This window comes from Alkalibacterium kapii (assembly GCF_007988865.1).
GTDB lineage: Bacteria > Bacillota > Bacilli > Lactobacillales > Carnobacteriaceae_A > Alkalibacterium > Alkalibacterium kapii.
The window spans coordinates 1-57,671 of the sequence record NZ_BJUY01000006.1 but is presented as its reverse complement, the minus strand read 5'-3'; the positions used below and the strand labels follow the sequence as shown (position 1 = coordinate 57,671).

Sequence of the window (57,671 nt, the reverse complement as noted above, 5' to 3'; positions counted from 1 at the left end):
GCCAGATAGAGTATCCCAAGTTTTGATCGTCCGTATCCTGAAATAGCATTGAAGCGTTTCGGTTTGAAAAACGGCTTTTTCATAGGTGCAAACTTATACGCACCGGAAGTTACAACCACGACTTGCTTTTGTTCACTTTTCATAACCAATGGCAACAGTTCATGAGTAAGGAAAAAAGGCCCGATGTAATTGGTCGCCATCATTAATTCGTATCCATCTGCGCTTTTTTTGTGCGTTGTCGATACGATACCGGCGTTGTTTACTAGACAGTCGATGTGGTTAACTTTGTTCTTGATATTTTCTGCAGCCTGTTTCACAGAATCCAAAACACTTAAATCACACTCGATGATTCCAAGATTTGCCTCAGGATTCAACTCAAGCAGTTCCTGTTTCAAATAAGCTGCCTTTTCCATATTGCGAGCCAGCAGAAGTATCCGGTCAAAGTCATTTACGAGTTCTTTAACGGCCGCACGTCCGATTCCCGACGTAGGTCCGGTGATAGCTAAAATCGATTCAGTCATAATATTCTCCTCCAGTTTATTTTTCTGCTTTTGAACGAGTTGCTAAATTGATTGATTTATCCTATTTATACTCCAAAAAAAATTATTTATGGTCAAATTATTCTGCTTCTTTTCTTTTTTCAACGATTATTCTTGTAAGGTAAGCGAGGGGTATAGTAATCAGAAATAAGCCACTTACCAGCGTAATACTATTAAATGTAATCTGCCCATTTTTAATAAGTGGTGTAGAAGAAGAAACAGAAATATAGATATTAAGCAAGCCTACCAGTGAAAAAATAGATACATATACAACAGGTTTATACTTTTTTTGAAATAGGCTCCTTTATACACACTCATGGCTGTAAGGTATAATACTGAAATAAATGCGATTAACATAAATTCTAGTTCTTTCGTTTCAGCCCACTGAATTTCAAAAATAAAAGTTAGGAAATAATTTAGAAAAATGAGTACTGCTAGTAGTACAAAGGAATAAGTACCAAACTTATAACGTATTAATTTCTGATATTCATCAAATTGATTCATTAAAGTGTCCTCCTGAAATAAAAAGTTTACTTTTTGACTTTCTAAGTGTTTTATACATCATTTCTTTTTTCAACAGCTACTCTTGTAAGATAAGCAAGAGGGATAGAAATAAAAAGCAAACCAGGTACTAGTGTAATACTATTGAAGGTGACATAGCCTTCTAATATGATTGGTGTAGAATAAGAAATCGAAAGATAGATATGAGCCAAGCCTATCAAAGTAAATAAGAAGACATTTACCTTAGGCCTTTGTTTTTTTCGGAAATAAGCCCCTTTATAAACACTCATGGCTACAAAATATACCGCTGTACCAAATGCTAACAGTATAAATTCTAGTTCTTTCGTTTCAGCCCATTGTATTTCAAAAATAAAACTCAAGAAATAATTTACGAAAGTGAGTACTGATAAAAGTATAAAAGAATAAGTACCGTATTGATAGCGTATTAATTTCTGATATTCGTCGAAACCATCCATATTACTTTCCCTCCCAGAACAAGTCGTTAAGTGTGACGTTTAATGCCTTACAAATACGTATACATAGATTAATGGTGGGATTATAGTCACCACGTTCAATGGCGCTTATTGTCTGACGCGTGACATCCACCATATCAGCCAGGTTCTGTTGAGATAGATCCAGTCTGGCTCTGGCCGCCTTAAGTTTTAAGTTTTTGGCCATAAATATTCTCCGTTCAGTCATTTTTATCTAACTTAATGTAAATTATATCATACATAATGATAACTATAAAGGCTATCTTTAAAAAGATAGCCTGAATTTATTAAATAGTAGTTTTAGCCTTTACTAACATAACCACTATTCCTTAAATAATCTACAGTATCCTTTTTTAGTTTTTCAAAAGGTTCATTCGATGTTGTCATCTGGAGGATAAAATCTATGCCTGCCTTTGTTGGAAATGATGTATGGTAACCGTTTATTTTTTATAATATTTTAAGATAAAAGATAGTTTATCATTTTTCAACAAGCTCTTCTAATAAAACATGATATTGTTCCACACTTTCTTCTATAAGAACATCCATGTCCTGCTTTTCTGTTTTCTTTTTTAATATAACAATTCCTCTCGAATCGATGATGTATTCAATTTGGTCTCCTGTTTCAAGGTTTAACGCTTCCTTTACGTCCTTTGGCACAGTCGTGATATCACTGTTGCCTGACTTTCTGATTTTGTAAGGACCTACATTATTGATGCTTTCTTTGCTAAGCATAGTTGTTTCCCCTTTCTATTATTCTGTAGATTTAATATAACATAATATATACTAAAAGGTTAAGTATACACAGTATATACATAATGTGCTCTTACATTTCACCATTTGATTGTAAATCTAAATAACAATCAAAAATTTTAATCGTAATACACTTCATCCAAAAACAAGCCTTGAGCAGGGACGGTCATACCGGCGTCACGTCTTTTGCCGCTTTTAAATACCACTTCAATGTCATCCAACTCTAACGTACCGGTACCGATTTCCAGCAAGGTGCCAGTTAAAATCCGTACCATTTTATGCAAGAATCCTTCGCCGACAAAGGTAAAGTGCAGCAAATCTCCTTCTTGTTCAATTGAAATTTTTTCCAAAGTACGAACAGTCGACTTTTTTGACTTTCTAAGCGCTGAAAAACCGAGGAAATCGTGCCGTCCAGTTAGTTTTTCCGCAGCCCTTTGCATCTTTTCTATATCTAAATTTTCAGGGTAATGAAAGCTATAGTTACGTTCAAACGCCGATGGAATATCCTGGTTCCAGATATAATAGCTGTACTGTTTACCCTTGGCATGGTAGCGCGAATGAAAACGTTCAGGCACTTCCTCCAGTTTTTTAACGATAATGTCTTGCGGAAGGTTCTTGATCAGAACTTCCTGGATGTCTGAAAGATCCATATCTGATTCTGTCTTGAAATTAGCGATTTGTCCCCGAGCATGCGTGCCGGCATCTGTGCGTCCGGAACCCACGATCTCGATTTCTGTTCCAAGCAGCTGAGAAAGGACGTGCTCGATTTTCCCTTGGATCGTCTTAGGCGAGTCACCCAGGCGCTGCCAGCCCAGGTAGCGATATCCATCATATTCGATCGTCATTTTTATATTTCTCATACTATCCCTCTTATCGTTTTTATTAATTACTATGTTAACGAAGTAAATCCTTCTATCTCTATGATATACTATTTGAAAAAGGAATACAGTTTTTGCAGAAGTCTCTTAATAAAATACTTCATAAAAGGGGGATGAAGAGTGGATATACTTGTTGGAAGTGAAAATTGGAACCAGGCGGCTGCTTTGTATGTGAGGATGCAGGTATTTGTCATTGAACGGAATATTTCTTTGAAAGATGAATTTGATTCCCTTGATCAGGACGAAACGGTTTATGTAGTCATTTACGATGACGAGAAGCCTGTGGCGACGGGACGGCATAACCAAGTCGATTCGGAAACGATACGGCCTGGAAGAATCGCGGTACTCAAAGAATACCGAAAAAAAGGACTGGGAGAAGTCGTCGTCAAAGAACTGGAAAAGTTAGGAAGAAGCAAGGGCTGCAGCAAATCAGTCATACATGGAGAACTTTCAGCGGCTAAGTTTTATGAAAAGCTAGGTTACACCATAACCTCGGATGTTTACGAAGAAGACGGCGAACCGTGCGTGACGCTGACGAAAGAGCTGATATAAACTTTTCAATGCTTAGTCATAACAACATTACAGTTTGGGGAACATAAGAAAGTCCCCGTATACTTAGATTGCAAGTTTAAACGGGGACTAATTTAATGATAATAAATACGCTGAATCACTTTTTACTTGCAGCGAAAACTGATGGATACTTATTTGGTCAAAGTAGAGGTTCCATTCAGTTTCTTTAACTTAAAGGAGTCAAAGAGTTGGAGTGTAATTAGATAAATAATGAAGACAATGAAGAGACTGCTCCACCGTGTCAGCCCAGTAAGACTGGTTGCTATAGGGACTAAAATCAAACCAAGAATAAATCCAAAGAAAACAAAGGGACCATTACTTATCTCAACGGTATCTCCATCATTCACTGTCAATGTGTTGCTTTTACCATTCAACTGTTTTATTTGAATCACAGAATTTTCTTTTGTAAGCTCAATATCTTTCGTTTCACCTTGAGTGATTTTTGCAGTTTTTTCACCATTCACTCTGACTTTATACTTAATGAAGCCCCCAACTGTACTCGTGCTTCGCTTTAATCGGACTGTCATACCGATACCTCCATTTATGTACTTATATTATTAAACCAGTGCAATGAGTTTAGTTATAGAAAGGATTATCGAAATGATGCGCATTCAACTTTTAAAAAGTTTCAGTAATCGCAAGAAGTGCTTTATGAATTATTTTAGCTGAGGATCTTTGACTTTGGTTAATTTGAAAGTGTCAAAATAGCCAAATAGAATGACAAGGAGTATGATGTTTAGCGTATAATAAACACCCGTACCCATGAGACCGAAGTAAATCAGTACATAGGTGAAAAGCAAATAACTCATGATTTTCAAAATATACCATTCGGACAGACTGATTTTGATATAATCCCCGTTTTCAACTCGCAGCTGATTGCTTCTGCCGCCTAACTTTTTGACTCGAATCTTAGCTGTTTCTGCTGGGATCTCTACTGTTTTCTCTTCCCCTAAATCAACATTAATGAAACGAGAGTCATTGATTTTAATATTATAACCTGTAAATACACCTGGGACGTCCTTTGCAAATACAGTAATTTTCATAGATACCTCCATCACGTCGAGAGTATAGTTATATGTAGCGTGTAATCGTTTGTGGTTGCACATGTAGTATACCACATTGAAAAGGTGAAACAATTTGAAAACTTTCGGACGGTGCATGACACTGAGAAAAGACTCTAGCCGACATTATTCTTATCAAAGGGTATAAACTTCTTGTTTGCGGCTTTTTTTGCTTGTATAAAATCATTTTTGTTCAATCAGGTATATCGTTTGAATGCAGAATTTATATGTGTTAACATCATGCTTGTGCATGTGTAAGTTAACATTATTCAAAATGAAAAATGACTCAATATGAAGCTTTTTTATTGAACTTATTACATGCGATATTATTAGGAGGTAAAAAATGAAGAAGTCGAAATATCGTAGATTATTAACTGTGTTACCTATCTCTTTCATTTTGTTTGGATGTGAATCAGGAGACGAAACGAAAGATGAGGCTGATAACCTCTCGGAAGCTGTCGATTATACTTTCACAGGTATCGAAGCAGGGTCAGGTATAACAGAATTAACTCTCGATATGATCAACGATTATGATAATTTAGAGGGCTGGGAAGTAAATAAAAGTTCCACGGCAGGAATGATCACAGCGCTTGATCGTGCTATTGAAAATGAAGAGCCGATCATTGTTACAGGCTGGAGTCCTCATTATATTTTTGCGGAACATGATTTAAAAATATTAGATGATCCTAAAAATTCCTTAGGAGAAGAAGAAACCATCAAGACAATCGTCCGTCAAGGATTAGAAGAAGATAAACCGAATGCATACGAAATTATGGACCGATTCAGCTGGGACAAGGAAGATATGGAAGAAGTCATGCTTGAAGCCCAGGAAATTCCTTTCGAAGAAGCTGCTCAAAACTGGGTCGATGAGAATGGCGACAAAGTTTCAGAATGGACAGAAGGCAGCGAAACCGTTGATGGCGAACCGTTCCATCTGATTTCAACACCTTGGGATACTGAACGTGCTTCATCCAACGTCATGGCCATCGTTTTAGAGGACTTGGGCTATGAAGTGGATATCACTAATGTCGATCCAGTCGTGATGTTCCAGGCGATTTCAGAAGATGAAGGAGATGCCAGTCTCTCACCTTGGCTACCGACAAGTTTTGGCGCTTACTATGAACAATTTGAAGGCCAATTTGAAGATCTCGGACCAAATATGACAGGCGTTTCAAATGGTATAGTTGTACCTGCTTATATGGACATTGATTCCGTTGAAGATTTAAAACCACGCAAATAAAATAAATAATTTATAACTCTTGATTTATCTCCTTAAGATGAATCAAGAGTTTTTTAACATGTTCTGAGCTACAAGATTGAGTCTGTAGTTTAGTAAAGCTATAATTCGGCGTGAAATTAAGAAGACGAAGGAAGAATGAGCCGAAAAAGTCCAAGTTCGGCAGATTCGAGGCGCTGCAATCATAGAACCGGCCGAACATGCTCCAGGTTCGGCGTGAAATTGAACTGACGAAGTTTGAATCAGCCGAAGATGCCCAAGTTCGGCAGATTCGAGGCGCTGCAATCATAGAACCGGCCGAACATGCTTCAGGTTCGGCGTGAAATTGAACTGAAGAAGTTTGAACGAGCCGAAGAAGTCTAAGTTCGGCAGATTCGAGCCACTGCATTCATAGAAGCAGCCGAACATACATCAAAACTCAATAAAGTTAAAATTTAAAAACAAAATAAGCGGAAAGATTAAATCAAATCCGTTAATAATAATTATTTATTTTATTAGAAAAGTTATGGTCACAGTCCACGATTGATTCGTTTGCTTAAGCAGCTTTAAAAGGAGAAAACTTCTATCGAAATAGAGTGAAATCGAACCGTATTTTTGATATAGTGCAAGTGACTAGAAGGGTGGGAGTAACATGAGAAGTTTGAATATCGCGCACAGAGGATTCAGTGGTTTATATACAGAAAATACAATGCAGGCATTCAAAAAAGCTTACGAGGCGGGAGCTGATGGGATAGAATTGGATGTCCGTCTTTCAGAAGATGGAAAAGTCGTTATTTTTCACGATGCAAAATTGAACAGAATGACGGGGGAGAAAGGGACGATTCATGAACACAAACTTGAAGAGCTCGAGAGGTATCCACTGATCAGCAACTCACTGCCAAACGAAACGGACCATGATTATATCCCGACACTTACAGAATATCTGAAATGGGCAAAAGACAAACCGATCATAACGAATATTGAGCTGAAAAGTATCAAAAAGAATTACCAGCTGGAACTTCGTGTGGCAGAAATTATTCAAACATATAAAGTGGGTGAGCAGGTAATTATTTCTTCTTTTCTGGAAAACAGTCTGAATCGGATGAAAATTTTAGCCCCCAGAATAAAAACAGGGCTACTGCTTTCAAACTACGATGAAAATGCCATAAAAGTGGCCAAAGATATGGATTTGGATTATGTGCATTTGAAGGCAAACAATTTAACTGAAGAAATAATACGAGCTGCAAATGAACATGGAATAGGAATAAACACATGGACAGTCAATGGACAAAAAGATTTGGAAAAAGTTAATACTCTAGGATTACACGGAATCATTACTGACTATCCTGATCGCTTGCGCAGCATTCAGTATCCTGAACAGTAGCCATTTGTATGTTCAATAAAAATGATACCAAAACAGTTTAGTGCTGCGCTGGCTTAACGGAATATCAAGTCAGCAGCAACAGCACGCTGTAACCCACTACGCCTGAGACAAAGGCGGTGAAACTACTTTTTCTCTGTTCGGGCAATTCTTCTTTCAAGATATTCAAGATAATACCACCAGCCAGGAATGCAAAGAGTGCTGATACAACGAATTGATTGATTTCAAGTGTGTATCCTAAAACGAATCCAAAGACACTCCCAAACGAGAGGATCCACCTTCCATATTTATCATATACACTCTTATAATGTACCCTTAACCCTTGATCAACAACAAAGAAATGAAGGCCGATAGCAGTCGCATACAATAACAAGGAAACCAGAGAATCGTTTTCTCTATTTACCAGTAAATAACCAGTCACAGCATTATAAATAGCAGTTGAAGTGAGATGAATCCAAAACACACTTTTTAGAGCAGTTTGATCAGTATCCTCTTTTTTGTCTTTAGAGAGTTTACTCATGCGTTCCAGCCCATAAAACACGGTCAACCCAAAAAGGGAAATAACGTAGATATGACTTTCCAAAGATTGTAAAAAGTTATTGGTCAAAAGTTCTTCAATCGTTTCCTGGTTCTCACTAAGCTCTGGAAGGATACGAATAAGCGCATAAGAAACCGCCACACCCCCAGCAACAGACAGGAATTTACTTCTCGGTACTCGATTCAAAACTTTCAAGTAAGTCGTACTCAAATGAATCGCTACAAACGTCAAAGTTATCAGTAAAGGAATAAGCATAAAACCTCTCCTCGATTTTTATAGTAGTATACATCGTATTCAAAAGAACTTCTTACAAATAATTCTACTATAGTTTTCTTTGAAACTCTAACTTTAGAGATGGTTGGCTGATTTTTGAGCGGTAAAACTAAAGTTCAGGTAGAAAATACGTATGATAGACAAAAGAGACATCACTCATTTTTGAGGATGTCTCTTTTTAATTGTGAAAAAATTGTAGCCTTATTTCTATATAGTTTTTCTGACATTTTGAAGCTTTGTTTTGGATACGCATTGCATATATCTCTATGTTGTTCTAAAATTAGGAAAATTTAAATACATTGCAACGATAGTATTGTACAGGGGAAACGGCCAAAAAATATTTTTTCTTAACTCCCTATATATAATTCTAATAGTCTCTTTTAATCCAGAATACGATTTAAAAAAATCTTTTTACTAATAGGTTTAATAGATATACCTTCTTAAGACTGTTATTATGAATTATTCTAATTACGAGAGATTCAATAAAAGTCTATTTCTGTTTCTATAACTGATTTATTGTGATAGAATAAATTATAACAACGATGAAAAGGGTTTCAAAACATCTGGGATATATTTGAGGTAACATATTTAAGTGATACAGAATGAATTAGTTATAAAACTAATGCTTAAAAATCTTCTGAAAAGAATTATGGACAGAGTTATCTCCTGACTTATAAATTTTAATTAGTAACGCATTAATTAGACTGTGATGTCTCTGTCTTAATTGATAATATGTTTAATTATGATTTTGATTATATGAATTGATTTTTAATTAAGAGGTGAAGAATAAAATCAGTTTATTAGCGGAACAATCTATAGTAGATTTACGTTTGATGATACGAGTTCTAATGAATTCTTTCTTAAATAAAATAGAATTAGTAGAGTTAAGAACGAAAAAGATTTAAAGTTACTGTATACTAAATACTAATTTGTGAAAGGAGATTTTTATGGTTATCTATACTACAAATGAATGGAAAGGTTACGGCAAGCAAAATTATTATTGGAATGAATATAGATTAGAAGAAAACGAAGTTAATAAATATAAGTGTCACAGACAAAAATTTTTTGATGGTGATGAAAATATCTGGGACACAGATGAAAATCTTGAAGAATCTTGGACTTTAGATGATTCAAATATGCCAGAGTGGTTACATCAATATCTCTAAATACATTTCAATTATAAACATTAGAAGCCCGCTGTAATTAAGCTGCGGGCTTCTAATGTTTTATTTAATTATAATCCACGTGACATTATTTAATGTGTTAGTGTGAAAAAATATTCAATTTTTCTAAGGTATAGAATCTTAAAACTTTAAAATTACTGATTTATAAACTTATATTTGCGACTACTCCCACTCAACTGTGGAAGGTGGCTTGCTCGTTATGTCGTACACGATACGGTTGACGTGATCGACTTCATTGACGATACGGACCGAGATCTTCTGCAGGATGTCCCATGGGATGCGGGCGAAGTCTGCTGTCATGCCGTCGATTGAGGTGATGGCGCGGATACCAATCGTATAGTCATACGTTCTCGCGTCACCCATAACCCCCACACTTTTGAATCCAGGTAAGACCGTGAAGTATTGCCAGATATCGCGGTCTAAGCCAGCTTCTTTGATTTCGTCACGTAAGATTGCGTCGCTTTCTCTGACGATTTTCAGTTTATCTTCAGTGATTTCACCAATGACCCGGATGCCAAGGCCTGGTCCAGGGAAAGGTTGGCGCCAGACAAGGGACTCAGGCATGTTGAGTTCTATCCCGAGTTCACGCACTTCATCTTTAAATAAGGTATTCAAGGGCTCGATCAGCTCAAAAGTCATATCTTCTGGTAGTCCGCCGACGTTATGATGCGACTTGATGGTCTGAGCTGTTGCAGTGCCGCTTTCGATGACATCGGTATAAAGCGTTCCTTGGGCGAGATAGTCGATACCGTCGAGTTTGGCTGCTTCATCATTGAAGACATAAATAAATTCATTTCCGATAATTTTACGTTTTTGTTCAGGATCAGAAATGCCTTCCAGTTTTCTTAAAAAACGATCTTTAGCATCGACCCGAATGATATTCAGACCAAACTTCCCTTCCAAACTTTCCATGACCTGGTCGCCTTCATTTTTACGGAGTAGTCCGTGATCGACAAAGATACACGTCAGCTGGTCACCAATGGCTTTATTTAAGAGTACACCGACCACACTGGAATCCACACCACCAGACAGGCCAAGCAGTACTTTTTTATCGCCGACTAAGTCTCTGATTTTTTCAACTTCCATATCGATGAAGTTCTGCATACTCCAATTACCGGAACACTCACAGACATTGAAGGCAAAGTTACGCAGTAGTTCATTACCGTGTTCAGTATGCCGTACTTCTGGATGGAACTGCACGGCATGAAAATTCTTGTCGCTATTTTCTATGGCACTGATCGGACAGTGATCATTGGATGCGGTGATTGTAAAGCCTTCTGGGGGAGATGTCACATAATCTCCATGACTCATCCAGACATTTTCTTCTGCTTCAAGAGATGTAAATAAATCTGCCGTACGGTCAGTGACTGAAATTTCAGCTTTACCGTATTCACGATTTTCACTCGGTTTCACTTCGCCGCCAAGCATATACGTCATAAGCTGCATACCATAGCAAATTCCTAGAATCGGAATACCTAGATTGAATATTTCTGGATCAACTGAGAAAGCACCCTTATCGTAAACACTCATGGGGCCACCGGAAAAGATAATGCCTTTGACGTTCATTTTTTTCAGTTCTTCGGCCGTTGTTGTATGAGGAAGGAGTTCAGAGTACACACCAAATTCTCTGATGCGACGTGTGATCAGCTGATTATACTGGCTCCCGAAATCCAGTACGACGAGTTTCTCTAATGTTGTTGTATCAATGACTGAAGTCACGTGGTTTCCACCTTTCGATTTAGCTGTAACACTTTAACGCGTAGTATAATTCGGTGCTTCTTTTGTGATCTGTACATCATGTGGGTGGGACTCTTTAAGACCCGCGCCACTCATTTGAACGAACTGGGTTTCTTCGCGTAAAGCTGTGATGTCTTTGGCACCAACATAACCCATGCCCGAGCGTAGTCCGCCAAGCATTTGGAAAATAACTTCTTGAAGGCTGCCTTTGTATTCGATACGCCCTTCGATGCCTTCAGGGACCAGTTTATTGGCTTCGTTAACTGAGTTCTGGAAATAACGGTCGCTCGAGCCTTTTTGCATGGAGCCTAAGCTGCCCATGCCTCTATATGTCTTGAATCGACGGCCCTGGAAGAGTTCGAATTCGCCAGGCGATTCATCGGTTCCGGCTAAGAGACTTCCCAGCATGACAGCGTGCCCGCCAGCAGCCAAGGCTTTAACGACATCGCCAGAATACTTGATTCCGCCGTCTGCAATGATCGGCTTGTTAAATTCTTTAGCAACGGTCGCTGCATCATATATAGCTGTGATTTGTGGCACACCCACACCAGCAACGATACGGGTCGTACAGATAGAACCTGGACCGATACCTACTTTCACAACATCAACGCCTGTCTCAAAGAGAGCCCGTGCTCCTTCACCTGTTGCAACATTGCCAGCTATCAATGCGACGTCTGGAAAAGTTTCGCGAAGTTCCTTGATTTTTCTTATCACACCGGCACTGTGTCCGTGTGCGGTGTCGATAACGATCGCATCCACGCCGGCATCTATGAGTGCCTGTGCTCGTTCAAAGGAATCACTGGTCACACCAATGGCGGCACCAACGAGTAATCGGCCGTGTTCATCTTTGGCAGCATTTGGGAATTGAACGACTTTTTCGATATCTTTAATAGTGATCAGACCACTCAATCGACCGTTTTCATCCACTAAAGGCAGTTTCTCGATTTTATGTTTTTGCAGGATCTTTTCCGCTTCTTCTAAAGACGTTCCGACTGGAGCTGTAATCAGATTTTCATTGGTCATTTCTGTACTGATTTTTTGCGTGTAATCTGTTAAAAAGCGCAGATCGCGGTTAGTTAAAATGCCGACTAAAACACGGTCTTCCATGGTGTTGACTAGAGGCACACCACTGATCCGGTAACGTGACATCAATGCTTCTGCGTCGGAAATCAGGTGATCAGGCGTTAAGTAAAAGGGGTCGATGATGACACCATTTTCCGAACGTTTCACTTTGCGGACTTCCATTGCCTGTTCTTCCATAGACATATTTTTGTGAATGATTCCAAGACCACCTTGACGTGCCATCGCTATGGCCATGCGTGAATCGGTCACGGTATCCATGCTGGCACTTATGATCGGCATCTTGAGCTTTACTTTATCAGTGAGTGTTGTGCTCAAATCCACGTCGTTAGGCAAAACATGACTTTCTTGAGGTAGTAGTAGTACATCGTCAAATGTTAGTCCTTTTTTAACAAATTTAGTTTCCCATTGAGTCATAATTGAAGGTCCTCCTTTAAATTTAGGTCGAAACAGTATGAGATTTTAAGGACTAGTCTATCAAAGCAAGCGGAAGGGGTCAAAGGGAATTTATCCCTTTTTGTAGTATGAGATTTCGATGAAAAAGTTCTGTTAGATAAGGTAATTAAATATAGCGCTTCAATTGTTGATTTTATTAGATTGTGTTGACTGACTGATTATTAAAAATATAAACAGTGAAATAAAATCTAATCAAAATATAATAAAAATTTTTATTTTTTATTAAGGCATAGTTAGTATCTTAAATAAAAAACACGAATAATTTATCTTTTAAAAAGCTAATAATAACTAAAACACGAACAATTATATAATCATTGAATTGTAAATAAGTGAGAATGAAATGCTGATTTTAAGATGCTTCACTAGCTGCTTTCCCAATTGAGGTTATCATCCAAAAGTAATAGAAGTTTGGTGAGCCTTTATCAAGTTCGGCAGATATCAGAGAGTAAGCTGCTCGAATGTGCCGAACATCGCCAACTTCGGCTGATTCACCAGACTCCAAAAATAGCATCAACCGAACCAAGCTCCAGTAATCAGATCGTTACCAACTGAGACCCCCTTAAATATAAAAAAGCAGTTCAGATCCCGTTCATTGATTTAAACAGGCTGAACTGCTTTTTCATCTTTCTTTTAATCTCACTACACTATTCCAATATATCCCTTATTCTTCAATAAATCCTTCTTCGATCAAAAACTCCCGTGCCACTTCTTCTGCTGGACGATCCTCCACGTCTACCTGATAATTCATTTCTCTCATCTGGTCACTTGTGATTTCTCCATCCAATACAGAGAAAGCTTCTTCGATTTCAGGATATTCTTCGATCAGTTCTGTTTTCATTAATGGTGCACCTTGATAAGGAGGGAATAGTTCCATATCATCTTCCAAAACAACCAGATCGTATACTTCGATCTGACTGTCTGTACTATAGGCATCGATTAGATTGACATCCCCTTGTTCCGTTGCTTCATAGCGGAGTTGCGGTTCCATCGTGATCACTTCGCCAAAGGTCAGGTCGTACATCTTCTGGATGCCAGGATAGCCATCTTCACGGTCATTGAATTCTAGCGTGAAGCCGGCGCTGACTTCATTTTCAACGGCTTTCAAATCAGAGATTGTTTCCAGATCGTATTTTTCTGCAAAATCTGATGTGACAGCTAAGGCATAGGTATTGTTGAAAGCCATCGGATCAAGCAGGGTCATGTCATATTCTTCCGCCAATTTATCCCGGGCTTCTTCATAAACATCTTCTTTAGCTACTCCTGGTTCTGGGACGATGTCAAAGAAATTTCCTAAAACAGTACCGGTAAATTCGGTATAAATATCAATTTCTCCCGATCCTAATGCATTGAAAACGAAAGTCGTTTTACCTAAGTTTGGTTCCACTTCAACGGAAAGATCGGTTTCCTGTTCGATTAAAAGTTTGTAGACATTCATCAAAATCTCAGGTTCCGCGCCGAGCTTTCCAGAGATAACTATATCGTCATCTTCTGAATTGAAAAGTGGAATGATAAGCACCCCACCGATAACAAGGATTGCCGAGCCTAAAATAATAGCAGTTTTTTTGAACGACGTATGCTGAAGATAACTGAGCAGACGGTCAAAAAGAATTGCGAGTAAAGCTGCAGGAACAGCGCCTAAAATAATCAAAGCGTTGTTTCCGCGGTCGATCCCTAAAAGGATCAGACTTCCCAAACCCCCGGCACCAATCAGTGCAGCAACTGTTGCAGTACCAATGATCAGGACAGTAGCCGTTCTTATACCTGCCATGATTACGGGTAAAGCTAAAGGGAGCTGAACTTTTATCAACTTCCGCGATTTATTCATGCCCATCGCATCGGCGGCTTCATTAAGTGAAGGATCGATACCCGTTAACCCGGTGTATGTATTTCTGAGAATTGGGAGCAGGGCATAAACGATCAGAGCTGTGATTGCCGGAACAAATCCTATTCCAACCAGAGGAATCAAAAGTCCTAAGATTGCAAGAGAAGGAATCGTCTGAAAAATAGCTGTCACTTGAATGATTGGTTCCGCAATTTTTTTATGACTCATTAAAAAGATACCTAAAGGGACAGCAATAAGCACTGCAATGAACAGTGAGATAAATGACAATTGCATGTGTTCGATCAAAGCGATCCACAAGTCTTGCTGTCTGTCTTGTAGTGTTTCCAACAGGACACTCATGCGTCAACCTCTTTTCTTTTTGTCGTTTTACCATGGATGTCATCAGCGTAATAGTATATCAGGTGTTCCCTGTTTATATAAACTGGTTCTTGCGCTGATTTAACCTTGACCGTATTAAAACGTGCCAGCGAAAGCGTCAGGTCATCTAAATCCATTTCGATAGATACTGTGTCACCGTAACTGTCCGCTTCAGTTGAATAGAATCCTTTATCCAGAAGAGTCTGAACCGTCTTTTCACCATCATAGTGAGGTAAGCCGGTACGAAGGAATTCTTTAACAAAATCATTTGCTGGATATTTGAGTATCTCCTCAGCTGTGCCAACTTGTTCGATTTTTCCTTTATTCATCACACAAATACGGTCACCAAGCTGTATCGCTTCCTGCATATCATGTGTCACAAAAACAACAGTCTTTTTGAATTGACGCTGCAATTTCATAACATCCTGCTGCAGGCTGTTGCGTGTGATCGGATCTAAAGCGCCAAATGGTTCATCCATCAGAATAATATCGGGATTAGCAGCCAATGCACGAATCACACCCACGCGCTGCTGTTCTCCTCCTGACAGTTCGGCCGCATAACGATTACGGTAAGTTTCAGGATCCAAACCAACACTGGAAAGCAGTTCTGTGACACGATCTTTCATATCTTTTTTAGACCATTTCATCATTTCAGGCACGACCGTTATATTTTCTTCAACAGTCATATTCGGGAAAAGAGCGATCTGCTGCAGGACATAGCCAATGTTCCACCGAAGTTCCTGTATGTCGTATTCACTTATTTTTTCATTCTCGATATATAAATATCCTTCTGATAAAAGAATCAATTTGTTGATCATTTTAAGCGTTGTTGTTTTGCCGCTTCCACTTGGACCAATAAGGACAAAAAATTCGCCTTCATTGATTTCAAGATTGAAATCAGAAACGACAGCTTTACCATCGTAACGCTTTGTGACATTATCAAAACGTATCATATTCTACCATCCTCCTTCTTCTACTTCATAAGTATAACAAACTCTATTCATAATTATGCAACCATATACTCTATAATATTGAAGGAAAATAAAGTAACCGCTATACTTCAAGAAATAAGGGGGAGAATGAGATGGTTAAATTGAGACCTATCGAGAAGAGAGACAATCATGCAGTGGGAGAAATCGTTCAAGAATCGCTAGAAAAGAGAGGTTTGAATTTACCGGGGACAGCTTACTACGATCCATATTTGTTTTCGCTCTATGATTATTACCAAAAACCGAACCATGCTTACTGGGTTCTTGATAAAGAAGGAAAAGTCATTGGAGGAGGCGGGATCGGTTCATTTGGTCAAAGTGAAACAGTGGGGGAACTGCAGAAACTTTATATCAGTGATCAGGAACAGGGGAAGGGATACGGGCATTTATTGATGAAAAAGGCGCTGGAATTTGCGGAAGAAAATTATGGAGCCTGCTATATCGATACATTCGCTGCCCTTGATACAGCAAACAACCTCTACGAAAAATATGGATTTAAAAAGTTGAGTGAACCTTTGGAAGGATCAGAGCATAACGCTTGTGATACCTGGTATTTATACGAGGAGTTTTGGTAGATAGAGCAATGATATGGTACAACTCAAAGTAAAACTCTTGTGAGTAGGTCGATATATCACCCATATCAACTAACCCAAAATAAAATCCTTCTGAGTAGTCAAAAGACGATCAAAAGAGTACGATTAAACATGTTGCGCTACTCAACTTGACTCAAAAACTAAAAAAACGTAGACACGCTCAAAATGAAATCCTCGTCAGCAGACGAGGATAAACCTTTTAATTAAAAAAGAGATACACCGAAACACTATTGGTGGACCAGTGCCCCTTGAGTAATAAAGTAGAAATCACTTTATTGATACTTGAAGATTAAATTAAAATGATAAATAACCTTTATTTGTTGTGTTTATATGATAAAATGATTAAACAAATGAGTTATAAAAACAATAAAGGGCGATTATATGATAAGACAGATAATGAGTGAAACAGTCACTTATATGTGGCGGAATAAAAAAAATCGGTTAGTCATGGTTTTGTGTTTAGGCGGCGTTCTTTTACATAGTTTGATACTTTTACCCAATAGACCGGGAGCCAATGAAGTCGATATCACCCAGCTCGAGCGCCAGATGGAAGCAAATCGGCAGACCTTTGAGGATCAACTGGAGAAGGGGATCACTGTTCCTACCTTTTTCACCGGAACGAGTGCGTATGAGGTTGCCAGAAATGAATATGTGAACCAGCGGGAATTACTGACAGTATTGAACAACGGTGATGTCAGACGGTATCTTGAAATCCCTTATAGACCGGTTGACAAAGAGAAAGAAGATGACTTGGGAAGAGCATTTGCCATTCAAGGTTACAATGATGAACAGTACTTTACTGAACAGAAAACAGACTATTATTTAAATAAAGCAGAACCTTTGACTTTTCATATGGTGCACGAACGGACGAGTCTGCAGCAGCTTCATCTGTTCTTGATCGGCAAAGGTCCTTATGTCCTGCTTTTGATATTACTTTTCATGATCAGTGATGTCATCATAAAGGATCGGTCACTGCGCACACAAAAAGCAGGGGTCCCTTTTAACTGGTTTAATTATTTGTTTATTCAGTCAGTAGCAGCGCTCGGATTTGCAACCGTATTCTTTGTCGGGTTGACGACTCTCTTTATTCTTTTAAACGGACTGCTCCATGGTTTCGGTTCTTTCGCTATGCCGGTCGGAATAATAAAAGAAGCTGCTTCAGCCTATTTACCTCCTTCACCATCTACAATGGAAATCGGGACATTCTTAGTAAAAAGTCTGCCTTATCTAATTGTTTTAATGTACGGGTTCACACGACTGAATACACTGTTCAGTCTGATAATCAAACATGATACCGTAACCTTTATCGCATCAGTATTTGTTCTTTTGTTCCCACAACTTTATTACAGTGCTGCCACGGACAAGCTTTTTGGTATCCCGCTGTCTTTTTATCCACAAAGTTATTACTCCTTTGGGGAAGTTATAACGAATAGACTGGGTCTTCCTTATGATAGAGGTTTGGTTGTTCTCGCTGTGACTTTACTCATTATTGAGATACTGAATTACACAGCGGCTAAATCGATCAAGCGACAGGCTTACTTAAGATAGGAGGAGAAGGATGAAACGTATTTTAAAATGGAATGGACGTTTACTTTTAAGGGACTGGAAAACACGATTGATACTTATTGGTTTATTTCTGTTCTTAGGTTCATTCTCCTTGCTTTACCGTCAGCAGAATATCGTTTTACCTGAAATACAGCTGCGTTCAGAATACAGTGATGCTCATAATATTTTCAAACTGATCCCCGATGCGCATTTTGAAGGAGAACTTGGAGAAGAAGTGGAACGACGTCTAGGACGTAATTCCACTTTGATCGGGCTTAACCGTTATATCTTATCCCAGCGTGAAGGCAATACGGTGGAAGGCGTGGAAGATGTTGTTTCCAATTATTTGGAAAACGGGAGACAGATGGCAGAAAACAATCTGTTTTTACTTGAGGCCACAGCCTTTGAGTCCCACGACATATTAACATCTGTCTACTTACCTACAAAAGCTGAGATCGAACAAGAGCTTGCCTTTTATGCTGCCCTGGCTGAAAATGATTTAGCTATTGAATGGAATCCCTATGCATCATCCGAGATTTTAAAAGCAGAGCTGGAACTGTTTATTTCGATTGTTTTATTTATTTTTATTGCTTTGCTGGCCGGAGATCATTTCACGAAAGATCAAGTAAATCATTATAGTGTGACGCAGGGCTTACCGGTGCCTTTAAAAACAGAGTGGCGCACACGCAGCTTTATACTGTGGCTGATGACTTGGGTAAGTGCCTTGCTGGGATTCGGGGTAAGCTACGTTCTATCACTATTTTTTGAAACGACCGGAAGCTTAAGTTATCCTGTTGCTCTTTACATTGATCAAACCATAACATATATTCCATTGTGGGAGTACGGGCTGTTGTTATTCGGTCTTGGCATGCTCGTCAGCTACATTTTACTGCTGATCATTACCGGCCTCAGCTGGATGATCCAAAATATTTACCTGACGCTTTTCATCGCGGCTGTTCTGTTTTTCCTTCCGCAGTTATGGATGGTATTTGATCCGATAACGTCCTGGCAACCGTCTTTTTATACGGAAGTCATTTCGGTTGTGAAAGGGGAAAGTGCCCGACTATTCAACCTTCCCGGCATCACCTTCTGGAAATTACCGATCGTATCGCTGGGTGTCTGGTTGTTCCTTGAAGCTGTTTTCCATATCATCTTTAAATTGATCCCGACTCGTCGATCTGGACTGAAAAGGAGAGTAACGCAATGACATTAGAAGTAAAGAATTTAACCGTCGCTTACGGAGACCGCGAGATCTTAAATGATATCTCTTTCAAATTAACTGATGGACAGATCATCGGTCTGGTTGCGCCCAATGGGACGGGGAAAACGACCTTGTTCAATGCGATCATGCGGTTCATTCCCGTAAAATCAGGACAAATTTTTGTCGATGACAAAGAATATACGTCAAAAGACAAGGATGTACTGAAACTGCATCAGTTGATCACATTTTTCCCTGATCAGTCCGATCTGCATGAAAATTTCACGGGGACAGAGCATATCGAAATGTACGCAGAAATGTGGTCAGGTAAAAAAGACCAGGTGAGAAACATCATCGATCGGTTGGAAATGAACGATTATGTCGACCGTAAAGTCAGTACTTATTCACTCGGGATGCGTCAGCGCCTATGTTTTGCGATGGTCATTGCTTCTGACACACCGATAATGTTTATGGATGAAGTGATGAACAGCCTGGACCCTGAAAATGTCTCTCTTGTTTCAGATATCCTGATCGAGCTGAGAGGGCAGGGAAAAATCATCATCGTCGCTTCCCATTTGCTGGACAACTTGGACGAGTATGCCAATAAAGTGTTTTTCCTTAAAGAAAAGCATATCCACTTCATCTTTGACCATGAGGATGAAAAGAAGGATTACTTCAAATTACTATGCACCCAGGAACAGGCGGAGCTGTTGAAAGAGACGGTTTCCCTGCCGGATAAAACCATGTATTTGGGCAACAACGTGCTGTGCATCCCGCTTGATCAGCTAAGTGAAGCCGAACAGCTGGCGATTTATAAACAGTTGCGTCATTTGAAAAATGTCGAGATCACTGTGGGATCTTTGGGCACTTCTGAATATTATTCTTATTTATATGGTCTTAAAATCCATTCATTCGACAGGGGGCATCAGGATGACGTATCTCTTGCAAAATAAAAAGCCGATAATTCTTGTCTCCCTACTTTTTATGTTCCTGACCGGCTGGTCTTTCGCTGGGATAAGAACGCCTCTGTATGACGGTGAACCTGTGGAACCCAATGAAGCAGCTATCGATCGATATGCTTCAACGCAGCAGATCGATGCGGACAATGAAGAAAATTATTTTAGATACCCGCTGAGTGATACATTATTCGAACCTTCATTGGAATTTTCGGATAGAGAGGCCGTGACTTTGAAAGTCGGTACTTATCGTGTAGGGGAGGATCTACCTGAAGGGCGGGTCATTTTTGAAGGGCAGCCCAGTGATTTCAGCCCTCAAGTATTCACGATCCGTGCCGGTAATGTGACCGTGTATGATACTGATGGAGACGTTACTTTTGAAAACCACTTTCAGGAAAGAGCCGGCGTGATGCAGGCAGTAGCTGACTTGCGTGAGGGACAGACAGTAAAAGTCGATGGAGAGACGTCTGAAATTCATGCCCACTACAATAAAGAAGATCTGCTAAATGACTTTGATATAAAAGCAACATCTGGTCCCGAGTCGTCAGAGTTCTTAAGGGCCGGACATCATGAAGTGGGAAAACACATAAAAGCAGGTCTTTATACCCTGGAAGAATTTTCTGCTCCCCGTACATCAGTCATTTATCACTTTACGGAAGGAAAGATAGAAGTCGTCGAGTTGACGCACAACAGGGGGGGCAGGCCTTCTCCTCCCGAGCTGAATGGAGTGATGTTTAAAATAGAGGGTGAGGGTACGCCGGAGTCTGAGGACGATCAGAGCAATGAGGTGAAGAAGGCGGTCATTTCTTTGAAAGAAGGAGATAAATTATATCTTCCAATGGTTGACTGGCTGGAACTTAAAGTAAATAAAGGAGAACCACATGTATGAATCCTGGATAAGAGCTGAGCAGTTTTATACGTTCATGATACCGTTGATCATTATCGTCCTGCTTTTTTTGACGATCGTCTTTGTGCTTGCCTTTTCTTACACAGAACCCGGCCAGCGTAAAAGGAAAGTCATCACTCTCAGTTATCTTGCTTTACTGGGGATCAGTGCGGCTTATTTCATCTACGGGCATCTGTCGTGCAATGACTGGATAGAGCAGAACGAGCACATCGATCCGGGGGTACGCGCCTCACAAACCATACTGGGCATAGAAACAAGAGAAGATCCTACTATAGTGAAGGCCTATCGTCGTTCGGATTCATTGAAAGAAAATCTGCTGGCACTCGATATGTACGAAGCAGAAGAAGTCACTCGTCCTTTTGACTATGATTACGCCGGAGCGAAAGGGGACAATCATTATTTTACTTATGGAAAAGAAGACCAGTATGTCTTTATCCTGCAGGGGGAAATCGATTGGTCTGAAAATCAGCGTGAACTGAAGGGGATAAAATTCACCTTGACGGATAAGCGTTTTGGAAACATTGGCTTTTACAGTGAGCCGGATGTTGTATTCGACTCGCTTTCACTGCCGAAATCTGAACAGAGAGAGTTAGGGGATGTTGATTTGAACAGTGCAATATCGATCAACGAAATGATCAGCGGCTGGAACTTCGGGAGACAGTTTTATTAACGGTCTTCTATAAAAGCAGATAATCAACTCGTCGTTGTGTTTTGACTCTAAGCCTTGTAAAATAATAAAAGAAACGAAATCAAAGGAGAATATTATGAATTTAGAAGTATTCACACAGTTTCGCTTGGTTTTTGGATTGATCCTGTTCATTTTAGGTCTGTTCCTTGTCTTGTCTATTCTGCCAAAAAGACGAGATACGAACGTCACATTCTTTTCCGTGCTTATCGTATCGATCACTCATGCTGCAGTAGCCATCGCCTTGATCATCACTGAAAATATGTTTTTGGAAAATCTTTCTTTGGAAGATGATTCTATAACCTTCTACATGTTTTTAGGGATACTTTTGCTGGCCGTACTTAATCCAATTGTTTATAAGCTTCGTAATAAAACGAAGCGCCGGGGGTCTTCCTACTCGTTCAGGTAGAAAGAAATGTGATAATGTGAGTCCTGCTTTTGTCAAATGACTTAAGCGGGGCTTTTATTTTGGTTAAAAATAAGAAGTATTTTTAAAGCCTTGGACTGAACGGCCAAGGCATTACTCTAAATAAAACAAAAATCAGGAAAAGGAAGATACTATAGCACCACGCAGATATCAGCAGAGAAAGTTTCAATGTCTAATAATTGAATCACTGCCTGTGAATGATATGATATGTATATGAAGGAAATCACTGGAAAAACTGATGACCGACCAGAAAAGATGAAGTGCAAACGAGAGAAAAGGGTGATAAGGAATGAATAAAAAAAGCAACATGATCGAAGCAGGCGTCGCAGCAGTTAAAGTGATGGAAAGCTGGGGCGTCAAAAATGTGTATGGCCTGCCTGCCGGAACACTCAATTCGTGGATGGATGCCTTGAAAAAAGAAAAAGACAACATCCGCTTCATTCAAGTACGGCACGAAGAAGTAGGGGCTCTGGCAGCATCGATGCACGCGAAATTTACTGGAGAAATAGGAGTTGCCTTGGGATCAGCGGGACCGGGAGCGACGCATTTGATGAATGGCTTATACGATGCTCGGGAAGACGGTGTCCCCGTTTTAGCGATCATCGGCCAGCGGGCAGAACACGAAATCAATATGGATGCCTTTCAGGAAATGAATCATAATCCTTTGTTTGCGGATGTCGCTGTTTACAATCGTCGCGTCGCTTATCCCGAGCAGCTGCCTAAAATCATTGATGAAGCGATCCGGACAGCCGTAGCCCGAAACGGTGTCGCAGCTGTTGAAGTGCCGGTAGATTACGGTTGGGTCGAGATTGATAATGATAGCTGGTATGCTTCCGCAAAGTCCTATAAAAAAATGCCGGCTCCTGCTTTGAACGAACAGGATATCGATGAAGCTGCGAAACTACTTGAAAAAGCGGAAAGACCCGTGATCTATGCAGGTATCGGTACGCGCGGTAATGGTGATGCAGTGATGGCTTTGTCGCAGAAACTGAAAGCACCCGTCGCCATTACTGGAATCAATTATGATAACTTCCCGCATGATTTTGAAGCCTTCTTAGGGTCAGCTCATCGTGTCTCCAGAAAACCGGCTGTTGAAGTCTTTGAAGAAGCGGACGTGGTCCTGTTCGCCGGAAGTAATTATCCTTTCTCTGAAGTAACGGATATATTCGATCGACTCGATAAGTTCATTCAGATCGATATCGATCCACAGAGACTGGGCAAACGTCATGATACAGATGTTGCTATTCTTGGTGATGCAGGCGAAGCCATACGATCGATCACTGATAAAATACCAGAAAAAGAAGAAACACCCTGGTACCGGGCGAACATAAAAAATATCAAGAACTGGAAAGCTTACACAGATAAGCTGGAGAAGAAAACCGAGGGAGAGCTGCAGATCTATCAGGCTTATAACGCGATCAACCAAGTCGCGGATGAAGATGCTATTTACTCAGTGGATGTTGGAAATACAACACAGACTTCTGTGCGACACTTGCATATGACGACTGAAAACATGTGGCGGACGTCAGGCGTCTTCGCGACTATGGGAAACGGCTTACCCGGTGCGATCGCGGCTAAAGCTGATTTCCCTGATCGTCAAGTCTGGAACCTGACCGGTGATGGAGCTTTTTCTATGGTCATGCAGGATATTATTACTACTAGACAATATGGGCTGCCGATCATCAACATTGTTTTTTCAAATACAGAATATGCCTTTATTAAAGCCGAACAGGAAGACACGAATCATGCTTATTATGGGGTCGATTTTAAAGATGTGGATTATGCAAAAATAGCCGAAGCGCAAGGTGCGATCGCTTATACAGTCACAGAGATCAGTGAGCTGGAAGGCGTGCTCAAGAAAGCAGTCGAACACGAAAAAGCCGGGCGAACCGTGCTTGTAGATATAAAAATAAGTACAGATCGTCCCATTCCAGTTGAATCACTGGAACTTGATCCCAGACGCTTTGAAGAACAGGAAATCAAAGCATTCAAGAAACGGTATGAAGCAGAAGAATTGAGACCATTTTATCATTTCCTTGAACAGGAAGGACTAAAATCAAGACTTAAATAAAAGCAAAAAGAAAAAAAGAGAGGGCTGCTTAAAAAGGCAGTTCTCTCTTTTTTTAATAGAACTTATGATAAACACTGAAACATAGATTACTGAACGTTGCGTCACGGCATTTGTGTATCGCTATATTTAAGTGATGTTTCGGTGTAAACCTTACTTAGTTCTTACCGCCGAAAAAGTAAAAGCCACCAGAAACGGATACAATAACCACGATAATACTGCTCAATACGATGGGGAAATCAGATGAACTTTCATCAGCAGCCGTCTCTGTTTCAGTTTCATCGGATGATTCAATTTTATCCTCCACTGAATGGTTATTTTCTGAGTCATTCTTTTCTTGAACGGAAGTCAGCTCTGCTGGGTTAAATACAGCAAGTGCAGGTGTTTCAGTCGTTACGCCTACAACACCACCTTTTGTATAAGCGTCCCCCAGCATATGCCATGTTTCATTGGCTTCATTCCACTGATATAAGGCATCCTGATTAAACTCTGCTGCCGGTGTGAAAAAGCGGTAGGTCATCTGAGAAGGAAATTCACTCGTACGCTGACCGTTTTGCTCGATACTGAAAGAGAGAATGTCACCTTTTGAGATATCCTCAAAAGCTGTCGTTTCATTTATCTGTTCAAAAGAAAGCAGAGCGTCACCATCTGATAGATTGGAAGAAGGAATGACCCATTCTAAATCTGCCCGAGCAACCAGGAGAACGATGTGCTTATCTCTTACCATCTCTACTTGCTCCCGGGATAATTGAATACAATCTAAATGACTGAGCGATGCATCAAAAGATACGGCTAGAACACCATTTTCCGCCACAGCCATCAAGTCTTTATCTGTCACTTTTGCAGTGCCGTTCGCCTCTTGAGGCCGGACCCAGACAGTCTTTTGCTGAAGGGACTGTTCTTTATCTTTAGACTTATCGGTTGATTCGGCCTCATCCTCTTCTTCGGTTATGTCTTCTTTATCAGCCTGTTCCTTTTCATCCTTTGTTTGAGATGATTCTTCGTCAGCTAAATCATTTTCTGACTTTTCGTCTTGAGACTCGTCTGGTTTTTTAGAATCAGAAGGTATCCTGTCCGCTGACTCGTCCTGATCCTTTGGTGGGTTACCTTCTATGACATCACTTTTTTCATCAGGATATTTTTGTTTTTCTTCCGAAGGTTCTTCTGAGGTGTCTTTGGAAGGATTCCCGGTTTCATCTGGGTTTTCTTTAGGTTGTTCTTCTGGTGTTTTTTCAGCTGAACCTTTTTTATCATATTGAACTAGGCCGTAGCCATAAATAAGATCCCGTCCGGGCTCACCTAAATCCAAAGCGCAATCGATCATCCTCTGACGGATAGCACGGGCACTGTCGTCGGGGTATTTCTCCATTAAAAGTGCCGCGACCCCTGCAACGTGTGGTGCGGCTTGAGACGTACCGGACATCGCTGTATGTGTGCCATCGGTGCTGAGACTTAAAATATTTTGTCCCGGTGCCGCCAGCTCGTTCTCGTATGCTATCATCGAATCACTGACATGGTTTTGTTTCTGGTCAACACCAGATACCGCAATAACCTCATCATGAGCAGCAGGATAATCGCTCGTCACATTGTCCTCCGTCATGTTCCCGCTTGCTGCGATCGTCATGATCCCTTTGCTGGCAGCCAGTTGTATAACTTCGTGCACCTCATTGTTTTGATGTTCGTAACCTGAACTGATGACGATGATATCACTGCCATTTTTGATCGCCCAGTTGAGTCCGGCGAGTAAATTCCCGACTCGGGTTTTGGATCCGTTACTTTCATGATAAACCTTGACACCATAAAGATCGACGCCTGGTGCCACGCCTTGAGTCCGTGAACCTGGCATGGCGCCTATGATCCCTGCAACATGTGTGCCATGTCCGGAATGGTCATTTGTCCATGGATCCGGACCCAGCTCATCTTCTTCTCCAAAAATGCTGTATCCACCTGAGTAAGTGATTTCTGGATGCTTGTAGAAACCTGTATCCAGTATAGCTACGCTCACATTCTTTCCAGTATAACCCTCTGTCAAAGCATCGAATGAACCGACCATGTCCTGATTCCAGTCTTCACTGCTGATTTCATAAGTAGACTGACTGGTCTCAACTTCCTGATCATACGTGATGCGTCTGACATTTTCCTGCAGACTGATTTCTCTAACTGCTGATATTGGAACGGACATGGTCTGGATAGGCAAGACGTCCATTGTTTTAATATTTTTATAGCGCGTATCTAATGATGCTTCATCAGGAACCTCCCCTTCATATCGAACGATGATATCAATGTACGGATCTATTCCAGTATCTCTTGCCTTTTCTTCTGCAAAGATCACTCCAGCGGGTAAAAAGATAGAGAGAAGAAAGACAAGTAGTAGTCCTTCTATTCCTTTTTTCATATAATTTGAATTCACACCATCTGACTCCTTTAATGTCCATCTTCCATGATGTCCAGTTTTTTTCATTCAGTGTTTTGTAATCATTAATAACATACTATCATACTAAAGGTTAACACAAGTGACGAAAAGCACTCCAAAATAGAGAATATGAAAGGTTCCGTCACATTTTGTTAAAATTATGAGATACAGTTAAAAAAATGGTAAACTAGAATGGATAGAACAACGACAGTAAATAAAAGGACGTGTCTTTGTATGTATGATCGTGAGTATTTCCTCAGTTATTTACAGGCAGAGTTCCCTCTAGTGAATGACTGGTTGTTTTACTTGATAGAAAACAGTGACGATATCAAGTGGATAATTGATTATATCGAAGAGTCACCCGAAACCTTTGAACAGATGCTGCTTTATTTATCTGAAGGCATCCGGCTGCTGCCGACACGGCCGATCAGTCTGTCAGTATTCAGTCAGATCATTACCTTGGATGCCAATGCCTTTAACCCGACGCGTATGCTTGGGAAACTATGGCTTCATCTATTAGCTGAAACGAAAAGACTTGATAAAACTGAACCGGTCATGTATCCAAAAAAGGAAGAAGACATAGATGTCCTGCTCCAGGACTACCTTTTGTTTCGAGAGGATATTTCAGACTCAGTGACATTGACTAACCTGTTCGCCGAAACGCGAGCGGGGTATCATCCTGTATGGGAAGCGGCAGCCTGGAGTCATAGTGTCTTGACCATTCCTCTAAGAGAAATAGGAAAACTCAAAGCAATTTATCCGGCGCATGAACAACCCATCGTATGGGTCGTGGATGATGCGGAAGTGTTCAGTCGAATCACCGATCGTGTTCCGGTCCTTCCAATGATCTGTACCCGGCAGAAATGGACCCGAACAGCTTGGGAAGTGTTTGACCGTTTGATCGACAGCGGGTCAGAACTGCGCTTTATCGGAGACTTGACACCACTTGGGGTCGTGAGAGCAGAAGAGCTGCTGCTGCGTTACCCGGGTAAGGTCCGGACGTGGCACATGGATATCAAAACCTATCTGAAAGCCAAAGACACTGAAGTAAATCTGACTGAATCAGATTATATGTTACTGAAAAAACAGCACGTCGATTACCTGGCTACCTTGAAAGATGAAATGCGTGACCAAGGGCATCCGGGGAATCTGATAATAGTTATTGATGATTTAATAGAAAAACTGACACACTACTATAGGAAATAACAGGAACCGTCAGATCTTAGTTTAATGATAGCTGAAAAATTCATGTAAAAATCAAAATAGAGGGGCTCAATTGTTTTGTCCTCTGTGTTATACTCGACGGTAGACTGATATAATTTTAATTGAAAGAATAGTGAAAGGAGAAAACCTTTGGCTACATTAACTGATGTTGCAAAGAAAGCGAACGTCTCAAAAATGACTGTCTCACGTGTGATCAATCATCCCGAGCAGGTCAGAGACGAATTAAAAGAACTTGTCTACGAGGCTATGAGGGAACTGAATTACCGCCCCAATGCGGCAGCAAAGGCCTTGGCAAATAAACGGACTCAAATCATCAAACTACTGATTTTGGAAGAAATGGATACGACGGAACCCTATTACATGTTTTTACTGACAGGAATAGCGAACGAATTGGATAAATATGCCTATAGTCTCCAGCTCTTAACTCGAAATAACGTTCAGATCGGTGATTCAGACGGCTTTATCGTTTGTGGCATGCGACGAGAAGACGAAACGCTCATCAAAAGTTTGGATAAACCGGTCGTTCTGTTTGGGCAGAACGAAATGGGGACAGATTTCATTGATAGTAATAACGAGGAGAGTATGGCCAAGGCAACGAAGTATGCTATTGAAAAAGGATATGAAAAAATTGTCTACCTCGGCATCGCGATCGATGAACCTTTTTCCCATTCCAGAGAGAAGGGCTACATTAAAGTGATGAATGATTACGGGAAAAAACCTTGTATTTACAATCTGAAAAATCGTTCGCGCTACTCAGCCGCTTTTATAAAAGAAAACTGGGGTAAATTCTCTGAAAACACACTTTTTCTATGTGCGTCTGATCGGTTAGGGTTGGGAGTCGTCAGAGAAATAAAAGAGCAGAATGGTATTATTCCTGAGGATTATGGTGTCATCGGTCATGACGGCGTCTTTTTAGATCAGATCGCTTACCCGCATTTAACGACACTTAAACAGTCCATCACAGAAATGGGCGCTGCCTGTGCCAGAATGGTACTCAAAAAAGTAAATGAAGAGGGCAAAGCTCAAGGGAATCAGTTATTTGAAACAGAGTTGAAGCGCGGGGGAACCACACGGTAAATTTATTTATGGAAAAAAGCTTCTGGTTAGACTATTAATTAGTTTAGCCAGAAGCTTTTTGTTGTTTTTGCAGACAAGCTAAGCGGCTCTAAAGTGATATAATGCGGACAAAAATAAAACCATCTTTTTTTATGGTTATGTGTTATCCTGTTACCGATAACACAGCAATTGTTCTTGTATAATTATTTCCAGATGCTAAAATCGGGTTGAAACCGCTTTAAGATCGTGAAGTGGACGATGAGAAAAATCAGGGAAAAAATATATAAATAGAAGGAGATTTTTATGGATACAGCAGCAATTTATCACCGCTCAGAAAGTGAATATGCTTATTTATATGAACGGGGACATTATCATATTCGTATACGTACGAAAGCAAAAGATGTTGATAGTGTTGAACTGATCAGTGGGGATCCTTATGCCCTGGATGAACAGAAATGGTACAAACAAGGAAAAGAAATGAAAAAAGTGGCCACCACGACGATGCATGATTATTGGATGATCGATACGCATGAGCCGACAAAACGTATGGCTTATGGCTTTCGCGTGATCGGTAAGGACGGCATCGAAATTTTTTATTCGGATCAAGGTGTCTATCCTTTTGAAGAAGTCTTTCTTGAACAAATGAATTTTTACTTCCGTGTCCCTTATATACACGAAATCGATGCTTTCCGTGCGCCAAAATGGGCGAGTGAAACGATTTGGTACCAGATTTTCCCGGATCGCTTTAGAAACGGAGACAAAAGTAATGATCGTAAAGGGACTCTCCCATGGGCAAGCAAGGAACATCCGTCTCGCGATGACTTTTACGGAGGGGATCTTCAAGGTGTGCTCGATGGTCTCGACTATTTAGAAGACTTAGGCATTAATGGAATTTACTTTACGCCCATCTTTAAGGCGCATTCCAACCATAAGTACGATACGATCGATTACAAAGAAATCGATCCTGATTTTGGTGACAAAGCACTTTTCAAAAAAGTTGTGGATGAAGCCCATAAGCGCGGTATGAAAATCATGATCGATGCGGTCTTTAATCATGTGGGTATCCAATCGAGCCAGTGGCAGGATGTACTTGAGAATCAGGAAAATTCTAAATACAAAGACTGGTTCTATATTCACTCCTTTCCAGTTCAGGATGTCAGTGGTATGAGCACGGAGGAACTGGAAAATGTGGGCCGCGTCAATTACGATACGTTTGCGTTCACGGGTCACATGCCAAAACTGAATACAGCCAATCCCGAGGTCCAGGAGTATCTTTTGGATATTGCAACTTACTGGATCGAAGAATTCGATATCGATGCCTGGCGATTGGATGTCGCGAATGAAGTGGATCATTTCTTCTGGAAAAGATTCTTCAAAGAAACCACAGCGATCAAAGAAGATTTGTATATTTTAGGTGAGATCTGGCATTCTTCCCAGAACTGGTTGAATGGGGATGAATTCCACGCAGTCATGAACTATGCCTTTACAGATAATATTGAAAACTACTTCTTTAAAAAAATCCTGTCGCCGACTCGTTTGGTTTCAAGTCTTAATAGTCAGTTGATGCTTTATCGCAAGCAAACAAGTGAAGTCATGTTCAACCTTTTAGACTCCCATGACACGCCGCGTGTGTTAACAAAAGCGTATGGAGATAAGAGTCTGGTTAAAGCAGCTATGACCTTCCTTTATTCACAACCGGGTGCCCCATGCATGTATTATGGAACAGAAGTAGGCCTTGACGGCGGCCCCGACCCTGACTGCCGAAAGTGTATGATCTGGGATGAAAACAAACAGGACCACGACATGCTCCACTTCTCAAAAGAACTGATTCGCTTCCGTAAAAAGTATCAGGCAATTTTGAGTTACGGAGAAACAGAATGGCACGACGTTAGAGACGATGAACAGTTCATTGGCTTTAAACGTAAGCTGGGTAATCAGGAACTTTACTTCTTCTTTAATCAGGATGAAGAAGCTGCCTTCCTCCCGCTGCTTCCAAATGACGCACAAAAAGTGTTTGGTTTTAGAGACGACACATATGAACAAGATGAAGTCCTCGACCAAAACGGTTTTTCCGTTTACTATTACGTGGATAAAGAAGAAGAAAAGAAAAAACGCCTTATGGAAAAACAAAAACGAGCGAAAAAAAGAAAAGTACTGCTTGCAGCGATCAAAAACGATCAGTAGTAAGAATTCAGAGATTAGGATGTGTAAAAAATGAAGAGAATAGCGAAAGTTGACCCGTGGAAAGTCATTACCACTGAGGTTAAAAAAGATAAGCGTGTTCAAGAAAGTTTAACGGCGATCGGTAACGGATATATGGGACTGCGTGGAAACTTTGAAGAAGGATACTCTGGCGATACTCATATCGGGACATATTTGGCTGGTGTCTGGTATCCTGATAAAACGCGTGTAGGCTGGTGGAAAATCGGCTATCCAGAGTACTTCGGCAAGGTGATCAATGCCACGAATTTTATCCCGGTAATGATCAAGGTCGACGGACACCTTATTAATTTGGCTGTAGACGAAGTAAAAGATTATCAGTTGGAACTGGACATGAAAGCAGGCGTCCTCAACCGTTCTTACACCTGGTCGAAAGGGAATACTGAGATTGCTTTAACATTTTCACGCTTTGTCAGTGCTGAAACTAAAGAGTTGGCTGTCATAAATATTAGAGCAGAAGTGCTTAAAGGCAACCCATCCATTGAAATGATGCCTCTTTTAGATGGAGATGTCACGAATGAAGACAGCAACTACGATGAAAAATTCTGGCTGGAACGTGATCGTGGATCAACGCCGCATCCTTATCTAACGACGAAAACAGTCGAAAATAATTTCGGGACGGAGCGGTTTACAGTAACCACAATGATGAGTAGTACTGTAAAAGGCTTGAGTAAAGAAAATCATAATGAAACGGAAATGAAAGTTTCTGAAACTTATAAAGGAAAGGTATCGGAAGGTGATACGGTTTCCTTGACGAAAAAGGTTTCTGTCATAACAAGTCGCGATGTCAAAGAGGCGGATCAAGTCAACGCAGCAGAACAAATTTTAAGCGAGGCCAATGAAAAGTCATTTACTGATTTAAAAGATGCACACGTTGCAGAGTGGGAATCACGCTGGAACAATGCTGATGTCGTGATCGATGGTGATCAGGAAAGCCAGCAGGGAATCCGATTCAATATATTCCAGCTCTTTTCAACCTATTATGGCGAAGATCCTCGTTTAAACGTGGGGCCAAAAGGGTTTACCGGCGAAAAATATGGTGGCGCGACATACTGGGATACAGAAGCCTGCATACTTCCGATGTATTTGTCTATTACGGATAAAGAAGTTTCAAAGCAGCTTCTTTTGTATCGCTATAATCAGCTTGAAGAAGCATATATCAATGCGGACAAACAGGGACTGAAAGGCGCTTTATATCCGATGGTCACCTTTACCGGCATCGAATGCCACAATGAATGGGAGATAACCTTTGAAGAAATACATCGTAACGGCGCGATCGCCCATGCGATATTCAATTACACCACTTATTATGGCGACGAATCTTATTTACTTGATCAGGGTATTGAAGTCCTCACTGGGATTTCACGTTTCTGGGCGGACCGTGTTCATTATTCAAACCGCAATAAAAAATATATGATTCACGGAGTGACAGGACCAAATGAATATGAAAATAACGTCAACAACAACTGGTACACCAATAAAATGGCGACCTGGACACTGCGCTATACGTTGGAAACACTGGAGAAAGTGTCTGATGAAAAGAAAACCAGTTTAAACGTTTCTGATGAAGAAATCGCAAAATGGAAAGATATTATTGAGGATATGTACTTCCCTAAAGATGAAGAACTGGATATTTTCGTTCAGCATGACACCTTCTTGGATAAAGATTTACGGCCAGTTAAGTCACTTAGTCCTGAAGAACGTCCGATCAATCAGAACTGGTCATGGGACAAAATTCTGCGTTCGCCATTTATCAAACAGGCAGATGTCTTGCAGGGGCTATACTTCTTGAATCATGAGTTTAGTCTATCCGAGAAAGAAAACAATTTTGACTTTTACGAGCCGATGACTGTTCATGAATCTTCGCTTTCGCCTCTGGTCCATTCGATTCTGGCATCAGAGTTAGGTAAAAAAGAAAAAGCCTTTGAGATGTACGAACGGACGGCGCGCTTGGATTTGGATAACTACAACAATGATACTGAAGATGGACTGCACACGACGTCGATGAGTGGGGGCTGGCTGTCGATTGTTCATGGATTTGCGGGTATGCGCACGCTGACAGGAGATCTGTCGTTTTCACCTTACTGCCCAGAACAGTGGAACGGTTATGAGTTCAAGCTGAATTATCGTGGCCGACTGATCAAAGTCACAGTCGACAAAGAAACGGTGGCATTCAACCTACAAGAAGGTGATTCACTGAACTTTAATTTATATGGTAAAGAGGTTTTACTCGAAGACAGCCTGGAACAAACCATCCAAAAATAAAAAGGGTTGAAATCATCCAAAGATGATTTCTTCCTTCCTGTTCGTTTGTCAAGAAAAGTGGTCTTACTGCTAACTGAGATAAGATTTTTGGAGTGAGTGAGCACTTTTGCCGCATGAATGTCGAACTCGAGAGGTAAACAGTGGCTGAGTATGCACTTTTGAGGTGCAAATGTCGAACTCATGAGGCAGTGAGTGAGTGAGTAAGCACTTTTGAACTGCAAATGTCGAACTCATGAGGTAACCAGTGGCTGAGTAAGTACTTTTGAGCTGCAAATGTCGAACTTGAGAGGTAAGCAGTGGCTGAGCAAGCACTTTCGAGCTACAGATGTCGAACTCATGAGGTAACCAGTGGCTGAGTAAGTACTTTCGAGCTGCAAATGTCGAACTCGAGAGGTAACCAGTGAGTGAGTAAGCACTTTCGAAGTAAATACAGGAAAATGAGTAAGCACGAGATCTTTGAAGGCAATGATATAATGAAAAGAGAGATGGACATCTCTCTTTTTTCATCATTTAAAAATAAACATTTCAAGGAGGAGACATTATGATTAAAGGATTAATATTTGACTTGGACGGCGTGATCACGGATACAGCAGAGTATCACTATTTAGCTTGGAAAAGTCTGGCTGAAAAACTTGACATAGAAATCGACCGGGAATTCAATGAGCAGTTAAAAGGGATCAGTCGTATGGAATCGCTCGACTTGATCCTTAAACATGGAAATAAAGAAAAAGACTATACAAAAGAAGAAAAACAAAAGCTTGCAGCTCAAAAAAATGAAGAGTACCAGCAATACATCGAGAAAATCACGCACGATGATTTACTTCCCGGAATAGAAGCATTACTTAAAGAGGTGCAAGAAAGAAACCTTAAGATGGCACTGGCTTCAGCAAGTAAAAATGGACCCAAAATAATCAGACAGCTCGAAATCGAAGACTTGTTCAAAGGAACAGTCGTCGATCCAGCTTCCCTTAATGCAGGGAAACCCGACCCGGAAATATTCCTTAAAGGCGCTGAATTATTAGGACTGGACCCAACCGAGTGTATAGGTCTTGAAGACGCTGAAGCGGGTATTGAGGCGATCAATGCGGCGGGCATGTTTTCAGTAGGTGTGGGATCAGAAACAGCCATGCAAAAGGCTAATTACTTTGTTAAAGAAACGAAACAACTGAAATTAAAAGATATATTGAAACAAGCAGAAAAGTGAATGATTCGCAAAGGAGAATGACATGAGGTGGTGGCAGAACGCGGTAGTTTATCAAATCTATCCGCGAAGTTTTAATGACAGCAATGGGGATGGAATCGGGGATCTACCTGGAATCATCGAGCGTTTGGACTACTTGGAGGACCTGGGTATTGATGCCATATGGCTGAGTCCAGTATACCAGTCACCCAACGACGATAATGGCTATGATATCAGTGATTATCAGGCTATCCATCCAGAATTCGGGACGATGGAAGACATGGACCAGCTTATAAAAGAAGCAGACAGACGGAACATAAAAATCATTATGGACCTTGTCGTCAATCACACAAGTGACGAACACCAGTGGTTTATTGAAGCGAGAAAAGGCAAAGACAATAACTACCGCGACTATTATATTTGGCGTGATCCAGCCGATGATGGTGGACCGCCGAATGATTTGAAATCGACATTTAGCGGTTCCGCCTGGGAATATGATGAAAAAAGTGGGCAGTACTATTTGCACTTATTCAGTAAAAAACAGCCGGATTTGAACTGGGAAAATAAAAACGTTCGGAAGGCTGTCTATGACATGATGAATTTTTGGCTGGATAAAGGGGTCGGTGGTTTCCGAATGGACGTTATTGACTTGATCGGTAAAAAGCCGGATGAAAAAATCACCGGAAACGGACCCAAACTCCATGACTACCTTCAAGAAATGCATCAGGAAACACTGAAAGATAAAGATGTTATGACGGTTGGAGAAACTTGGGGAGCAACGCCTGAAACAGCTAAACTTTATTCTGATCCTTTTCGGGAAGAGTTGTCCATGGTGTTTCAGTTTGAGCATATGCAGCTAGATGAACAGCCGGGTGCTACAAAATGGGATCTCAAAGAACTTGATTTAACTGAACTTAAAAGTGTACTGAGTAAATGGCAGACGGAACTTGGCAATCAGGGATGGAACAGCCTGTTCTGGAACAACCACGACCTTCCGCGTATCGTCTCCCGTTTTGGAAACGATACAGACTACCGGGTCGAAAGTGCTAAGCTGTTCGCGATCCTGCTTCACCTGATGAAAGGGACGCCCTATATCTATCAGGGTGAAGAGATCGGGATGACCAACCGGAAGATCGAATCGATCGATGAAGTGGATGATATCGAAAGCATCAATATGTATAATGAACGATTAGACGAAGGTTACACCAAAGAAGAACTTATACGTGCTATCAATGTCAAAGGACGCGATAACGCCAGAACCCCCATGCAGTGGGATGACACTCATGAAGCAGGTTTTACGACAGGAAAACCTTGGCTGCCCATTCAACCCAATTACGAACAGATCAATGTCGAGGCGGCATTAGAAGATAAAAACTCCATATTTTATACCTATCAAAAACTGATCAGGCTAAGAAAAGAAAATCCGATCGTAGTCTGGGGCGAATATGAACTGGTTTTACCTGAACATAACACTGTTTTTGCTTATAAACGTCACTACAAAAATAAGACATGGTTGGTTCTAGCTAACGTCAGTCGCAACGAAACCAGTCTAGAACTTCCTGATGAAGCACAAGCCGGCAATATCATCGTTTCAAATTATGACAGAGACACAATCGACTTGGCAAAAATTGCCTTGCAGCCTTTCGAAGCCATAGTCGTTGAATTAAAGTATAGTAGTTAAGGGAACGCAATAGCAGGTTGATCCTGATACCGGTAACATTGAAAAAACGATTGCAAGCTTGACTTAAAGCTTATATAGTTAGAATGTAATCACTTACACCACATGTTTTAACTAATTCAGTTCCACGGATTTTCTTTTTAAGTTAGAAGATGAAGTGAGAAACAGACAAATATAAAAAGTAAATGGGAGGAAACACAATGTTAGAGAAGAAATTATGGTACAAAGGACTATTATTACTTTCCACAGCTGGGCTACTTGCCGCATGCGGTTCAGGTGACAACTCAGATTCAGAAGACACATCCGGTGATACATCAGGAGACACCACTGAAGAAACAGCAAGCACTGATATTCCTGAAAAACCAGAATCACTGAAAGTTTGGGTAAACGACGAAGAAGCTCAGTTAGAAGCATACGAAGAAATCACTTCTAACTTTACTGACGAACATGGTATCGAAGTAGAAATCACACCTTACAGCATGCTGGAACAGACAGAAGGTATGAGTCTTGACGGTCCTTCAGGGCAAGGTCCTGATTTATTCTTCCAGCCGCATGACCGTATGGGAGATATCCACCTGCAAGGTTTAGCAGCAGAACTGGAATTGACTGATGATCAAATGGAACGCTTAGGCGAATACAATGAAGAAGCTGTAACAGCATTCAGCTACGACGGTGTACAGTACGGTATTCCAGCCGTTGTAGAAACATATGGTTTGTTTATTAATACAGATCTGGTCGAAGAAGCACCTGAAACAATGGAAGACTTGACTCAGACCGCTACTGACCTGACTGAAGGCGAACAATACGGCTTTATGATGAACGCGGCAGACTTATACTTCACGTATCCGTTCATCACAGCTGACGGTGGCTATATCTTCGCTCAAAACGAAGACGGTTCTTACGATACATCAGACATCGGTTTAAATACACCGGAAGCTGTTGAATCAGTGGAAAGTATCCAATCTTGGTTTGAAGATGGGCTTATGCCTCAAGGAACTGATTTAGAAGTCGCGAACAGCCTGTTCATGGACGGACAAGTGGGAATGATCATCAACGGCCCTTGGGCGATCCCAGACTATGAAAAAGCTCTTGGAGACAGCTTGATGGTTGCAGAATTGCCTTCAAAAGACGGCGAACAATTGACCTCATTCTCAGGGAACAAAGGCTGGTTAGTCAACTATTACACAGAAGATCAGTACTGGGCTACAGAACTGGCACTCTTCATGACAAATGCCGAAAGCTCAGAAACTTACTATGAGGTGGCTGGTGAGTTGCCTGCACACACAGCAGTTGAAATCGATGATGAACTGATGGCACCTATTTTTGCTCAGACACAGAATGCTACTCCAATGCCAAACATCCCAGAAATGGCACAGGTATGGGAGCCAATGGGTGACGCACTACAGTTTATTCAGCAAGGTGACGATGTACAAGAAGTACTAGATGAAGCAGTCAATACCATCGAATCTGAAATTTCATTGATGGGTCAATAATCAGAATCACAGTATAACGTCTAGCTAATTTGAAATTGGAGATTGAGTTATTCTTTGACTCGGTCTCCTTCTTCATATTAGTTATTTATGTGTATAGAGCTGAGCTGATCTAATCAACTCTTTAGACCTAAATAACTGCTATAGGGCGAGCAGAAGGAGAGAAATTATGGCTAGCAATAAGAATCAAAATAAACCGACTCAGACACGAGTAGAGAATCTGGATCATAGCCCAAAAAAAGCGATGCTATTATCTATTATTCCTGGTATGGGACAGATTTATAATAAACGAAAATTAAAAGGGATTGCATTATTCATACTGTTTGCGGCCTTTGCATTCGTTATGTTCGATTTCGTTGCTTCTGGACTCCAGGGACTTGTTACACTCGGAACAGAACCGCGTGTGGATGACTCACGGGTCTTCTTGATCGAAGGTATTTTAGCACTACTTTTCACAATTTTCTATGCAGCGCTTTACTGGATAAACATTCAGGATGCAAAGAACGAAGCTCAGAAAATCAGATATGGCTGGAAGCCAGGCGGAGTAGTAGAAAATTTCAAAAACTCTTGGGATACCGCTTTTCCATATGTACTGATCGGCCCTGGATTTGGCCTTTTAGTCTTTGTGGTCATCCTGCCACTGTTATTTATGGGGTTTTTAGCCTTTACAAATTATAACTTGTATAATGCCCCACCGCGTAATCTTTTAAGTTGGGTCGGTTTTGAAAACTTTATCCGACTGGTAACCTTGTCTGAATGGCGTGAAACATTCCTAAGCGTGCTGACATGGACGATAACGTGGACTTTCGTGGCAACAACACTCCAAATAGCTTTAGCAATGTTTTTGGCTATTTTAACGAATGATAAACGCATCAAAGCAAAAAAACTCATCCGTACAGTACTTATCTTGCCTTGGGCCGTTCCAGGGTTCGTTACGATCATTATTTTCTCTGCCCTATTCAACGATAATTTTGGGGCAATCAACACAGATATTATTCAACCCTTATTTAATACGACGATACCTTGGATGACAGAGGTGATGTGGAGTCGAATCGCCATTATTATGATCCAAGTCTGGCTTGGATTCCCATATGTTTATGCTCTGTTTTCGGGGGTTCTTCAAGGTATATCTGATGACTGGTACGAGGCTGCAGAAATGGATGGCGCTTCCCGCTGGCAGAAGTTTACAAACATTACGTTTCCACACTTGATGTTTGCTACAGGACCACTTTTATTAACGCAGTACACGTTCAACTTCAATAATTTCAACATCATTTACCTATTTAATGAAGGGGGACCTGCTGTACGTGGACAGAATGCTGGAGGAACGGACATCCTGATTTCCTGGGTCTATAATCTGACCTTTACCAACTCTCAGTTCAGTATGGCAGCTGCCATCTCACTGATTCTGGGAATTATTGTCGCAACCTTTGCGTTCTTCCAATTCAGACGCTCACGTTCGTTCAAAGAGGAGGGCAACATGTAATGAATAAACTTTTCAAAAAGATAAGCAGCAATCAAATGAACCGTAAACAAAAAAGTCGTTTTGAAGTGGGACTCATATATTTGGTTTTAGCTGTGATGTTCGTCATCATTGCCTATCCACTTTTCTGGGCTTTTGCGATGTCGATGAATACGACAAGCAATCTCTATGCTGCATCACTTTCACCAGAAAACTGGTCCCTGGAAAACTTTAAATGGCTATTTACTAGTCCAAGAAGTGACTATCTGCTTTGGTATAGGAACACACTCTTTGTCTCTACCGTTGTTACGGTCGTTACGACCCTAACAGTTAGTTTTGTGGCCTATGCTTTTTCACGCTACCGTTTCAAAGGACGCAAGAACGGTCTCTATGCTTTCTTACTCTTACAGATGTTCCCCGTGTTAATGGCAATGGTGGCTCTTTATATCTTACTGAACATTGTAGGACTATTAGACAATCTATGGGGCCTGATACTCATTTATATCGGCGGAGGGATACCAATGAACGCCTTCTTGGTCAAGGGATACTTTGACACTTTGCCTAAATCATTGGATGAATCAGCAAAAATGGATGGCGCCGGTCACTTCAGGATCTTTTTCCAGATTCTCCTGCCACTGGCCAAACCAATTTTATCTGTGGTAGCATTATTCAACTTCATGACACCTTTCATGGATTTTATATTACCGCGGATCGTGTTACGTAGTCCCGAGAATTATACATTAGCGTTAGGGTTATATAACTTCGTAAATGCGCAGTTCTCAAATAACTTCAGTCGTTTTGCTGCGGGTGCGGTACTGATCGCAGTACCGATCGCTACGGTTTACTTGATGCTCCAGAAATACCTTATTTCGGGACTTGCTTCAGGTGCGACAAAAGGATAAGTGTTAAAAATAAAACCAATTGCATACTCTCCTTATTCACATTTTAAGGAGAGTTTCTCTCTGTCCCAAATGACAGCGTTAACAAAAAATAAGGAGAATCAAAAGATGAATAGAAAAAAACAATCTGGTTTATCTGCATTGTTTGCAGTCGTTTTACTTTTTCAAACACTGGCTAATGCTTTTCCGCTTATGAAAACAGTACAAGCTGAAGAAAAACGGTCGGTGCGCATTCATTTAGAAACGGACTCTATTGATAATGACTTATCTTTATGGTTGTTTGGAGATGTCATGACACCTTCAGATGCTAATGGAAATGCTTGGCCGAATGGGTCTAAGTTCAAAGAGGAACAATCCACAGCATTCGGTTACTATCAGGATATTGAAATAAAAGATGAAGCACAGGAAATTGGATTTGTTGCCGTTTATGGAGATGGAACGAAGTATATTGACGCAGACTTGAAAGCTGAGTTGCATGATAAAGTAGATGAGATTTGGGTCAAAAAAGATGGATCGATCAGCTACTTTGAACCAGTCGAATTTAATGAACCAACATTACGAATTCACTACAAAAACGATGATATCAATTATGACGATTATGGTGTCTGGTTCTGGGGCGACGCTCCCAATCTACCTAGTGAATGGCCGGCAGAGGCAATCTCTTTTTCAGCAGATAAAGTAGGCAAGCACGGTGCTTACGCTGATATTCCTGTAAAGGCAGATGCCGGAAGTTTAGGATTTTTGATAGTCAATAAAACGAATGGTGAAGAAAAGTTAACGGGTGACTTGTCGTTTGCTGCATTTGACTCTCAAAACCAGGTTTTTGTAACGAATGATAAACCTGAAGAAGCCTTTATCAATCCTTTTTATATTTCCGAAAAAGTCGAAGAAGATAGACCGGATGAATCAGAAGGTACAAAAGATATTACAGTTTCAGCCAGTGTCGACCGTTCTTTCAACTACAATGAACATGGACTGCTTACTGTTGATATCGTGAATAATTCGGATAGCGCTATTGACCGTATCGAAGCTGATGCTTCAGCGATCGGTGGCCCAAGTGATCTTGCTATTTCACCAGAATTGAATACCGTCACGCTATCTGCAGATCGGACCGTTCAGCCAGGAAATTATTCTATACCTGTAAGTGTCTGGGATGATACGAACGGCAGATATAATACAGAAGCAACAGTGTCAATAGATGCAAGGAACAAAGCAGAAGGCGAGCGTGACTGGGATGAAGAGATTATCTACTTTATGCTGACCGACCGCTTTGCCAATGGGGACGAAAGCAATGATAATCCTTATGGTTTGGATTATGAGTCGGCAGATAACCCTATGGGAACCTATCAGGGTGGTGATTTCAAAGGTGTCACTCAAAAGCTCGACTATCTTGATGACTTAGGCGTATCGACGATCTGGGTTACACCGATCGTTGAAAACGTCGGTCATGATGTCAATTATGATGCATCAGAGGGCTCATATTATGCTTATCATGGCTATTGGGCGAAAGACTTTGAAAAACTTAACCCTTACCTTGGGTCACTTGAAGAGTTCCATACGCTGATCGACGAAGCCGCAGCACGTGATATCGATATTATGGTCGATGTTGTTCTGAATCATGCAGGTTATGGGATGCATCCATCTGACAGTTTAGAGAATGCTCCAGAAGGGTATCCAACAGATGACGATCGCCAGAAATTCGATGGAATGTTGAGAGAAAAGTCAGGCGCAGGAGATCTGAAGAGTGAACTTTCTGGATTACCGGATTTTGAAACAGAAAGACAGGAAGTCCGCGAGCAATTAGTTGCTTGGCAGTCTGACTGGATCGAAAAATCAACGACTCCAAAAGGCAATGCAGTAGCAAGCTACCGTGTCGATACAGTGAAGCACGTAGAAAATACGACCTGGCAGCACTTCAAAAATGAATTAGTTAAAAAAGACCCTTCATTTAAACTGATTGGCGAAACTTGGGGTGCTAACTACAATAGCAATCGTCATCATTTGAATTCAGGCATGATGGACAGTTTGCTTGACTTTGGCTTCAAAGGAACAGCTTCTGCTTTTGCCAACGGGAAACTGGAAGCTGCTAACGATAATTTAATTCAGCGCAACGCTGCGTTAACAAGCAATGCCACATTAGGACAATTTTTAGGCAGTCATGATGAAGACGGCTTTTTATACTCCCAAGGTAATGATGAAAGTAAACTTAAACTGGCCGCTTCTTTGCAAATGACGGCTAAAGGTCAACCCGCTATTTACTACGGTGAAGAGTTGGGTCAAAGTGGTGCCAACAACTGGCCACAGTACGATAACCGCTATAATTTTGCCTGGGACCAGACAGAAAATAACGAGACACTTGAGCATTATAAAAAACTTTTGACATTCAGAAATGATCACAGTGAATTGATGGCACGCGGAACCCGCGAAACATTCTTAGGCTCAGACGACGATGAATGGCTGATGGTGGAAAGAGCGCTGAATGACGAAACTGCTTATATGGCGTTCAATGTTTCAGATGTACCTCAAACCGTCACCGTTGAAACAGATTCAGCTGACGCAGTAATAACAGACCATTATTCACTTGAAACAGCTGAAGCGATGGAAAACGATGGAACTTATAGCCTGAGCTTCACTATCCCAGCTATGTCAGAAGGCGGAACAGCATTACTGACACTGGAAAATGGAGAACTTCTGTCGCAGGAAGTCACTGCACCTGAAGATGGCGGACAGCCCACAGAAACGCCTGTTGAAGATGGGTTCTTTCGTCTCCATTTTGAAAGCCTTCCGTCAGATAATAGAGAAGATCTGGGTCTTTGGATCTGGGGAGACGTGGCAGAAAAGTCAGAAGATGTAAGTGCCTGGCCAAATGGAGCGATGTCATTTAAGGATGCTGTGGAAACAGATTATGGCTACTATATGGATTTTGAATTAGCAGAAGATCCAGAATTGATCCAATTTTTGATCAATAATACCCAAGGAACGAATATAACAGGAGATTTAAGTCTTCGCTTATTAGCGCCAGAAATGAATGAAGCCTGGTTAGATTCTGAGTATGCAATATACCCTTATGAACCTTTAGCTGAAGACACTCTAAGAGTCAACTATAAGAGAAATGCACAGGATTATGAAAACTGGGGACTTTGGAACTGGGAAGATGTTCTAAAACCATCAGAAGGCTGGTCAGATGGTGCAAAAGCTCTAGATGCTATTGGAAATTATGGCGCATATTATGAGTTGGCTTTAAAAGAAGATGCCAAGACTGTAGGCTTTTTATTCGTAAATAAAGAGACAAGTGAGCAAACGGACAATTACGTGTTCAATGAAACAGCTGAGCACACTCAAGTCTTTATTAAAGAAGGTGACGATACAATTTATACTAACCCTTACTATGCCAGCAAAGCCGGACTGGACAGAGCCGAACTGATTTCTGAAACGGAGATCGAAGTGTTCTTCCATACCGTCGAGGATCTGACAGAGGAAAAATTAAGAGAAGAACTTAATTTGACAAACAGCAATGGCGACACAGAAAAAATCGATGAAATCAATATAGCTGCTGATAAGAATATCGTGACTTTAACTGGCGATTTTTCAGTAGAAGCAGGTCCATACACTGTGAAATTCAACGAAAAAGAAGTTGAAGCGCTAATGGGATGGAGACTGAAAGATTCCTTGTACGCCTATGACGGTGAGTTAGGTCTCAACTTGAATGAAGATGGTACGGCTACCCTTAAAGTCTGGTCGCCAAGTGCCGACAATGTAGGTGTTGTACTTTATGACAAAGATGACCAGGATACTGTTGTCAAAGACGATATCAAAATGAATGCCAAAGAGTCTGGTGTATGGGAAGTGGCACTGAATGAAAAAACCACGGGACTTAAAGACGTCACAGGGTATTACTACCACTTTGAAATTGAACGCGATGGCGAGAAAGTCCTTGCTTTGGATCCTTATGCCCGCTCGATGGCTGCCTGGAACAGCAGTGATCCTGACAGCACAATAGGAAAAGCGGCTATCGTGAACCCAAGCCAATTGGGACCAGAACTTGACTATGCAGAAATTGAAAATTATGAAAAACGCGAAGATGCGATCATTTACGAAATCCATGTCAGAGACTTTACGTCTGACCCTAATATCAAAGAGGAACTGGACAGTCAGTTCGGAACATTCAGCGCTTTTGTAGAAAAACTGGATTATATAGAAAGTTTAGGTGTCACTCATGTCCAGTTACTGCCTGTAATGAGTTACTTCTTTGCCAATGAATTTAAAAATGATGAAAGAATGCTTGAATATGAATCCACAGATACGAATTATAACTGGGGCTATGACCCGCAGAGTTACTTCTCTCTGACGGGCATGTATTCAGAGAATCCAGAAGATCCGGAAAAACGTATCGAAGAGTTCAAGAACCTGATCAAAGAAATCCACAAGCGTGATATGGGAGTCATCCTCGACGTCGTTTATAATCATACCGCGCGTACAAGTATTTTTGAAGATTTGGAACCAAATTACTATCATTTCATGGATGCGGACGGAACGGCTCGTGAAAGTTTCGGCGGCGGACGCTTAGGAACGACTCACGCCATGTCCCGACGAATCTTGGTTGATTCCATCACTTACTGGGTCGAAGAATTCAAAGTTGATGGCTTCCGCTTTGATATGATGGGAGACCATGATGCAGAAAGTATTCAAAAAGCTTATGATGAAGCAAAAGCTTTGAATCCAAATATCTTAATGATCGGTGAAGGCTGGCGCACATATGCCGGGGATGAAGGTTACGAAGATGTTATGCCTGCCGACCAGGACTGGATGCAGCATACAGATGGCGTTGCTTCCTTCTCAGATGATATGCGTAACGAACTGAAATCCGGCTTTGGGAGTGAAGGTGAACCTCGCTTCTTGACAGGTGGTGCACGTTCGGTCCAGCGTATTTTCGATAACTTGACTGCTGATCCTGATAACTTCACAGCTGATGATCCTGGAGATGTGGTTCCTTATATTGCTGCTCACGACAACCTGACCTTACACGACGTGATCGCACAGTCGATCAAAAAAGATCCGGCTGACCATGAACAGGAGATCCATGAGCGTATCCGCATTGGAAATCTTATGGTCTTGACAGCGCAAGGAACACCATTCATTCATGCCGGCCAAGAATATGGACGCACCAAGCAATTCCGTGATCCAGACTTTAAAGAACCTGTGTCTAAAGAGGAAGTGCCATACAAGTCGACATTCATGACCGATGCAGAGGGTGAACCATTCGAATACCCATACTTCATTCATGATTCCTATGACTCAACAGATATCATCAACCGTTTTGACTGGGAAAAAGTTACGGATGAAGAAGCTTATCCAATCCATACACTGACTAAAGACTATACGGCAGGACTGATTGCCTTACGTCGCAGTACAGATGCCTTCAGTAAAGGAACGATGGAAGAAGTTGCTGAAATGGTTTCACTCGTTGATGTACCTGAAATAGAAGAGAACGATTTGGCTATCGTTTACCGTGCTGAAGATTCAAATGGTGACAGCTACCTGGTCATAATCAATGCGGACGATAAAGAACGCACCTTGACCATGGATACTGACCTGACCGAAGGATATGTACTTATAGATGCTGAACAGGCGGGCACTCTTCCGATCGAAGACCCTACTGGTGTATCTGTTTCTGGAAACCAGGTTACGATGGATGCGTTGACTGCTTCAATAATTTTGTTGACGGATAGAGATCTAACTGAACAACCTGAAGACAACGATGATTCTGAAACTGATGGATCAACTGAATCAGAAGAAAACGACGGTGAAGATGATTCCGCAACTAACGGATCAACAGGAACCGATGATCCCGATGAAGAAAAACCTTCGGAAGAAGATAAAAATGATACAGATTCAGAAGGATCAACTGATTCTGAAAAAACAGCATCTGAATCAGAAAGTAAAGATGAAGAATCAGATGAAGGAATAAAACTTCCAAGTACGGCTACGATGATGTGGACAGCCGGTGCTATCGGATTGCTGATCTTGCTTTCAGGAGTAGGGTTACGCTTCTTGACTAAAAAGAAATAGACTAAAAGGTTATAAAATGATTGAAATAAGGAAGCTCTGGCAAATGCTAGAGCTTTTTCCTAATCCTGACAATAAAAAGTACGTCACTGCTAACGGCGGACATGCTAATCAACCAGGTATCGATGAGTTCCTGACTGAATTTGTTGATAAGACCATAGGAAATTATGATGTGATGACAGTCGGAGAAGCAGGCGGAGCTAAATTTGAAGAGGCGAAGCACTGGGTAGACGAAACGGACGGCTACTTTGATATGATCTTCCAGTTTGATCATCTTGGTTTATGGAAAGCCAAAGACGGTCAGCTGGATATAGAAAAATTGAAGGATGTTCTTACCAAATGGCAAACGGGTCTTCAAGGTAAAGGCTGGAACGCTTTATATCTTGAAAATCATGATCAGCCGCGAAGCGTTTCTACTTGGGGAGAAGACACTGATTTAAGAAAAACCTCCGCAAAAGCTTTCGCGACCTTCTACTTTTTGATGCAGGGCACGCCGTTTATCTATCAAGGCCAGGAAATAGGGATGACAAATATACGACTGGATTCAATCGATGATTATAATGATGTCAGCATGAAAAATAGATACAAAACGGAACTGGAAGACGGTAAAACGCATGAAGAGCTGATGTCATCCATCTGGAAGAATGCGCGAGATAATGCGCGGACACCGATGCAATGGTCTGATGCGCCTCAAGCTGGGTTCACAACTGGCACTCCGTGGTTTAGCGTGAATGCGAATTATCCTGATATCAACGTCAAGCAAGCAGTAAAAGATCCTGAATCGATCTATCATTATTATAAAAAAATGATAGAGATTCGTAAAAATACGCCCGCTTTGATTTTTGGATCTTATGAATTACTTGCAGAAGAACACCCGCAAGTTTACAGTTATTTGAGACTCTATGAAGGAGAACGCTATGTCGTCATTGTCAACCCGTTCAACGCACCAACGGAAATTGATTTGGGTAAGGGCATCAAAGTGGACGAACTGCTCTTGTCTAATTACTCTATTCAAGGTGAAATGTCCTCGATTATGCAGCTGGAGTCCTATGAAGCCCGAGTGTATAAGTTAGCCGAATAAAATTACCGAATACTGTTGTGTCGGGTGATAAATGATAGAATAATTTTTTATTCTTTCGCTTGATCCAATGGTAATGACAGTACAAAACAAATCAATCAGTAATATGAGAAGGGTTCCTGCTAAAAGCAGGGACCTTTTTTGTCTATAAGCATTTTTAAGGGCTGGCTATTGCTGGTATGCCTTTTTTCTATCATTAGCCACACTTAGAGTCATTTTTTATACCCGTAGTTTTTTGCTATATGTTATTTACTACCAAAGCCGGAATTAAATCAACTGAAGTAGCCATTAGATTGAATGAACTGTCCTATTTAAAGCACACAAATCGCCAGAAATTGAATAACCTGATACCGATAACAACGTAATAAGTATTGAATACCCTTTAGCCAGATTATATCATAAGAGATGTCGCAGAAAGATAACCAGTGTTTAGGTAAGTTGGACCATGCATAAAAATATTAACGTTTACATAGGAGTGTAAAAAAATGAGCTAAAGAAATAATGGCAGAAAAAAAGTGATATATCAGCTACCTCCGCGCCAGTTTGCGCATTCATTGATAATGTTAGTGACCTTAAAAAATCGTTTAAAAATACGATTACATAAAAGAGTCAGATATCGAGCTGTCCCAGTTCTCCTTGATGTCTCAACTACCAAAGGACCACAAATGCGATAAGTGATCACCATGCCAACATGGGTAGATGCGGCACGATCACGATCTATTATCGACTAAAAAACTGACAAGTAGATAAACAAAGATAGAAACAAGCAGAATACAAGCATGGAAATGGAATCAGCATATAATAAAGGAGAAGGAGATATAACATGAAGAAGATAATGAATTTTGAATTCTGGCAGAAGTTCGGCAAAGCACTAATGGGCGTCATCGCCGTCATGCCAGCTGCTGGGTTGATGATCAGTATTGGTGGGTCCATTCCGTTGATCGACCCCGATCTGGAGACCTTGGTCGCTTTAGGAAGCGTTATCGAAAACATCGGGTGGGCCATTATTGGGAACCTGCACATTTTGTTCGCCTTGGCAATAGGTGGAAGCTGGGCGAAAGATCGAGCTGGCGGAGCGTTTGCAGCCGGGATCAGTTTCATCCTGATCAATCGGATCACTGGCGCGATCTTCGGTGTAACCGGAGACATGCTGGATGACGAGTCGGCTGTTACTGAAACATTGTTCGGGACAGAAATCCCGGTCAACGGCTACTTTACCAGTGTCTTAGAAGCACCTGCTCTTAATATGGGTGTATTTGTCGGTATCATCGCCGGATTTATGGGAGCGATGGCTTTCAATAAGTACTATAACTTCAGAAAATTACCGGATGCCTTGGCATTCTTTAACGGCAAGCGCTTTGTTCCGTTCGTCGTTATCTTATGGTCGCTGATTGCATCCGTTGTTCTGGCTTTTGTCTGGCCAGTTATTCAGGGAGGAATCAACAGCTTTGGAGTCTGGATTGCAGAGTCGCAGGATACTGCACCCGTTTTGGCACCATTCTTATTCGGGACACTGGAGCGTCTGCTTTTACCATTCGGTCTGCATCACATGCTGACCATTCCGATCAACTATACACCGCTTGGTGGAACATATGAAATCTTAAGCGGCGCACAAGAAGGCGCATTAGTTTTTGGGCAGGACCCGCTTTGGCTAGCCTGGGCCAGAGATCTGGTAAACTTGGATCAAGCAGGAGACACAAGTACGTATCAGTATGCTATTGAAAACTTTATTCCGGCAAGATTCAAAGTCGGTCAGATGATTGGTTCTTCAGGAACTTTGATGGGACTGGCTTATGCCATGTATAAAAATGTGGATGCAGACAAGCGCAAGGCCTATAAATCAATGTATTTTTCAGCCGCATTGGCAGTTTTCCTGACAGGTGTCACAGAACCGCTGGAGTTCATGTTCATGTTTGCCGCCATGCCGCTTTACGGGGTTTATGCTTTGGTTCAAGGTGTTGCTTTTGCTATGGCAGATCTCTTACCGCTACGAGTTCACGCCTTCGGTAATATCGAACTGCTGACACGGACACCGCTCGCATTGCGTGCCGGACTAGGCTGGGACCTGTTCAATTATATCTGGATTACTATCGTCTTTGCCGTTGCCATGTACTTCATTTCTGACTTCTTAATTCGAAAATTCAAGTACGCAACGCCTGGACGTCAAGGGAATTATGAAAGCACGGGAGCTGAAACAGGCTCTTCAAACGGTAACGAAGTCGATGCGTCACAACAGGTCTACAACATCATTCACCTACTAGGCGGGAAAGACAACATTTCTGAAGTCGATGCTTGCATGACACGTCTACGTGTGACAGTCAAAGATACGGATAAAGTGGGCTCTGAATCCGGATGGAAGAAAGTTGGCGCAATGGGACTGGTTCATAAAGATACCGGTGTTCAGGCTATATACGGACCTAAAGCTGATGTGTTGAAATCTGATATTTTAGATGTACTGGATTCTAATGCGACAATTCCGGCTTCCACAATCAGTTTAGACGAGCCTTCAGAAACACCGGCTGACACGGAAAAGAAAAAAGAAGCTGAGGAAAATCCCGGAATCAGCCCGCAAGCGATTTATTCTGTAGCTGACGGTCGGGTAATGCCTATTACAGAAGTCAATGATCAAGTCTTTTCTCAGAAAATGATGGGAGACGGTTTTGCGGTCGTTCCTTCTGATGATGCTGTTGTTTCACCGGTTTCTGGAAAGGTGAGCAGCATCTTTCCGACCAAACATGCCATTGGACTGGAAACAGCTGAAGGCCTTGAGGTGCTGGTCCACATGGGTGTCGATACAGTAGAACTGGAAGGAGCTGCCTTTAATGTGCTGGTCGAAGAGGCTCAGATCGTTGAAGCCGGACAGGTCCTTGCAACCATGGACCGCAGTGAAGTTGAAAATGCAGGTAAAGATACCTCTATTATGGTCATCTTTACAAACCTTAAGAAAAGCCAGTCATTCGAGCTGACTGCAGAAAATGATGTTAATAAAACCGATAAAATCGGACATATCGAATAAAAAGCAATTGATCAAGGAGAGTGCGAGATGAACGTTCTGACCCTGAATACCCATGCATGGATGGAAGATGAACCTTTTGACAAAATCGAAAAAATCATCGACAGGATAGCTGCGGAGTCTTATGTGTTTATAGCGCTCCAGGAAATCAACCAGTCGATAGATGCAGAAACGGTAGAAAATCAGGCTTTCATCAAGCCGGTCGGAGATGATCCTGGGGTCAGTATCAAAGCAGACAATTTTGCCCTGCTGATCGTGGAAGGATTGAAAGAAAGAGGATTGAACTATTACTGGAGCTGGACGGCCAATCATGTTGGCTACGACACTTATGATGAAGGGGTCGGGATCCTGTCAAAAGCTCCATTCACTGCAGAAAGTCTTCTTGTTTCCGACTGCCAGGACTACAGCCATCATTACACACGGCGTGTACTTAAGGCAACGGCTGAACTGGACGGAGACAGCTGGTCAGTCCTTTCCTGCCACTACTCCTGGTGGAAAGATGAAGAAGGCAGAGAACTGTTCAGAAAAGAATGGAATAGAACAAAAAAACTGCTGAAAGACGAGAAGCAAACGTCTCTCTTAGTCATGGGTGACTTTAATAATGAAGCTTCCATCGACCGAGAAGGCTACGATCACATCTGTGTGACGACACCTTTCTTGTCGGATGCTTATACACAAGCACAGGAAAAAATCGGCGAGGCTACTGTTGTCAGTGCCATCGACGGCTGGGATCAGCATCCAAACGAAAAGCGGATCGATTATATTTTTACAGACAACAGAAAAAAAGTCGACAGGTATCGGGTGGTCTTTGATGGTCACAACGGGCCTGTGGTCAGTGATCACTTCGGCATTGAAGCAGTTATTACTGAAGTCGAATAACTAAATAAATGAAGCCTGCAGTGCACCTTTCTTGGTCCTGCAGGCTTTTTCTGTTTTTAAATAATGGGTGTTAAAGCAATGCCTTTAAATAAACCCAAAAGAATTTTCTATACAATCTTTCTTGACTTTTTGGAATGAATGAAAAGTCAGACTTTTTAAATACAAAATGTTTAGTACATTTGATTAAGAAGGTTATAATTTCGAGATTTTATTCTTCTGAAAACTGATACCGTTAACATTGGAATTAGTATTGAATGATATAACAGGAGTCATTAAGCTAAGGATTGGGAAATAAATCAAACAAGATATCGCTTGAGATTTACCGCAAAAATAGTGAAAAGAATTAGGAGAATGACTTAATGAAAAAGCAATGGTGGAAGAAAGCTGTAGCATACCAGATATATCCGCGCAGTTTTTATGACTCTAACGGGGACGGTGTCGGTGATCTTCGTGGGATTATAGAAAAACTTGACTACATTAAAGACTTGGGGATCGGAGTGATTTGGGTCAGCCCGATCTATCAATCACCTAATGATGACAACGGCTACGATATTAGTGATTACCATGCAATCATGAATGAATTCGGTACGATGCAGGATTTTAATGAGCTGCTGGAAGAAACGCATAAGCGTGGCATGAAAATCATTATGGATCTTGTGATCAACCATACATCAGATGAGCACGAATGGTTTGTTGAAGCACGTTCATCTAAGGACAATCCGTACAGAGATTATTACATCTGGCATCCTGGTATGCCTGATGATTCGGACATCAACAACTGGGAATCGATATTCGGTGGGTCTGTCTGGGAATATGATGAGCAGTCCAAAGAATATTACATGCACGTGTTCTCTAAGAAACAACCGGATTTAAACTGGGAAAACAAAGAAGTACGTGAAAAGTTATATGAAATGGTTAACTGGTGGCTAGATAAAGGGATCGACGGCTTCCGCATCGATGCGATTTCCCATATCAAGAAGAAAAATGGCTTTCCGAACATGCCAAATCCACTAAATAAAAAATATGTTCCTTCTTTTGAAGGACACATGAATCAATCAGGAATCGACTTGTTTTTATCAGAATTTGTTGAGCGTACGATCAATAACTATGATGTGATGACGGTCGGCGAGGCGAACGGTGTAACGATCCAAGAGGCAGACAGATGGGTAGGAGAAGACAAGGGGTATTTCAATATGATTTTTCAATTCGAACATTTAGGTCTCTGGGGAGCTAAAGACAATGGATTGGATATTCATCAGCTAAAAGATGTGATGACGCGCTGGCAGCGTGGACTTGCTGGCCGCGGCTGGAATGCACTATTCATTGAAAATCATGACTTAGCGCGCTCTGTGTCTACTTGGGGAAATGATGGTGATTTAAGAAGAACGTCAGCTAAAGCTCTGGCAACTTTTTATTTCTTCATGCAGGGAACGCCTTTTATTTATCAAGGACAAGAAATAGGTATGACGAATGTTCAATTCGATTCGATCGAAGATTATGACGATATCGGCATGAAAAATATGTACCTTGAAAAAATGGAAAACGGACAGACACACGAAGAAGTCATGGCTTATATTTGGAAGAATGGGCGAGATAACTCACGTACACCGATGCAGTGGTCGAACGAACCTCAAGCGGGTTTCACTACAGGTATCCCTTGGCTGGGGGTCAACCCAAATTATCCGGATATCAACGTCGAACAGTCACTGAACGACCCTGACTCTATTTACCATTTCTACAAAAAAATGATTGAGATGAGACGAACGACTCCAACGCTTATTTACGGACATTATGAACTCATTGCAAAAGACCACGACCAGGTCTACGCTTACCTGAGATCCTATGACAATGTGGTATATGTGATTATTGTCAATCTTTTTAATCAGTCAACCAAGTTGGATTTATCAGAAGAGCTGGTTCTTGGAGAAATGAAATTAAGCAATTACAAAGTAAGGGATGAATCCAAAGCAACAATGATTTTACGTCCTTACGAGGCTAGGGTCTATAAAGTAGCGAAGCAAAAAGTATGGCACGATCCTAACTACTACGAACTGGATGATGAATCACTGTAAGTATAAGTTCATTAGGCTACAGTAACGTGCTCATAAATCTAGTCCTTAAGTCGTATTTACTCTCAATCCTTTCGTGTTATACTAAATGTGTACCAAATCGATGCGGATAAGTGAAAATAATTTCTATTCTGGCAAACAAAGTAACACTCTAGTGAAAGGAAGTTAGAAAATGAAACTTCATAAAAAACAGAGAAAAACACCAATGACTAAAATCAAGTCACTAGCCATGTCTCTTTTTGATGCTAAGGTTGAAACAAAAAAGAAACTCATGGTCTTAGGGATCATTCTTTATATCCTGAGTCCTGTGGATATTATCCCGGACTTCATTCCAATGGTCGGCTATGCTGATGATATATTGCTGCCGATTCTGTTACTGGTAGCTGAACGGCTGCTTTCAGGTGATGATAAAGCTGAACCTGTTCATGTTCGAAAAGAAGCTGAAAAAGTCGACTGAAAATAATAAATATATTGAAAAAGAGTTCTTTCTTATCATAAGAAAGGACTCTTTTTTGAGCAGTATAAATATAAATGGAACAGCTGACTGCTAAAAAGCTAAAACCAGAGCTTTAAAAAAGACAATACGTGCTCGTCAGCGCGTATTACCATTATTGCAGTGCTTTTGGGTTTGATTTACAACGTATCTTAAGAAGTGAATGAGAAAATACAAGAAACTACTTAAGGAACAGTCCTAGCTTCACTAGTTTACAAAAATAAAAGTCAAACTCCTGAAGATAACGGATCACCTTCAGGAGTTTCAACTTGAGCAGTACTCACTTCTTAAGCAAATGTTCTAAAAGCTGCAGAAAGCACTGTAAATCACGCTTCATTCTTGTCAACTTTCTCCAGGAAAAGTGAGAGAGGGTAAACGCCCGCACTTTGAAAAATGAAAGAAAAAAGTGTCGTTATGAAAGCGACGGATATCAAAGAGGCACTGTTATCGATCGCAAGTGCACTTTCAGCCCAAAGGAGCAACACAACAGACATTGTCCCTTTTATTCCAGCCCAGGATAAAAGAAAAAGCCCCGAGTTTAAATGCTTGAACTTTTTTCTCCAGGGTGGAACGACCAGTAATGTACCTCCAAGGACGAGAAAACGAGAGAGTATGGATAGAATGAAAACTATAAAAGCAGTGATCCAGATGGTGGGATCTTGGAAATTAGTGTACTGAACGGACTGGATCCCAATAAACAGAAACAAAACGGAGGATAAAGTCGGCTCAATGACATTCCAGAAACCGCTTAGTGATTCACGGAATTCTTCTTCTTTTTCTTCATGTTTGGAAAAGGCAAAGGAAAGCATCAGACCAGAAACAACTGTAGCAAGAACACCAGAGGCATTGACCAGTTCTGCCAATGTGAAACCGCCATAAGCAATCAGAATACTGAGTATGACCTGATATTCATGATGAGAAGTGATATGAATGGCTTGGCTTAGGATCCAGCCAAAGGCAAGGCCGATCCCGATTCCGCCAAGAGACACATAAGTAAAACTTTCCAGAAAATTGAGCGGTGAAAAGGCGTCTCCTGACTGAACCATGGATAAGAGGATGGTAAAGATGACGATGCTCGTTCCGTCGTTGACGAGAGACTCGCCTTCAACGATTTCAGACACTTCCTTAGAACCGCCACTGTCCTTTAATATTGAAACGACAGAAACAGGGTCAGTTGGTACGAGAATAGCCGCCAGCAGAAAAGAAACGGCCCAGGTTAAAGGAACAAAAAAAGAACTGACCCAGTAAATACCTGTGCCAAGAAGTAAAGCGGTCAGAAGCATCCCGACTGTACTGAACGTTAAAATGATTCCGGCATTCTTTTTAAAAGCATAGGCAGAAAACTGGTAAGCAGAAACGAAAATAAGACCGGGAATGAATATATCGTACAAAACATCATGTGAAACTGAAAAATCAGAGAAAAGCGGTAAAAAAGATAAAGCCATACCAGCTAGAACTAATACGACCGGCACGGGAAAAAACTTTTTATTTATATCAATAATAAAAACGATGATACTGACGAATAAAAGGACCAGGACTTGATGTTATACGACCATTTTACAGCGGTCTCCTTTCAGGTAATACTTATTTAATTCCAGAATAGCAAAGAAACAAGTTGAGTCAAAATGAATAGACTTTAAAAAAGTGCTGGTCATATTTTTATATGAAAATCGAAAAAATTTGATCTATCCCATTAACGGAACAAAAAAGTGGCCAAGCACAAATGTGCCCAACCACTTGCTAGTTATTTTAATTGAAAGAGAAATCAGTCTTGATAAGTTGAACTGACACGGTTGAGCCATGAATAGGACAAACCAATGATTAATCCACCGCCTACATAGTTCCCCAAGCCGGCAAGTAAATAGTTGGTTCCGACACCTGACAAAGTCATTCCGGCAATGGAGCTGTTTGATGAAAAATAAGCAAGCGGGAAAGAAGCAAAGTTGGCAATCAAATGTTCAAAGCCTAAGAAAGCAAAAATAAAGATGATAAAAATCATTGCAACCACTTTTCCGGCGTCGTCTTTCATTCTTATCGTACTGAAAATAGCTGTATTGACAATAATGTTGGCCAGTATGCCTTCAGTGAAGATCTGTAAAGGTGTTTTAGCCAATTTGCCTTCGACCGCACTGAACAAAAAGTGATCAGCAGGCAGATCTTGAAAAATCGAGGTTAAGGATACGAAATAACTAAAAATAATACCACCGATAAAGTTGAAAAATAAACAAGTGAAAAGTAGAATAAGTGCATTTTTGAAAGATAAAAATTTTCTGTGAACCGCGACAGTGGTATACATCATATTAGATGTTCCAAGTTCAGCGTTCATATAAATGATCATGATCAAAGACCAGCTGAACATAAATGAAAATAAAAACTTTCCTGACCCCGGCAGTGCACCTTCAGCCTGTTGGGCAGTGATTACAGCGATCGCAGTACCTAAAGTCAGAAAAAGAGTAGCCAGCATCGCCCGCATACCGTAACCCATCACACTGACATCAAGTAATTCATTTTTCTTTTCGATACTCTTTTCAATGCTGTAAAAGAGTCCCCTATAATTTGCATCCATAGTGATTCCATCCTTTTTTGTTAAGTTTTACACAATATTTATATCATACACCTTTATGGCTGCTTTGAAAATGAAAATTGGAATAAATTTATAAAAATAACACCAAAATAAAATAAATCCTTCTCAAACAGACTACTTAAACGTCAATTTTTAAAACCATACTAAAGAAACAGTAAACACTGTATCCTGGAACGGACGAAAATCGATTTGAGAAAATATAAAAAAACGCTTGCAAGACAAAAAGACTCATGCTATAGTGCATTCATAGTCAAATAAAATATGAATTGGATTGTTACTGGTCTTTTAAAAAGATGCAGGCAAAACCTGAATTGATCCGAGAACGTACTTTTAGGCAAATTTTACCTGAAAGAGAGTTTGGGATAAATTTAGGTTTATTTTTTTGGTATGATTTATTGTCCAGGGGGTGTCAGTATAGTGCAATGAAAATTGAAAAGATATTGAATAATAACGTCGTTCTGACTTTAAATGAAAGTAATCAGGAAACAGTGGTCATGGGAAGAGGTATTGCTTTTCAGAAAAAAGTGGGCGAAACGATAGAGTCCGAAAAAATTGAAAAAAACTTTGTTCCAGAGGGGCAGGATGTTGTGGAGCACTTGTCCGATTTATACCGTGACATTGATCCTTATATATTGGAAGTAGCAACAAATGTCATAAAATATGCTCAGAGTATTTTACGATTAAAATAAGCAATCATATCTATTTAACGTTACCGGATCACTTGAGTTATGCTATCAGTCGAACAGAGGAAGGTATCGATATAAAAACGCCACTCATCTGGGAAATCAAGCGCTTTTATAAGGTGAAGTATGAAATCGGACTAAAAGCAATTGAGCTGGTCAAGAAAGATATCGGCGTAGAGCTGCCCTCGTCTGAAGCAGCAGCAATTGCCCTTCATATCGTGAATGCCAGAGAAGATGATTCTGATCTTGGCGTAACGATCCGCATGACTGAGCTCGTACAGGATATTCTCAACATCGTTCATTTTTATTATGGTCAGACGTTTTATGAAGAATCCTTTCAATACACCCGTTTTATCACTCACTTGCAGTATTTTGCACGACGTCTGTTTAATCAGGAACGACGTGAAACAGAAGATGATTTTTTATATGAACAAGTGCAGAGCAAGTATAAAAAAGCATTCAAATGTACAGAAAGAATCAATGATAATTTGAAAAAAGTCGAAAACACGGCATTAACCAAGGATGAACAGCTATATCTGGCCATCCTTATCCAGCGTGTCACAACTGAAGATTAATCTATCTCTGATGGATTGTTACTGGTCTTATTATAAGATGCAGGCAAAACCTGAATGGATAGTCAAACGCTTGCTTTAATTAGAGCATGCTTACGACTATTTGTTTTGGGTTTTTTATTTA

Annotated in this window: 43 protein-coding genes and 1 pseudogene (1 of these 44 running past the window's edge); 29 read left to right on the top strand and 15 right to left on the bottom strand. The window is 40.9% G+C overall.

The genetic code is table 11. From position 1 onward, the window contains the following. From AKA01nite_RS03645 to truA, 5 genes are all read right to left on the bottom strand, one after another. A protein-coding gene (locus AKA01nite_RS03645; RefSeq protein WP_146923911.1) for an SDR family NAD(P)-dependent oxidoreductase crosses the window boundary here: on the bottom strand, nt 1-521 show its 5' portion. 322 nt of this gene lie to the left of the window's left edge; only the first 521 of its 843 coding nucleotides appear in the window; its start codon is at nt 519-521; the stop codon falls past the left edge of the window. Nucleotides 522-1,093: 572 nt separating this feature from the next. Next, nucleotides 1,094-1,516 (bottom strand): hypothetical protein, encoded by a 423-nt coding sequence (locus tag AKA01nite_RS03640; RefSeq protein ID WP_146923909.1) that lies wholly within the window; start codon nt 1,514-1,516, stop codon nt 1,094-1,096. Nucleotide 1,517: 1 nt separating this feature from the next. Beyond that, nucleotides 1,518-1,718 (bottom strand): helix-turn-helix transcriptional regulator, encoded by a 201-nt coding sequence (locus tag AKA01nite_RS03635; RefSeq protein WP_146923907.1) that lies wholly within the window; start codon nt 1,716-1,718, stop codon nt 1,518-1,520. Between the two features lie 290 nt (nt 1,719-2,008). Continuing rightward, nucleotides 2,009-2,263, bottom strand: a complete 255-nt coding sequence (locus AKA01nite_RS03630) for an AbrB/MazE/SpoVT family DNA-binding domain-containing protein (protein WP_146923905.1) — start codon at nt 2,261-2,263, stop codon at nt 2,009-2,011. A 137-nt stretch (nt 2,264-2,400) separates the two neighbouring features. Further along, nucleotides 2,401-3,141, bottom strand: a complete 741-nt coding sequence (gene truA, locus AKA01nite_RS03625) for a tRNA pseudouridine(38-40) synthase TruA (RefSeq protein WP_146923903.1) — start codon at nt 3,139-3,141, stop codon at nt 2,401-2,403. A 138-nt stretch (nt 3,142-3,279) separates the two neighbouring features. Here truA and AKA01nite_RS03620 point away from each other — a divergent pair, with 138 nt between their 5' ends. Further along, entirely contained in the window at nt 3,280-3,711 is a 432-nt protein-coding gene (locus AKA01nite_RS03620) for a GNAT family N-acetyltransferase (protein WP_246116979.1), read from the top strand. Between the two features lie 149 nt (nt 3,712-3,860). Here the strand turns inward: AKA01nite_RS03620 and AKA01nite_RS03615 are convergent, their stop codons facing one another. Both AKA01nite_RS03615 and AKA01nite_RS03610 read right to left on the bottom strand, forming a co-directional pair. After that, the gene (locus tag AKA01nite_RS03615) at nt 3,861-4,256 is read right to left on the bottom strand and encodes a hypothetical protein (protein WP_146923901.1); all 396 of its coding nucleotides are present in this window, start codon (nt 4,254-4,256) and stop codon (nt 3,861-3,863) included. Nucleotides 4,257-4,385: 129 nt separating this feature from the next. After that, complete coding sequence (locus tag AKA01nite_RS03610; protein ID WP_146923899.1) at nt 4,386-4,772, bottom strand: hypothetical protein; 387 nt, start codon at nt 4,770-4,772, stop codon at nt 4,386-4,388. A gap of 361 nt (nt 4,773-5,133) precedes the next feature. Here AKA01nite_RS03610 and AKA01nite_RS03605 point away from each other — a divergent pair, with 361 nt between their 5' ends. Together AKA01nite_RS03605 and AKA01nite_RS03600 are read left to right on the top strand one after the other, a co-directional pair. After that, nucleotides 5,134-6,030, top strand: a complete 897-nt coding sequence (locus AKA01nite_RS03605) for a glycine betaine ABC transporter substrate-binding protein (RefSeq protein WP_146923897.1) — start codon at nt 5,134-5,136, stop codon at nt 6,028-6,030. A gap of 628 nt (nt 6,031-6,658) precedes the next feature. After that, entirely contained in the window at nt 6,659-7,390 is a 732-nt protein-coding gene (locus AKA01nite_RS03600) for a glycerophosphodiester phosphodiesterase (RefSeq protein ID WP_146923895.1), read from the top strand. A gap of 64 nt (nt 7,391-7,454) precedes the next feature. On the opposite strand, the gene AKA01nite_RS03595 is transcribed toward AKA01nite_RS03600, so the two are convergent. Continuing rightward, complete coding sequence (locus tag AKA01nite_RS03595) at nt 7,455-8,180, bottom strand: hypothetical protein (protein WP_146923893.1); 726 nt, start codon at nt 8,178-8,180, stop codon at nt 7,455-7,457. A gap of 965 nt (nt 8,181-9,145) precedes the next feature. On the opposite strand from AKA01nite_RS03595, the gene AKA01nite_RS03590 reads away from it, so the two are divergent. Then, nucleotides 9,146-9,364 carry a hypothetical protein gene (locus tag AKA01nite_RS03590; RefSeq protein WP_146923892.1) on the top strand — a complete coding sequence of 73 codons (219 nt, stop codon included), beginning with the start codon at nt 9,146-9,148 and terminating at the stop codon, nt 9,362-9,364. Nucleotides 9,365-9,544: 180 nt separating this feature from the next. Here AKA01nite_RS03590 and guaA read toward each other — a convergent pair whose 3' ends face one another. The 4 genes from guaA to AKA01nite_RS03570 all read right to left on the bottom strand — a co-directional run bounded on the left by guaA (nt 9,545) and on the right by AKA01nite_RS03570 (nt 15,808). After that, on the bottom strand, nt 9,545-11,101 hold the full coding sequence (gene guaA, locus AKA01nite_RS03585) for a glutamine-hydrolyzing GMP synthase (RefSeq protein ID WP_146923890.1): 1,557 nt from the start codon (nt 11,099-11,101) through the stop codon (nt 9,545-9,547). 33 nt (nt 11,102-11,134) lie between these two features. Beyond that, nucleotides 11,135-12,616 (bottom strand): IMP dehydrogenase, encoded by a 1,482-nt coding sequence (guaB, locus tag AKA01nite_RS03580; RefSeq protein ID WP_146923888.1) that lies wholly within the window; start codon nt 12,614-12,616, stop codon nt 11,135-11,137. A gap of 700 nt (nt 12,617-13,316) precedes the next feature. Then, complete coding sequence (locus AKA01nite_RS03575) at nt 13,317-14,837, bottom strand: ABC transporter permease/substrate-binding protein (RefSeq protein WP_146923886.1); 1,521 nt, start codon at nt 14,835-14,837, stop codon at nt 13,317-13,319. Beyond that, nucleotides 14,834-15,808, bottom strand: a complete 975-nt coding sequence (locus AKA01nite_RS03570; RefSeq protein ID WP_146923884.1) for an ABC transporter ATP-binding protein — start codon at nt 15,806-15,808, stop codon at nt 14,834-14,836. Before AKA01nite_RS03570 ends, AKA01nite_RS03575 begins: the two co-directional genes overlap by 4 nt. Before the next feature lie 131 nt (nt 15,809-15,939). On the opposite strand from AKA01nite_RS03570, the gene AKA01nite_RS03565 reads away from it, so the two are divergent. From AKA01nite_RS03565 to spxB, 8 genes are all read left to right on the top strand, one after another. Beyond that, nucleotides 15,940-16,419, top strand: coding sequence for a GNAT family N-acetyltransferase (locus AKA01nite_RS03565; RefSeq protein WP_146923882.1), 480 nt, complete (start codon nt 15,940-15,942; stop codon nt 16,417-16,419). 399 nt (nt 16,420-16,818) lie between these two features. Further along, nucleotides 16,819-17,985: a hypothetical protein gene (locus AKA01nite_RS03560; protein WP_146923880.1), complete on the top strand. Its 1,167-nt coding sequence runs from the start codon at nt 16,819-16,821 to the stop codon at nt 17,983-17,985. Between the two features lie 10 nt (nt 17,986-17,995). Further along, a complete protein-coding gene (locus AKA01nite_RS03555; protein ID WP_146923878.1) occupies nt 17,996-19,189 on the top strand; it encodes a hypothetical protein in 1,194 nt (397 codons plus the stop codon). Then, complete coding sequence (locus tag AKA01nite_RS03550; protein WP_146923876.1) at nt 19,186-20,133, top strand: ABC transporter ATP-binding protein; 948 nt, start codon at nt 19,186-19,188, stop codon at nt 20,131-20,133. The genes AKA01nite_RS03555 and AKA01nite_RS03550 overlap by 4 nt, the downstream gene beginning before the upstream one ends. Continuing rightward, nucleotides 20,111-21,025 (top strand): hypothetical protein, encoded by a 915-nt coding sequence (locus AKA01nite_RS03545; RefSeq protein WP_146923875.1) that lies wholly within the window; start codon nt 20,111-20,113, stop codon nt 21,023-21,025. Before AKA01nite_RS03550 ends, AKA01nite_RS03545 begins: the two co-directional genes overlap by 23 nt. After that, nucleotides 21,018-21,713, top strand: coding sequence for a hypothetical protein (locus tag AKA01nite_RS03540; protein ID WP_146923872.1), 696 nt, complete (start codon nt 21,018-21,020; stop codon nt 21,711-21,713). Before AKA01nite_RS03545 ends, AKA01nite_RS03540 begins: the two co-directional genes overlap by 8 nt. Before the next feature lie 94 nt (nt 21,714-21,807). Next, nucleotides 21,808-22,137, top strand: a complete 330-nt coding sequence (locus tag AKA01nite_RS03535; protein WP_146923871.1) for a hypothetical protein — start codon at nt 21,808-21,810, stop codon at nt 22,135-22,137. A gap of 307 nt (nt 22,138-22,444) precedes the next feature. Beyond that, nucleotides 22,445-24,226: a pyruvate oxidase gene (gene spxB, locus AKA01nite_RS03530; protein ID WP_371860851.1), complete on the top strand. Its 1,782-nt coding sequence runs from the start codon at nt 22,445-22,447 to the stop codon at nt 24,224-24,226. A gap of 154 nt (nt 24,227-24,380) precedes the next feature. On the opposite strand, the gene AKA01nite_RS03525 is transcribed toward spxB, so the two are convergent. Beyond that, nucleotides 24,381-26,633 carry a S8 family serine peptidase gene (locus AKA01nite_RS03525; protein ID WP_186805077.1) on the bottom strand — a complete coding sequence of 751 codons (2,253 nt, stop codon included), beginning with the start codon at nt 26,631-26,633 and terminating at the stop codon, nt 24,381-24,383. 237 nt (nt 26,634-26,870) lie between these two features. On the opposite strand from AKA01nite_RS03525, the gene AKA01nite_RS03520 reads away from it, so the two are divergent. The 15 genes and pseudogenes from AKA01nite_RS03520 to AKA01nite_RS03450 all read left to right on the top strand — a co-directional run bounded on the left by AKA01nite_RS03520 (nt 26,871) and on the right by AKA01nite_RS03450 (nt 53,672). After that, nucleotides 26,871-27,842, top strand: a complete 972-nt coding sequence (locus AKA01nite_RS03520) for a DUF2399 domain-containing protein (RefSeq protein ID WP_186805076.1) — start codon at nt 26,871-26,873, stop codon at nt 27,840-27,842. 147 nt (nt 27,843-27,989) lie between these two features. Then, nucleotides 27,990-28,937, top strand: coding sequence for a LacI family DNA-binding transcriptional regulator (locus AKA01nite_RS03515; protein ID WP_146923865.1), 948 nt, complete (start codon nt 27,990-27,992; stop codon nt 28,935-28,937). A gap of 282 nt (nt 28,938-29,219) precedes the next feature. Continuing rightward, a pseudogene (locus AKA01nite_RS03510) lies at nt 29,220-30,887 on the top strand (glycoside hydrolase family 13 protein); the annotation flags it as partial. Between the two features lie 243 nt (nt 30,888-31,130). After that, nucleotides 31,131-33,401 carry a maltose phosphorylase MdxK gene (gene mdxK, locus AKA01nite_RS03505; protein ID WP_146923861.1) on the top strand — a complete coding sequence of 757 codons (2,271 nt, stop codon included), beginning with the start codon at nt 31,131-31,133 and terminating at the stop codon, nt 33,399-33,401. 541 nt (nt 33,402-33,942) lie between these two features. Beyond that, nucleotides 33,943-34,605, top strand: a complete 663-nt coding sequence (gene pgmB, locus AKA01nite_RS03500; RefSeq protein WP_186805075.1) for a beta-phosphoglucomutase — start codon at nt 33,943-33,945, stop codon at nt 34,603-34,605. Nucleotides 34,606-34,627: 22 nt separating this feature from the next. Further along, complete coding sequence (locus tag AKA01nite_RS03495; RefSeq protein ID WP_146923860.1) at nt 34,628-36,262, top strand: glycoside hydrolase family 13 protein; 1,635 nt, start codon at nt 34,628-34,630, stop codon at nt 36,260-36,262. Nucleotides 36,263-36,459: 197 nt separating this feature from the next. Then, the gene (locus tag AKA01nite_RS03490) at nt 36,460-37,752 is read left to right on the top strand and encodes a sugar ABC transporter substrate-binding protein (RefSeq protein WP_146923858.1); all 1,293 of its coding nucleotides are present in this window, start codon (nt 36,460-36,462) and stop codon (nt 37,750-37,752) included. Nucleotides 37,753-37,918: 166 nt separating this feature from the next. Then, nucleotides 37,919-39,235: a sugar ABC transporter permease gene (locus tag AKA01nite_RS03485; RefSeq protein ID WP_146923856.1), complete on the top strand. Its 1,317-nt coding sequence runs from the start codon at nt 37,919-37,921 to the stop codon at nt 39,233-39,235. Next, nucleotides 39,235-40,113: a sugar ABC transporter permease gene (locus AKA01nite_RS03480; RefSeq protein WP_281282436.1), complete on the top strand. Its 879-nt coding sequence runs from the start codon at nt 39,235-39,237 to the stop codon at nt 40,111-40,113. Before AKA01nite_RS03485 ends, AKA01nite_RS03480 begins: the two co-directional genes overlap by 1 nt. Before the next feature lie 105 nt (nt 40,114-40,218). Then, nucleotides 40,219-46,179: a pullulanase gene (locus AKA01nite_RS03475; RefSeq protein ID WP_146923854.1), complete on the top strand. Its 5,961-nt coding sequence runs from the start codon at nt 40,219-40,221 to the stop codon at nt 46,177-46,179. Nucleotides 46,180-46,222: 43 nt separating this feature from the next. After that, nucleotides 46,223-47,257, top strand: coding sequence for an alpha-amylase family glycosyl hydrolase (locus AKA01nite_RS03470; RefSeq protein ID WP_222592472.1), 1,035 nt, complete (start codon nt 46,223-46,225; stop codon nt 47,255-47,257). A gap of 820 nt (nt 47,258-48,077) precedes the next feature. Then, a complete protein-coding gene (locus AKA01nite_RS03465) occupies nt 48,078-50,270 on the top strand; it encodes a PTS transporter subunit IIBC (protein WP_146923850.1) in 2,193 nt (730 codons plus the stop codon). Between the two features lie 27 nt (nt 50,271-50,297). Continuing rightward, nucleotides 50,298-51,146 carry an endonuclease/exonuclease/phosphatase family protein gene (locus AKA01nite_RS03460; RefSeq protein WP_146923848.1) on the top strand — a complete coding sequence of 283 codons (849 nt, stop codon included), beginning with the start codon at nt 50,298-50,300 and terminating at the stop codon, nt 51,144-51,146. 359 nt (nt 51,147-51,505) lie between these two features. Further along, nucleotides 51,506-53,218: a glycoside hydrolase family 13 protein gene (locus tag AKA01nite_RS03455; RefSeq protein ID WP_146923846.1), complete on the top strand. Its 1,713-nt coding sequence runs from the start codon at nt 51,506-51,508 to the stop codon at nt 53,216-53,218. 169 nt (nt 53,219-53,387) lie between these two features. Beyond that, nucleotides 53,388-53,672 carry a YkvA family protein gene (locus AKA01nite_RS03450; protein ID WP_146923843.1) on the top strand — a complete coding sequence of 95 codons (285 nt, stop codon included), beginning with the start codon at nt 53,388-53,390 and terminating at the stop codon, nt 53,670-53,672. Nucleotides 53,673-54,034: 362 nt separating this feature from the next. On the opposite strand, the gene AKA01nite_RS03445 is transcribed toward AKA01nite_RS03450, so the two are convergent. Together AKA01nite_RS03445 and AKA01nite_RS03440 are read right to left on the bottom strand one after the other, a co-directional pair. After that, entirely contained in the window at nt 54,035-55,219 is a 1,185-nt protein-coding gene (locus AKA01nite_RS03445) for a cation:proton antiporter (protein ID WP_371860853.1), read from the bottom strand. A 254-nt stretch (nt 55,220-55,473) separates the two neighbouring features. Beyond that, nucleotides 55,474-56,274 carry a formate/nitrite transporter family protein gene (locus AKA01nite_RS03440; protein WP_146923841.1) on the bottom strand — a complete coding sequence of 267 codons (801 nt, stop codon included), beginning with the start codon at nt 56,272-56,274 and terminating at the stop codon, nt 55,474-55,476. Between the two features lie 440 nt (nt 56,275-56,714). Between AKA01nite_RS03440 and AKA01nite_RS09395 the strand changes: the two genes are divergently transcribed. Together AKA01nite_RS09395 and AKA01nite_RS03435 are read left to right on the top strand one after the other, a co-directional pair. Then, nucleotides 56,715-56,981 carry a CAT RNA binding domain-containing protein gene (locus AKA01nite_RS09395; RefSeq protein WP_246116977.1) on the top strand — a complete coding sequence of 89 codons (267 nt, stop codon included), beginning with the start codon at nt 56,715-56,717 and terminating at the stop codon, nt 56,979-56,981. Continuing rightward, entirely contained in the window at nt 56,924-57,550 is a 627-nt protein-coding gene (locus AKA01nite_RS03435; RefSeq protein WP_307722973.1) for a BglG family transcription antiterminator, read from the top strand. Before AKA01nite_RS09395 ends, AKA01nite_RS03435 begins: the two co-directional genes overlap by 58 nt. The last annotated feature ends 121 nt before the right edge of the window (nt 57,551-57,671 follow it).

Coding starts and splice junctions, on each gene's coding strand:
- AKA01nite_RS03640 (WP_146923909.1), bottom strand. CDS start 1,516: ATGGATGGTTTCGACGAATATCAGAAATTAATACGCTATCAATACGGT.
- AKA01nite_RS03635 (WP_146923907.1), bottom strand. CDS start 1,718: ATGGCCAAAAACTTAAAACTTAAGGCGGCCAGAGCCAGACTGGATCTA.
- AKA01nite_RS03630 (WP_146923905.1), bottom strand. CDS start 2,263: ATGCTTAGCAAAGAAAGCATCAATAATGTAGGTCCTTACAAAATCAGA.
- truA (WP_146923903.1), bottom strand. CDS start 3,141: ATGAGAAATATAAAAATGACGATCGAATATGATGGATATCGCTACCTG.
- AKA01nite_RS03615 (WP_146923901.1), bottom strand. CDS start 4,256: ATGACAGTCCGATTAAAGCGAAGCACGAGTACAGTTGGGGGCTTCATT.
- AKA01nite_RS03610 (WP_146923899.1), bottom strand. CDS start 4,772: ATGAAAATTACTGTATTTGCAAAGGACGTCCCAGGTGTATTTACAGGT.
- AKA01nite_RS03605 (WP_146923897.1), top strand. CDS start 5,134: ATGAAGAAGTCGAAATATCGTAGATTATTAACTGTGTTACCTATCTCT.
- AKA01nite_RS03600 (WP_146923895.1), top strand. CDS start 6,659: ATGAGAAGTTTGAATATCGCGCACAGAGGATTCAGTGGTTTATATACA.
- AKA01nite_RS03595 (WP_146923893.1), bottom strand. CDS start 8,180: ATGCTTATTCCTTTACTGATAACTTTGACGTTTGTAGCGATTCATTTG.
- AKA01nite_RS03590 (WP_146923892.1), top strand. CDS start 9,146: ATGGTTATCTATACTACAAATGAATGGAAAGGTTACGGCAAGCAAAAT.
- guaB (WP_146923888.1), bottom strand. CDS start 12,616: ATGACTCAATGGGAAACTAAATTTGTTAAAAAAGGACTAACATTTGAC.
- AKA01nite_RS03575 (WP_146923886.1), bottom strand. CDS start 14,837: ATGAGTGTCCTGTTGGAAACACTACAAGACAGACAGCAAGACTTGTGG.
- AKA01nite_RS03570 (WP_146923884.1), bottom strand. CDS start 15,808: ATGATACGTTTTGATAATGTCACAAAGCGTTACGATGGTAAAGCTGTC.
- AKA01nite_RS03565 (WP_146923882.1), top strand. CDS start 15,940: ATGGTTAAATTGAGACCTATCGAGAAGAGAGACAATCATGCAGTGGGA.
- AKA01nite_RS03560 (WP_146923880.1), top strand. CDS start 16,819: ATGATAAGACAGATAATGAGTGAAACAGTCACTTATATGTGGCGGAAT.
- AKA01nite_RS03555 (WP_146923878.1), top strand. CDS start 17,996: ATGAAACGTATTTTAAAATGGAATGGACGTTTACTTTTAAGGGACTGG.
- AKA01nite_RS03550 (WP_146923876.1), top strand. CDS start 19,186: ATGACATTAGAAGTAAAGAATTTAACCGTCGCTTACGGAGACCGCGAG.
- AKA01nite_RS03545 (WP_146923875.1), top strand. CDS start 20,111: ATGACGTATCTCTTGCAAAATAAAAAGCCGATAATTCTTGTCTCCCTA.
- AKA01nite_RS03540 (WP_146923872.1), top strand. CDS start 21,018: ATGTATGAATCCTGGATAAGAGCTGAGCAGTTTTATACGTTCATGATA.
- AKA01nite_RS03535 (WP_146923871.1), top strand. CDS start 21,808: ATGAATTTAGAAGTATTCACACAGTTTCGCTTGGTTTTTGGATTGATC.
- spxB (WP_371860851.1), top strand. CDS start 22,445: ATGAATAAAAAAAGCAACATGATCGAAGCAGGCGTCGCAGCAGTTAAA.
- AKA01nite_RS03520 (WP_186805076.1), top strand. CDS start 26,871: ATGTATGATCGTGAGTATTTCCTCAGTTATTTACAGGCAGAGTTCCCT.
- mdxK (WP_146923861.1), top strand. CDS start 31,131: ATGAAGAGAATAGCGAAAGTTGACCCGTGGAAAGTCATTACCACTGAG.
- pgmB (WP_186805075.1), top strand. CDS start 33,943: ATGATTAAAGGATTAATATTTGACTTGGACGGCGTGATCACGGATACA.
- AKA01nite_RS03495 (WP_146923860.1), top strand. CDS start 34,628: ATGAGGTGGTGGCAGAACGCGGTAGTTTATCAAATCTATCCGCGAAGT.
- AKA01nite_RS03490 (WP_146923858.1), top strand. CDS start 36,460: ATGTTAGAGAAGAAATTATGGTACAAAGGACTATTATTACTTTCCACA.
- AKA01nite_RS03485 (WP_146923856.1), top strand. CDS start 37,919: ATGGCTAGCAATAAGAATCAAAATAAACCGACTCAGACACGAGTAGAG.
- AKA01nite_RS03480 (WP_281282436.1), top strand. CDS start 39,235: ATGAATAAACTTTTCAAAAAGATAAGCAGCAATCAAATGAACCGTAAA.
- AKA01nite_RS03475 (WP_146923854.1), top strand. CDS start 40,219: ATGAATAGAAAAAAACAATCTGGTTTATCTGCATTGTTTGCAGTCGTT.
- AKA01nite_RS03470 (WP_222592472.1), top strand. CDS start 46,223: ATGCTAGAGCTTTTTCCTAATCCTGACAATAAAAAGTACGTCACTGCT.
- AKA01nite_RS03465 (WP_146923850.1), top strand. CDS start 48,078: ATGAAGAAGATAATGAATTTTGAATTCTGGCAGAAGTTCGGCAAAGCA.
- AKA01nite_RS03460 (WP_146923848.1), top strand. CDS start 50,298: ATGAACGTTCTGACCCTGAATACCCATGCATGGATGGAAGATGAACCT.
- AKA01nite_RS03455 (WP_146923846.1), top strand. CDS start 51,506: ATGAAAAAGCAATGGTGGAAGAAAGCTGTAGCATACCAGATATATCCG.
- AKA01nite_RS03450 (WP_146923843.1), top strand. CDS start 53,388: ATGAAACTTCATAAAAAACAGAGAAAAACACCAATGACTAAAATCAAG.
- AKA01nite_RS03440 (WP_146923841.1), bottom strand. CDS start 56,274: ATGGATGCAAATTATAGGGGACTCTTTTACAGCATTGAAAAGAGTATC.
- AKA01nite_RS09395 (WP_246116977.1), top strand. CDS start 56,715: ATGAAAATTGAAAAGATATTGAATAATAACGTCGTTCTGACTTTAAAT.